The 57,671-nt window shown below is 52.3% G+C and carries 50 protein-coding genes, 3 pseudogenes and 2 riboswitches (1 of these 55 running past the window's edge); of the genes and pseudogenes, 33 read left to right on the forward strand and 20 right to left on the reverse strand.

The window, feature by feature from the left end; translation table 11 throughout:
• Positions 1-838: pseudogene (locus tag ACY1JZ_RS14010) on the forward strand (hypothetical protein); the annotation flags it as partial.
• 19 nt (positions 839-857) lie between these two features.
• Positions 858-1,652, forward strand: a complete 795-nt coding sequence (gene srtB / locus ACY1JZ_RS14015) for a class B sortase (RefSeq protein WP_462629698.1) — start codon at positions 858-860, stop codon at positions 1,650-1,652.
• Positions 1,653-1,803: 151 nt separating this feature from the next.
• Here the strand turns inward: srtB and ACY1JZ_RS14020 are convergent, their stop codons facing one another.
• The 3 genes from ACY1JZ_RS14020 to ACY1JZ_RS14030 form a co-directional block, all read right to left on the reverse strand.
• On the reverse strand, positions 1,804-2,562 hold the full coding sequence (locus ACY1JZ_RS14020) for a CPBP family intramembrane glutamic endopeptidase (RefSeq protein WP_462629699.1): 759 nt from the start codon (positions 2,560-2,562) through the stop codon (positions 1,804-1,806).
• Positions 2,559-3,086 carry a PadR family transcriptional regulator gene (locus ACY1JZ_RS14025; protein WP_270169168.1) on the reverse strand — a complete coding sequence of 176 codons (528 nt, stop codon included), beginning with the start codon at positions 3,084-3,086 and terminating at the stop codon, positions 2,559-2,561. The genes ACY1JZ_RS14020 and ACY1JZ_RS14025 overlap by 4 nt, the downstream gene beginning before the upstream one ends.
• A gap of 317 nt (positions 3,087-3,403) precedes the next feature.
• On the reverse strand, positions 3,404-3,976 hold the full coding sequence (locus tag ACY1JZ_RS14030; protein ID WP_462629701.1) for a TetR/AcrR family transcriptional regulator: 573 nt from the start codon (positions 3,974-3,976) through the stop codon (positions 3,404-3,406).
• Positions 3,977-4,128: 152 nt separating this feature from the next.
• On the opposite strand from ACY1JZ_RS14030, the gene lpdA reads away from it, so the two are divergent.
• From lpdA to ACY1JZ_RS14060, 6 genes are all read left to right on the forward strand, one after another.
• On the forward strand, positions 4,129-5,499 hold the full coding sequence (gene lpdA, locus ACY1JZ_RS14035; RefSeq protein WP_462629702.1) for a dihydrolipoyl dehydrogenase: 1,371 nt from the start codon (positions 4,129-4,131) through the stop codon (positions 5,497-5,499).
• A gap of 94 nt (positions 5,500-5,593) precedes the next feature.
• On the forward strand, positions 5,594-6,178 hold the full coding sequence (locus ACY1JZ_RS14040) for a TetR/AcrR family transcriptional regulator (RefSeq protein ID WP_462629703.1): 585 nt from the start codon (positions 5,594-5,596) through the stop codon (positions 6,176-6,178).
• Positions 6,179-6,461: 283 nt separating this feature from the next.
• Complete coding sequence (locus tag ACY1JZ_RS14045) at positions 6,462-7,157, forward strand: Crp/Fnr family transcriptional regulator (RefSeq protein WP_462629704.1); 696 nt, start codon at positions 6,462-6,464, stop codon at positions 7,155-7,157.
• Positions 7,158-7,322: 165 nt separating this feature from the next.
• Positions 7,323-7,423: riboswitch (purine riboswitch) on the forward strand.
• 316 nt (positions 7,424-7,739) lie between these two features.
• Positions 7,740-9,131, forward strand: a complete 1,392-nt coding sequence (locus tag ACY1JZ_RS14050; protein ID WP_270169178.1) for an NCS2 family permease — start codon at positions 7,740-7,742, stop codon at positions 9,129-9,131.
• 212 nt (positions 9,132-9,343) lie between these two features.
• Positions 9,344-10,555, forward strand: a complete 1,212-nt coding sequence (locus ACY1JZ_RS14055) for a stalk domain-containing protein (protein WP_462629706.1) — start codon at positions 9,344-9,346, stop codon at positions 10,553-10,555.
• A 198-nt stretch (positions 10,556-10,753) separates the two neighbouring features.
• Entirely contained in the window at positions 10,754-11,977 is a 1,224-nt protein-coding gene (locus ACY1JZ_RS14060; protein WP_462629708.1) for an alpha-D-ribose 1-methylphosphonate 5-triphosphate diphosphatase, read from the forward strand.
• Here ACY1JZ_RS14060 and sspI read toward each other — a convergent pair whose 3' ends face one another.
• The gene (sspI, locus tag ACY1JZ_RS14065) at positions 11,978-12,208 is read right to left on the reverse strand and encodes a small acid-soluble spore protein SspI (protein ID WP_442954868.1); all 231 of its coding nucleotides are present in this window, start codon (positions 12,206-12,208) and stop codon (positions 11,978-11,980) included.
• Between the two features lie 170 nt (positions 12,209-12,378).
• Between sspI and ACY1JZ_RS14070 the strand changes: the two genes are divergently transcribed.
• The 7 genes and pseudogenes from ACY1JZ_RS14070 to ACY1JZ_RS14100 all read left to right on the forward strand — a co-directional run bounded on the left by ACY1JZ_RS14070 (position 12,379) and on the right by ACY1JZ_RS14100 (position 24,351).
• Positions 12,379-13,044, forward strand: a complete 666-nt coding sequence (locus tag ACY1JZ_RS14070) for a potassium channel family protein (RefSeq protein WP_270169184.1) — start codon at positions 12,379-12,381, stop codon at positions 13,042-13,044.
• A gap of 6 nt (positions 13,045-13,050) precedes the next feature.
• Positions 13,051-13,851, forward strand: coding sequence for a TrmH family RNA methyltransferase (locus ACY1JZ_RS14075; protein WP_462629710.1), 801 nt, complete (start codon positions 13,051-13,053; stop codon positions 13,849-13,851).
• Between the two features lie 47 nt (positions 13,852-13,898).
• Positions 13,899-14,417, forward strand: a pseudogene (locus ACY1JZ_RS14080) (TerD family protein); the annotation flags it as partial.
• Positions 14,418-14,498: 81 nt separating this feature from the next.
• Positions 14,499-15,197 (forward strand): vWA domain-containing protein, encoded by a 699-nt coding sequence (locus ACY1JZ_RS14085; RefSeq protein WP_462629973.1) that lies wholly within the window; start codon positions 14,499-14,501, stop codon positions 15,195-15,197.
• 229 nt (positions 15,198-15,426) lie between these two features.
• Positions 15,427-15,511, forward strand: a riboswitch (cyclic di-GMP riboswitch).
• 108 nt (positions 15,512-15,619) lie between these two features.
• Positions 15,620-22,504 carry a non-ribosomal peptide synthetase gene (locus tag ACY1JZ_RS14090; protein ID WP_462629712.1) on the forward strand — a complete coding sequence of 2,295 codons (6,885 nt, stop codon included), beginning with the start codon at positions 15,620-15,622 and terminating at the stop codon, positions 22,502-22,504.
• A gap of 114 nt (positions 22,505-22,618) precedes the next feature.
• A complete protein-coding gene (locus ACY1JZ_RS14095) occupies positions 22,619-22,963 on the forward strand; it encodes a hypothetical protein (RefSeq protein WP_270169192.1) in 345 nt (114 codons plus the stop codon).
• A gap of 131 nt (positions 22,964-23,094) precedes the next feature.
• Positions 23,095-24,351 (forward strand): methyl-accepting chemotaxis protein, encoded by a 1,257-nt coding sequence (locus ACY1JZ_RS14100; RefSeq protein ID WP_462629713.1) that lies wholly within the window; start codon positions 23,095-23,097, stop codon positions 24,349-24,351.
• Positions 24,352-24,517: 166 nt separating this feature from the next.
• Here ACY1JZ_RS14100 and ACY1JZ_RS14105 read toward each other — a convergent pair whose 3' ends face one another.
• Positions 24,518-25,600, reverse strand: a complete 1,083-nt coding sequence (locus ACY1JZ_RS14105) for a M23 family metallopeptidase (protein WP_462629714.1) — start codon at positions 25,598-25,600, stop codon at positions 24,518-24,520.
• A gap of 227 nt (positions 25,601-25,827) precedes the next feature.
• On the opposite strand from ACY1JZ_RS14105, the gene lipA reads away from it, so the two are divergent.
• A complete protein-coding gene (gene lipA, locus ACY1JZ_RS14110) occupies positions 25,828-26,721 on the forward strand; it encodes a lipoyl synthase (RefSeq protein WP_270169195.1) in 894 nt (297 codons plus the stop codon).
• A gap of 19 nt (positions 26,722-26,740) precedes the next feature.
• Positions 26,741-28,201 (forward strand): YutD family protein, encoded by a 1,461-nt coding sequence (locus tag ACY1JZ_RS14115; RefSeq protein ID WP_462629715.1) that lies wholly within the window; start codon positions 26,741-26,743, stop codon positions 28,199-28,201.
• Positions 28,202-28,540: 339 nt separating this feature from the next.
• On the opposite strand, the gene queF is transcribed toward ACY1JZ_RS14115, so the two are convergent.
• From queF to spoVV, 6 genes are all read right to left on the reverse strand, one after another.
• Positions 28,541-29,041: a preQ(1) synthase gene (queF, locus tag ACY1JZ_RS14120; protein WP_462629716.1), complete on the reverse strand. Its 501-nt coding sequence runs from the start codon at positions 29,039-29,041 to the stop codon at positions 28,541-28,543.
• A gap of 79 nt (positions 29,042-29,120) precedes the next feature.
• On the reverse strand, positions 29,121-29,849 hold the full coding sequence (queE, locus tag ACY1JZ_RS14125) for a 7-carboxy-7-deazaguanine synthase QueE (RefSeq protein WP_462629717.1): 729 nt from the start codon (positions 29,847-29,849) through the stop codon (positions 29,121-29,123).
• Positions 29,846-30,283: a 6-pyruvoyl trahydropterin synthase family protein gene (locus ACY1JZ_RS14130; protein ID WP_270169200.1), complete on the reverse strand. Its 438-nt coding sequence runs from the start codon at positions 30,281-30,283 to the stop codon at positions 29,846-29,848. The genes queE and ACY1JZ_RS14130 overlap by 4 nt, the downstream gene beginning before the upstream one ends.
• On the reverse strand, positions 30,280-30,951 hold the full coding sequence (queC, locus tag ACY1JZ_RS14135; RefSeq protein WP_462629974.1) for a 7-cyano-7-deazaguanine synthase QueC: 672 nt from the start codon (positions 30,949-30,951) through the stop codon (positions 30,280-30,282). The genes ACY1JZ_RS14130 and queC overlap by 4 nt, the downstream gene beginning before the upstream one ends.
• A gap of 250 nt (positions 30,952-31,201) precedes the next feature.
• Positions 31,202-32,011, reverse strand: coding sequence for an NAD kinase (locus tag ACY1JZ_RS14140; protein ID WP_462629718.1), 810 nt, complete (start codon positions 32,009-32,011; stop codon positions 31,202-31,204).
• Between the two features lie 86 nt (positions 32,012-32,097).
• Positions 32,098-33,156, reverse strand: a complete 1,059-nt coding sequence (gene spoVV / locus ACY1JZ_RS14145; RefSeq protein WP_462629719.1) for a dipicolinic acid transporter SpoVV — start codon at positions 33,154-33,156, stop codon at positions 32,098-32,100.
• Positions 33,157-33,779: 623 nt separating this feature from the next.
• Here spoVV and ACY1JZ_RS14150 point away from each other — a divergent pair.
• The gene (locus tag ACY1JZ_RS14150) at positions 33,780-34,067 is read left to right on the forward strand and encodes a hypothetical protein (protein WP_462629721.1); all 288 of its coding nucleotides are present in this window, start codon (positions 33,780-33,782) and stop codon (positions 34,065-34,067) included.
• Between the two features lie 452 nt (positions 34,068-34,519).
• Here ACY1JZ_RS14150 and ACY1JZ_RS14155 read toward each other — a convergent pair whose 3' ends face one another.
• The gene (locus ACY1JZ_RS14155) at positions 34,520-36,757 is read right to left on the reverse strand and encodes a carboxylesterase/lipase family protein (RefSeq protein WP_462629722.1); all 2,238 of its coding nucleotides are present in this window, start codon (positions 36,755-36,757) and stop codon (positions 34,520-34,522) included.
• Between the two features lie 325 nt (positions 36,758-37,082).
• Between ACY1JZ_RS14155 and ACY1JZ_RS14160 the strand changes: the two genes are divergently transcribed.
• The 3 genes from ACY1JZ_RS14160 to ACY1JZ_RS14170 are packed head-to-tail and all read left to right on the forward strand — an operon-like array spanning position 37,083 to position 39,129.
• Positions 37,083-37,874, forward strand: a complete 792-nt coding sequence (locus ACY1JZ_RS14160; protein WP_270169205.1) for a MerR family transcriptional regulator — start codon at positions 37,083-37,085, stop codon at positions 37,872-37,874.
• Complete coding sequence (locus ACY1JZ_RS14165) at positions 37,861-38,337, forward strand: hypothetical protein (RefSeq protein WP_270169207.1); 477 nt, start codon at positions 37,861-37,863, stop codon at positions 38,335-38,337. The genes ACY1JZ_RS14160 and ACY1JZ_RS14165 overlap by 14 nt, the downstream gene beginning before the upstream one ends.
• A gap of 54 nt (positions 38,338-38,391) precedes the next feature.
• Complete coding sequence (locus ACY1JZ_RS14170) at positions 38,392-39,129, forward strand: GAP family protein (RefSeq protein ID WP_462629725.1); 738 nt, start codon at positions 38,392-38,394, stop codon at positions 39,127-39,129.
• Between the two features lie 298 nt (positions 39,130-39,427).
• Here ACY1JZ_RS14170 and ACY1JZ_RS14175 read toward each other — a convergent pair.
• From ACY1JZ_RS14175 to ACY1JZ_RS14185, 3 genes and pseudogenes are all read right to left on the reverse strand, one after another.
• Positions 39,428-39,711, reverse strand: a pseudogene (locus tag ACY1JZ_RS14175) (transposase); the annotation flags it as partial.
• A gap of 57 nt (positions 39,712-39,768) precedes the next feature.
• Complete coding sequence (locus ACY1JZ_RS14180; protein WP_462629726.1) at positions 39,769-41,049, reverse strand: CynX/NimT family MFS transporter; 1,281 nt, start codon at positions 41,047-41,049, stop codon at positions 39,769-39,771.
• A 64-nt stretch (positions 41,050-41,113) separates the two neighbouring features.
• Entirely contained in the window at positions 41,114-41,785 is a 672-nt protein-coding gene (locus ACY1JZ_RS14185) for a FadR/GntR family transcriptional regulator (protein WP_462629728.1), read from the reverse strand.
• A gap of 114 nt (positions 41,786-41,899) precedes the next feature.
• Between ACY1JZ_RS14185 and ACY1JZ_RS14190 the strand changes: the two genes are divergently transcribed.
• On the forward strand, positions 41,900-42,430 hold the full coding sequence (locus ACY1JZ_RS14190; RefSeq protein ID WP_462629729.1) for a DUF2306 domain-containing protein: 531 nt from the start codon (positions 41,900-41,902) through the stop codon (positions 42,428-42,430).
• A gap of 200 nt (positions 42,431-42,630) precedes the next feature.
• Positions 42,631-43,659 carry a hypothetical protein gene (locus tag ACY1JZ_RS14195; RefSeq protein ID WP_462629731.1) on the forward strand — a complete coding sequence of 343 codons (1,029 nt, stop codon included), beginning with the start codon at positions 42,631-42,633 and terminating at the stop codon, positions 43,657-43,659.
• 274 nt (positions 43,660-43,933) lie between these two features.
• Here the strand turns inward: ACY1JZ_RS14195 and ACY1JZ_RS14200 are convergent, their stop codons facing one another.
• From ACY1JZ_RS14200 to ACY1JZ_RS14210, 3 genes are all read right to left on the reverse strand, one after another.
• The gene (locus ACY1JZ_RS14200) at positions 43,934-44,200 is read right to left on the reverse strand and encodes a TroA family protein (RefSeq protein ID WP_462629733.1); all 267 of its coding nucleotides are present in this window, start codon (positions 44,198-44,200) and stop codon (positions 43,934-43,936) included.
• Positions 44,201-44,273: 73 nt separating this feature from the next.
• Complete coding sequence (locus ACY1JZ_RS14205; RefSeq protein WP_462629735.1) at positions 44,274-45,020, reverse strand: hypothetical protein; 747 nt, start codon at positions 45,018-45,020, stop codon at positions 44,274-44,276.
• Positions 45,021-45,045: 25 nt separating this feature from the next.
• Positions 45,046-45,672: a hypothetical protein gene (locus ACY1JZ_RS14210; RefSeq protein WP_462629736.1), complete on the reverse strand. Its 627-nt coding sequence runs from the start codon at positions 45,670-45,672 to the stop codon at positions 45,046-45,048.
• 316 nt (positions 45,673-45,988) lie between these two features.
• Between ACY1JZ_RS14210 and ACY1JZ_RS14215 the strand changes: the two genes are divergently transcribed.
• From ACY1JZ_RS14215 to ACY1JZ_RS14245, 7 genes are all read left to right on the forward strand, one after another.
• Complete coding sequence (locus ACY1JZ_RS14215; RefSeq protein WP_462629737.1) at positions 45,989-46,693, forward strand: response regulator transcription factor; 705 nt, start codon at positions 45,989-45,991, stop codon at positions 46,691-46,693.
• On the forward strand, positions 46,690-47,721 hold the full coding sequence (locus ACY1JZ_RS14220) for a sensor histidine kinase (protein ID WP_462629738.1): 1,032 nt from the start codon (positions 46,690-46,692) through the stop codon (positions 47,719-47,721). Before ACY1JZ_RS14215 ends, ACY1JZ_RS14220 begins: the two co-directional genes overlap by 4 nt.
• Before the next feature lie 110 nt (positions 47,722-47,831).
• Positions 47,832-48,599 carry an ABC transporter ATP-binding protein gene (locus ACY1JZ_RS14225; protein WP_270172354.1) on the forward strand — a complete coding sequence of 256 codons (768 nt, stop codon included), beginning with the start codon at positions 47,832-47,834 and terminating at the stop codon, positions 48,597-48,599.
• Positions 48,571-50,448 (forward strand): FtsX-like permease family protein, encoded by a 1,878-nt coding sequence (locus tag ACY1JZ_RS14230; protein WP_462629739.1) that lies wholly within the window; start codon positions 48,571-48,573, stop codon positions 50,446-50,448. Before ACY1JZ_RS14225 ends, ACY1JZ_RS14230 begins: the two co-directional genes overlap by 29 nt.
• A gap of 93 nt (positions 50,449-50,541) precedes the next feature.
• On the forward strand, positions 50,542-52,602 hold the full coding sequence (locus ACY1JZ_RS14235; RefSeq protein WP_462629741.1) for a beta-galactosidase: 2,061 nt from the start codon (positions 50,542-50,544) through the stop codon (positions 52,600-52,602).
• Between the two features lie 301 nt (positions 52,603-52,903).
• Complete coding sequence (locus tag ACY1JZ_RS14240) at positions 52,904-53,296, forward strand: globin domain-containing protein (protein WP_270169232.1); 393 nt, start codon at positions 52,904-52,906, stop codon at positions 53,294-53,296.
• A 13-nt stretch (positions 53,297-53,309) separates the two neighbouring features.
• Positions 53,310-54,014 carry a DUF2225 domain-containing protein gene (locus ACY1JZ_RS14245; RefSeq protein WP_462629976.1) on the forward strand — a complete coding sequence of 235 codons (705 nt, stop codon included), beginning with the start codon at positions 53,310-53,312 and terminating at the stop codon, positions 54,012-54,014.
• A gap of 6 nt (positions 54,015-54,020) precedes the next feature.
• Here ACY1JZ_RS14245 and ACY1JZ_RS14250 read toward each other — a convergent pair whose 3' ends face one another.
• Together ACY1JZ_RS14250 and ACY1JZ_RS14255 are read right to left on the reverse strand one after the other, a co-directional pair.
• The gene (locus ACY1JZ_RS14250; RefSeq protein ID WP_270169233.1) at positions 54,021-54,254 is read right to left on the reverse strand and encodes a hypothetical protein; all 234 of its coding nucleotides are present in this window, start codon (positions 54,252-54,254) and stop codon (positions 54,021-54,023) included.
• Complete coding sequence (locus tag ACY1JZ_RS14255) at positions 54,251-54,448, reverse strand: YycC family protein (protein ID WP_270169234.1); 198 nt, start codon at positions 54,446-54,448, stop codon at positions 54,251-54,253. The genes ACY1JZ_RS14250 and ACY1JZ_RS14255 overlap by 4 nt, the downstream gene beginning before the upstream one ends.
• A 164-nt stretch (positions 54,449-54,612) precedes the next feature.
• Between ACY1JZ_RS14255 and ACY1JZ_RS14260 the strand changes: the two genes are divergently transcribed.
• From ACY1JZ_RS14260 to ACY1JZ_RS14270, 3 genes are all read left to right on the forward strand, one after another.
• On the forward strand, positions 54,613-56,421 hold the full coding sequence (locus ACY1JZ_RS14260; protein WP_462629743.1) for a M3 family oligoendopeptidase: 1,809 nt from the start codon (positions 54,613-54,615) through the stop codon (positions 56,419-56,421).
• Positions 56,422-56,698: 277 nt separating this feature from the next.
• Positions 56,699-57,328: a CBS domain-containing protein gene (locus tag ACY1JZ_RS14265; protein WP_333485651.1), complete on the forward strand. Its 630-nt coding sequence runs from the start codon at positions 56,699-56,701 to the stop codon at positions 57,326-57,328.
• A gap of 16 nt (positions 57,329-57,344) precedes the next feature.
• On the forward strand, positions 57,345-57,671 hold the beginning of the coding sequence (locus tag ACY1JZ_RS14270; protein WP_462629746.1) for a pyruvate, water dikinase regulatory protein. 489 nt of this gene lie beyond the right edge of the window; 327 of the gene's 816 nt are visible here — the first part of the coding sequence; the start codon lies at positions 57,345-57,347; its stop codon lies beyond the right edge, outside the window.

Below are 57,671 nucleotides of genomic sequence, written 5' to 3' on the forward strand. Positions count from 1 at the left end.
TGCGGACACGCAACGGAACCGGGATAAAGGCCGGACGCCGGGTACGGAAGTCACGCTGCCAGCGGTACCGAATTTCCCGCCGCATGACAACAAGAGCCCGGAGCAGGATAGCGACGCGAACGGCTTCTATGCGTACATGGTATTCCCTGAGGCGGATTATTATCTGGTCGTCACGAAGAGTGGCTACTATACCCACAGAAGCGCTACAATTTCGGTGGACTACGACATTGTGCGTTACGACGTGCCGATGAAGCCGATTCGTTATAGCAACGAAAACAGTGGCGGAAGCGACAACGAAGGAACTGGCGGTAACAACGAAGGAACTGGCGGTAACAACGAAGGAACCGGCGGTAACAACGAAGGAACTGGCGGTAACAACGAAGGAACCGGCGGCGACAACGAAGGAGCTGGCAGTGACAACGAAGGAGCTGGCGGCGACAACGAAGGAGCTGGCGGTGACAACGAAGGAGCTGGCGGTGACAACGAAGGAGCTGGCGGTGACAACGAAGGAGCTGGCGGTGACAACGAAGGAGCTGGCGGTGACAACGAAGGAGCTGGCGGTAACAACGAAGGAGCTGGCAGTGACAACGAAGGAGCTGGTAGTGACAACGAAGGAGCTGGCAGTGACAACGGGGGAACCGGCATCGGTAACGAAGGAGCCGGCAACGGTAACAACGGGACGGATGAAACGATCCACGTCGACAGCGAGCTTGACGATGCTCCGGTTACCGGAGATAACAGTGTATCGCCACTCATCTATATGGCATTGGCGCTGATGTCCCTGGTTACAATCGGGCTGTGTGTACGTGGCAACAAGAAGAACAAGCTTATTCAATAATCGGAAGGGCGGTAAGACAATGACTACAACTAAAAAAGCTCTTATCGCCATTTCCCTTCTTGTGTTATTATTTTCACTCGTTAATCTGGCGAAAATTTTCCTACGGGATTATGAAGAGAAACAGAAAATGGAAGAGCTGATTCTCGCATGGAAGGAGCAGGGGGATGCGTCCCCCTCCCTCTTATCCACCAAGACGAATGAGCCGGTCATGCTTCCCGAATTTGTGAAGCTATATGAGAGGAACCCGGACATTGTTGGCTGGCTACAGATTGACGGAACTCGTATCGAGTACCCGGTCATGCAGAACCTTCAGGATGCGGGTTATTATCTCAATCATGATTTCGATAAAAAGGAGAATACAAGCGGCCTCCCCTTCTTGGACGCGCATAGTGACGTGAACGGAGCGAGCATTTCACTGATTCATGGACATCATATGAAGAGCGGTTGGATGTTCAAGGATTTAATGAAATATAAACAGGAAAGCTTCTATAGGGAGCATTCAACGTTCCAGTTCAGCACGTTGTACGAAAAGGAAGAGTATGAGATTATAGCCGTTATTCTCTCACAGGTTTATCGCAAATCGGACGACGTGTTCAAATACTACCAGATTGAAAATGTAAGTACGCAAGACGAGTTCAATTCCTATGTTCAGAATATCAAGCAACTCGCTCTATACGACACGGGCGTGACCGCTCAATATGGCGATAAGCTGATGGTACTGTCAACATGTGAATACTCAACGGAAAATGGCCGTTTAGCGGTCATTGCTCGCAAGCTGAAAGGACAAGAAGGGGATAACGTGAATCCGCGTTAGGTGGGACATGACATCCAAGCCGCCAGCTACGATTGAGTGGGAATAGAATAAGATACACTTGGCTAAATCCGAAGAGGGGCTATCTGCAAATTAGTGAAAACAATTTGCGGAGGCCCTTCTTTCTTTGGCACTAAGCGTCCATCGTCTAACTCTACAGTCTAATTCCTTGGCCTACAATTCGTGTTGCGTTCTTGTCTGATTTCCATAGGATGAGAGCCGAGACCGCCTGGAGGATCATAATACATAGATCGTACCCTGTGGTGCCCTCCGCAGGCCGATTCGCAGCAAATTGAATGAAATTATGTGCAGCGTGGAAGAGGATAGCTAATGGCAAGGCACGATGCTTTAAGACAAGCAGAGCAAGGACGACTCCAATCAGGAAGGCGTAGACGATCTGAACCAGCGTGTCAGCAAGCGATTGGCCTCCGACAGCATTCAGGAGATGGGTCAAGCCGAAGAGCAGGCTGGACACCAGGACTGCCACGGTGCGCCCTTTCGGCAACAGCAGACGCAGTATGATTCCCCGATACAGCACTTCCTCGACAAATCCGACCAATATAGCGTAAATAAACAGATAACCGACCTGAGCAAGGGAAGACAACTGAATGCCTTGTGTTGACAGCCATACGATAACTAGAATAGCCGCCAAAGGAGCGTAATCCAGCCATTGCCGCCTGCTCAGGCTCGATAGCCCATCGAAGAAAAAGGTGCGCCAGCGGTTGCCCAGGCTTAAATAGAGCAGTAAAAAGAGGGTAAAGGGCACGAACGCTACAAATGCAGGCTGCAGGTCTGTCCGTCCCGACAGGGTAATATAGGCGCCTGCTCCTACCAGCCCGCAGGCTAAGGCAAGCTCCAGCAGGACAATGATGAGAATAGGGCGTTTGGGCGCAAAGCGGTGTTCTTTTGTCATGTCAGGCTCCCCCGGTTTTTAATCATTTCCAACCAATGATTTTCCATCTTAAAAAATTGAATGCCGTAATCCATCACACTAAGGCGATAATAGTAGTCTTCCTTGTTCACGATGTGCTCCAATTCACCCGATACGATCTGCTGTACATGTTCCATTTGGGCGATCTGCATTTGAACGCCACGCTGATACGCCTCTAACTGCTGAAGTCTTGTCGGCTCATCCAGATGATCATAGAAAAAAATCTTGAGCAGATGCTCTCGCTTATTGGCCTGCAGCGGCTCCTTTAACCATAGATGGAATGACTGGATTCCCTCCGGCTGCACGGAGTAGAGCTTCTTGTTTTTGCTATTTCCCGTCTCCTCCTCAATGATCCATCCCCGCTCGGTCATCCGCTTTAGTGCTGGATACAGGCTTCCGTAGCTTATCTTGTAAAAGACGCCTATCGACTGCTCGATAACCTTCTTCAAGTCGTAGCCGCTCATTTTCCCTTGCAACAGCATCCCGACAATGACATGCTCTATCATGCTTAAACGCCTCCAACATATATCTTTTAGATATATCAATTTGATATATGTTATCTTAGCAGAAGAAAACAAATATAGCAAGCGTAAACGGCAGCAGCGGTCCCTGACGGGCAAAGCATCGTTTCGCGTAGAAATCGAAGCCTCGTATATATGCACAGCGTATCCTCTCTTCGATTTCAAGCGTAAACGGCAGCAGCAGTCCCTGACGGGCAAAGCTACAACAAAGACACTCCCCTCTATTTACCTGGTTGGGTAAGTAAAAGGGAGTGCCTGGATGTCGTCTGCCGACGAGCTCGTATTCTCGGTGTGATTACGATTCAATGCTTGGCCTGCACGAGCCGTATCGCTTGCTGTTTTCCCGCCGCTAAGAGGCTGTCGCTGAGCAAGGGGTCATCGACCGAGCGGGAAAGCAGCAGGGTGCCGACCAGGATGCCAAGCAATGCACTGCCCGTGGCCGTATCGATGTCTGCCAGCTCGGAGAGAAAGTCAATCATCCGCTGCAGCTCGCTAGTGTAGACGCGGCGTATCGCTTGAGAGGCTCGGGACACCTCACTGGACAAGGCAGGGAAGATGCAGCCTATCTCCATATGATCCCGATGCTCCTTGCTCAGATAATAATGGATGACAGTCTCGACCTTGGATTCTCCCTGTGCTTGCTCCGCGGCCTTCTGCAAGAGCGAGAGAGTATCGCTGACCGCATAATGGCATGTCTCCGATATGAGCTGATCCTTATTGCCAAAGTGTGCATAGAATCCCCCGTGGGTCAGTCCCGCACCTTTCATAATGAATGGAACACTGATGTCCCGAATGCCGTTGGCACGAAATGCTTTGGCCGCACTCTCGATGATGCGCCCCCGAACCTTGAGCTTATGCCCTTCAGGATAAGGCAACACAATCCCCTCTTTTCTGCATCCACTTCGTTGTAAAATATTATAATCATCATAATTAATATCGTCAATTGATGGCGAAGGGATTGACGTGCACAAAATATGATGACTATAATATATTATGATCATCATAATATTAATCGGGGGTGTCGGGAATGAGTCAGCTCACAGCAGATACATTAGTCATTGGCTCGGGTCCAGGTGGTTATGAGGCGGCGGTGCGGTCTGCACAGCTAGGAATGAAGACGGTCGTGGTGGAGCGCGGCGAGCTTGGCGGAGTCTGTACGAATGTAGGGTGTATTCCCTCCAAGGCTCTCATTGCCGAGTCTCATCGCTATCAGTCGGTTAGGCAGTGGAGCTCTCATACGGCCAGTTCCTCATTTGCGCAGGCCCAGGCGTTCAAGAGTGCGGTTGTCAGCAGGCAGGCTGGCGGAGTGAGGTTTCTGCTCCAGAATGCTGGAGTTACGGTGGTGCAAGGAGAGGCAAGCTTGCTCGACGAGCATACGGCTGTCGTAACGCGGGCGGGAGAGGAGCAGCTCATCTCCTTTCGTCATGCCATATTGGCCACGGGCTCGCGCCCGATCGAGCTGCAGGCTGTGCCGTTCGGCGGACGAGTCTTGTCCTCTACTGAGGCACTGTCGCTCACCGAGGTTCCGGCGAGTCTGATCATTGTTGGCGGCGGATATATCGGCGTGGAGCTGGGACAGATGTATGCCAAGTTCGGCGCCAAGGTCACCATTGTCGAGGCTGGAGGGCAGGTGCTGCCTGGATTTGAGACGGGGCTAACGGCTCCTATCGTCCGCCAATTGTCCGAGGATGGCGTCACGATCATTACGGAGGCCAGCGTCCTCGCGGCTGATCAGGATCAGGAGGGGCTGACACTTCACTATGTGAAGCATAATGAACAGCAGCTCATTCAGGCACAATACGCGATCGTAACAGTTGGGAGAAGGCCGAACACGGATGGCGGTCTGGGGCTGGAGCGCATCGGCATACAGACTGCGGCCAGAGGTATGATCGTCACGGACGAGCAATGCAGAACGTCGATTCCGCATATATTTGCGATTGGCGATATTACACACGGGCCTGCACTCGCGCACAAAGCCTCGTATGAGGCCAAGGTTGCCGCGGAGGCGATAGCAGGCAAGCCATCTGCCGTCGATTACAAGGCGATTCCGCTGGTCGTGTTTTCTGAACCGGAGCTGGCGAGTGTTGGATTAACTGAAGCGGAATGCAGAGCCCAAGGCATCGCGGTGGTCGTTGGGAAATCCTCCTTCGCGATTAACGGCAGAGCCTTGGCGCTGAAGGCGGGAGAAGGGTTTGTCAAATTAATTGCCGAACAGGGGAGCGGGATCGTCCTGGGGGCGCAAATCGTGGGCGCGGAGGCATCGACCCTTATCTCAGAGCTTGCACTGGCGATCGAGATGGGGGCGACCGCAGAGGATGTGGCGATGACGATCCATCCCCATCCCACGTTAGGAGAAGTAACGATGGAGGCGGCTGGCAAAGCTGCGAAACAGATGTAAGAGGTGGGGGACGCTATAAGCAGAGCAGAGAGAGCGCCAGACCCGTTGCAGCATGATATTGACTGCACATTCAACAATAGGTATCATAGCACGTATGAGCAGACCAAGAGAATTTGATTACGATCAGGTATTGTATGCTGCAATGGATGTATTTCGACAATATGGATACCAGGCTACCTCATATGAGCTTTTGACGCAGCGAACGAAGCTGAAGAAGCAGAGCTTATACTGTGCCTTTGGGGATAAGAGGTCTCTGTTTGAGAAGGCGCTAACCGTGTTTGGCGAGGAGGCGTTGAAGCGATTTCGGGGGATGCTTGCTAATGGCTCCACCGCAGAGGAGACGTTGCGTTATTTGCAGGTGCGTCTGCTTCATCCATCTGACACAGAGGATGCGGCGGGCTGTCTGGTGGTGAATTCCGCCATCGAGCTTACCGATTCGGAATTTGCGCATGCAAGAGTGCAATTTGACAAGCTGGTGCAAGGAATGAATGAAAGCTTAATCCCGGTTCTGAAGCAAGGACAGCGAGAGGGCGCGGTGACAGGCAAGCTGTCTGCCGAGCAGCTTGCCTCTTATCTGACCCAATCGATCATTGGTACCCGTGTCATGATCCGAGCGGGGATACCAAGGACGCAGATACAGGCTGGCTGGGATGCAGCGATCGAAGCGATCTTGATATGAAAAGGCTGGACGGAAACTATTTTTCTCGTCTAGCCTTTTTAGATATATAAGCCAGAATGCATAAGTGCGGCTTCGCCTACGGCATTCTTGGGATTTTTCTTTTCGGAGCCTATGGCGGCGCTCTCTGGGCTCGCTTGTAAATTTGTGCAACTTAGGACTGCAGTAGGAGGCATGGATACGGTATAATGTGTTCACTGGGCTGTAATTGCTGAGTAGGCGCGGACTGGCTAGCCGCGTCAGGCGGCGGCAGCTCATAGTAAAGATGAAGGAGAATAATAAAGCGATGCCTATCGATCCACAGGTGATCCGCACGACGATCCCTTTTTTTGAGGATATTTCCCCAGAAGTGCTGGAACGTATCGTTCCCTACATGTTTGAGAGAACCTTTAAGAAGAACTCCATCATCTTTATTGAGGGCGATGAGGGGGAGGAAATTTACTTCATCCGTTCCGGCTCGGTGAATATTTATAGCTTTGATGGCTCCAAAAAAGTGATATTGGCCGTTCTTCAAAAGGGAGATTATTTCGGTGAGATGGCCCTTATCCGCCCTGGACTGGTGCGTTCAGCCACCGCGGAGACGGCTTCTCCGACCAAGCTGTTCGCCCTGCGCCGAGCGGATTTTGAGCTGTTGATTGAGCAGCATCCGAGACTGGCCTTTTTGCTGCTGGAGTATTCGATGGAGAGGCTGCGCAGAGCCAATCAGCAGATCTATGATCTGACCTTCCTCAATGTGAAGACGAGAATTATGAAGCGGCTGCTGCGCTTTGCCCAGGAGTACGGCACGCCGGTGCAAGAGAATATCCGCATCGATGCCAAGCTGACGCATCAGCAGATCGCGGAGATGGTCGGAGCAGCACGCGAGACCGTCACGAAGGTGCTGCAGGAGCTGCAGGATGAGGGCCATATCGTAATTCGCAGTAAGGTCATCACATTGATGCATCCCGAACAGTTGAAGCTGCTGCTGCAGGAGGAGTTATAGTCATTTCTATGGGCTGACTAGTCTATGGGGAGAGCCCAGTACATCAAGGTGAGCCAGGGAATGTGAACGCTTTAATGCAGACGATAGGTGTAAGGGATGACGAAGGTTGCAGAAAAACATAAATATTTGTTGACAATACACCATGCTGCTCATTAGAATAGGCTTTGAAAATACAATATCTCTTTTCGTATAATTCCGGGAATCGGCCCGGAAGTCTCTACGAGGTCACCGTAAATGATCTGGCTACGAAAAGCGGAAATAGTCCTTCCGGGCGCGGATGCGCACGTATACTATTTCTGTTTTACGCGGAACCTAAGAGAGTCGAGCGGCATGATGCCGCCTGCTTGTTCTTGGGTTGTTTTTGTTTTGCGCTCAGAGGCTGCCAATCAGTCATCGCATGCAGACAGCCGTGTAACGTAGCTTGCCCCTGATCGCAGGGCAGGCTGATTGTGGAAGTCGAGGGGATGGACAGGCTCATCGCTGCCATTGCCTTATTTCCTGGCGTGAGTACAGCTCCTGGCAGCTTCGGCGGCTGGACGGGCTCGCGCTTGCTTGCACACACATTTTGGGAGGGGTATGGGAATGAATCGTTTCTTCCGGTTACAGGAGAACGGAACCAATGTCAGAACGGAGATTATGGCGGGACTGACGACATTTATGACGATGGCCTATATTTTGGCCGTCAATCCCAGTATTCTAAGTCCGACAGGACTGAGCTGGGATTCTGTATTTTTGGCCACAGCATTATCTGCGGGCCTGTTTACCATTCTGATGGGATTGTTTGTTAACTTTCCGGTCGCACTCGCGCCGGGTATGGGCTTGAATGCGTACTTTGCAGCGACGATTCTATCTTCACAAGCGACAGGACAACCGATCTCCCCGGCAATGGGACTGACGGCGGTCTTTATCTCCGGTATTATCTTTATTATCCTGACGGTGACGCAGATTCGTCAGATGCTGCTGGTTGCTGTCCCGGATAGCCTCAAGCATGCAATCACGGTCGGTATTGGCCTGTTCATTACCATTATCGGGTTGAAGAATAGCGAGATCATGAAGATTTCCATCGAGACCGTCAATGATGTGCCGAAAGGGCAGTTCACCGGACTGATGGGCTTTGAATCTGTGATTGGTCTTGGCAATCTGCATAACCAGGGCGTGCTGTTGACGGTGATTGGTATTCTAATTATTGCCGTGCTGCTCGTGCTGCGTGTGCCGGGCGCGATCCTGTTCGGTATACTGGCGACAACACTGATTGCGATTCTGATCGGCAACGTGAATGTAGCTGATACGCTCAGCGGCAAGAACTGGTCGCCGCAATTCAGCGAGCTGAACTTCTGGCATTTTGATTTTGCAGGCGTGTTCGAGGTTGGGCTGATTACGGTCATTTTGACCTTTACATTCGTAGAGCTGTTCGATACCTTCGGTACGTTGGTTGGTACTGCGACCCGTGCCGGGTTCATGAAGAATAAAGAAGAAGGCCGCAAGAAGGTCGGCAAAGCGATGCTCGTGGACGCGGTTGGCGTCAGCGGTGGCGCGATGCTCGGAACAAGCACCGTGACCGCGTTTGTGGAGAGCTCCTCTGGTATCGCCCAAGGCGGACGTACAGGTCTGACTGCTGTAACAACCGGGGTCTGCTTCCTGCTCTCGATCTTCCTGGCGCCGCTGGTAGCGCTCGTTCCAGGCTCTGCAACAAGCGCAGCGCTGATCATTGTCGGCGTGCTGATGATGCAATCCATCAAGGAGATTGATTTCTCCGATATGGTCTATGCTGTGCCATCATTCCTGACGATTGCACTCATGCCGTTCACGTACAATATTGCTAACGGCATTTCGTTCGGCATCGTGTTCTATGTGGTGCTGGCTGCGGTGGCGAATCTGTCTGGCCGGACGAAGGAGAAATACAGCATTCACTGGCTGATGTGGCTGCTTGCGATTCTGGTCGTGGCGCGCTATGTATTTATGACGGGACATTAATCGTTCTGTGGAACGATATATTTAATGATTGAGAACCCTCGCAAGCTGAGCTTCTGGCAGCTAATGCGGGGGTTTTGTTGTTGATCATTGGAATGTAATCCCTAGCAATAGTGTAAATGATATGGAAGTTATTAGTTTACTATAGGAAAGCAACAAGATATAATAAACAGATTGCAGGATATATTATACATTATAGACAGGGGAATCATGAAATGAGAATCGCAAGAAAAATGTGGTTGATTATGTTGGCATTCGTGCTGCTCGGTACAATTCAATGGCCGACACCATCGTTGGCTGCTGATGCGGTAAAAAAAATTATCATCGATGGCAAGGAAGTTCAGTATACGCAGCAGCCTATCACACGTCATCAGACGACCCTGGTCTCTGCGAGAGAAACGCTAGAGGCGCTCGGTTATAAGTTCACATGGGATAAAGCGAACAAGCGCATCATCGCCATCAGCAGTACAGGCCAGACCACGTTAACCTTCATCATGGGGGAAATCTCGGCTATGGTGAACGGGATGACAATTGTGCTAGACAGTGTGGTAGTCGAGGAGAACGGTCGAATTATGATCCCCTTGCGTCCCGTCGTAAAGGCACTGGGAGCCTCGATGAAGGCAGATAGCACTGCAATCCGCATCCAGACCGTAGCAGAGGAGAAGGGGCCTTACTACACCGGCTTGCCTCTGGAGATTACGAACACTTATGTGAAAAATACAGGGAAACGCCCGATTACGCTAGGCTATGATTTGTTACTGATGTTGGATGGCGAATTTTCCACAAAGTTTTACGCTGTGGATAGTTTGCCTGGCAAAAAAGTCGTATTGGAGTTCGCTACCGCCAGACCTAGCGAGGTCATTGAGATTGAAGGAGTCACGTATGTTTTTCTAGGAAGAGCATTGAACTCTGCGGCGATCTGGGATCAACAGCTATATGAGGATGATGATCCGGAGCTATACGTTATTCCAAGCTATGACAGAGTGTATGAGCATTTTAATTCAGGGAAACTCATAGATGAGTTTCTTGTATGGTTAGATCGATATGAGGCGGAGCGCAGAGCTAACCGGCAGGCGGAGCTGAAGAAGAATAAAAACGTCCCGTTGCGTGTGGACAAGACCTATGTTCAACTTGATCAATATTCAAATTACCCTGTAGCGCATATTGAGCTGACGAATCTAACGGAAAAGACCATTGTTGGCTTCGAGGCGGAATTTTATTGCTATGATGCCAAAGGAAGAGCAGTAAAGCGCAGCGGAGTTGGATCGAACAAAGTGCTCGGACAATCAACGAATGACGAGGTGGAACCAGGATGGACAGCCACCCGGACGATAGATCTCTATTTGTATGACAACACGACCACGATCAAGAACGTAACCGTCACCAAAGTCGTATTCGCTGACGGCACGGTATGGAAGAAGAAATAACAATCTAGACGAAGGCCTGCCTGCATCTCCTGTTATGGAGTGCAGGACAGGCTCTTTATTTTGTGAAGACCGCAAGACTTGTCGGCATCTGTACTGCTTGCATTGTACTCCTCCCTCGGAACAGGGTAAAATAACATTATATTGTCAGGAAAGCGGGTGCAAGCAGCCTTGAATGAGGAGCAGAACAGGAGGAGTGAAATGAGCAGACGTTGGGTTCAGAATGGTCAGGTCGTGCTGCCAGACCGAGTGGTCGAGGCGGATGTTGTGCTGGAGGACGGCATGATAACGCTCATTGCTGAGGCGGATCAGGACAGGGCGCAGCAGCGAGAGCTGGCGGCCGAGGCGCTGCGGGCGGGTACGGGCGAGGTCATCGATGCGGCGGGCAGCTATGTGCTGCCAGGCTTGATCGACATTCATTGCGATGCCATCGAGAAAGAGGTGCAGCCGCGGCCGAACACTCTGTTTCCGCTGAAGATGTCGCTGATCGAATTTGAACGCAAGCTGCCGGTGCATGGCATTACATCGATGTATCACTCGCTGTCTCTTGGCGTTGGTCTAAGTCTGCGCGGGGATCATCTGCTGACAGAGATGGTGGAGCTGATTCATGCTTACCGCAGCCGCCGTGCGATGATCCGTCATGGCATTCATCTGCGATACGAGGTCGCCCATCTGGATGGGCTGCCGATCGTGGAACGGTATATTCAGGAGGGCAAGATCGACTATCTGTCGTTCATGGATCATTCGCCGGGTCAAGGGCAGTATAAAGAAGAGGGATCATTTGAGCGTTATGTGATGAAAAATCAGGGTGTGGACGTATATGAAGTGAAGGAGATCGTGACGGATCTGCTGGAGCGTCAGCGTCAGGTGGACTGGCGGCATCTGGAGGCGCTGGGCAGGCTGGCTGCTGAGCGCGGCATCTCTGTGGCCTCTCATGATGATGACAGCGCGGAGCGCGTGGATCAGTTCATCCGGTTCGGTGTTAATATCTCCGAATTTCCGATGAATCTGGAAACTGCGCGACATGCGACAAGCCGAGGACTGTATGTGTGCGTAGGTGCACCGAATGTGGTGCGCGGCGGGTCTCACGATAAAAATATGAGCGCCGCTGCTGCCATTACTGCCGGAGCAGCGAATGTATTATGCTCAGACTATCATCCCGCTGCGATGCTGGCGGCCGTATTCAAGCTAGCTGTGCTGCTGGAGAGAGCAGGCACAGAGCAAGGGCTGGCTGCAGCCACTGCGATGGCTACGCTCAAGCCAGCCCAGGCACTGGGCGTTGATCGGCTAGTCGGTTCACTGGAGCTTGGCAAAAAGGCTGATCTGATCCTGGTCGAGACCTTCGACGGCTATCCGATGGTACGGCGTACCTTGGTCAACGGAACGACGGTGTATGAGAGCAATACCTACTTTCGGGCGACTTGATCAGGTAGGCTGCTGACTGCCTTGAGTCTGTAACTGGCGTTGCAGTGTCTGAACGAGCGAGTGCTGTGTATTCGGGTCGAGGCCTTGCCAGATGATCTCGAACAATACACCGAGTCCAGGCAATGTGCGTTCATCGTTGCCGATTGAGCTTTCGATGACGTCCGTCAGCTCCTCATCCGATTTTTGCTGCACACGTTGAACGATCGCTTGCCGCAGATCCAGATTCATCATGCAATTATCCCTCCATCTTTAATTGTCCCGCTTAATATAACCGCAATGGCTTGATTTCATGCTTGGTGCAGCCTTGCATAAGCCAGGGCATCAAGCGTTGCGGCTGGAGGCTGGGTTAAAATATTGGTATAATGTTGATGGTCACAAGAGGAAGGAGCGGGTGAGGCCAGGTGAGCAAAAAGCAGTTTGCAGTGATCGGGATGGGACGATTCGGCTCCAGTGTTGCCCGGTCGCTCTCGGAGATGGGATTTCAGGTGCTGGCGATTGATTCGGACGAGCATCGTATCCAGGATATTGTGAGCATCGTAACGTATGCCGTCACAGCCGATTCAACCGATGAGGAAGCGATGCGCTCGCTGGGCATTCGCAACTTTGATGTGGTTGTCGTCGCGATTGGACAGGACATTCAAGCAAGTATATTGACGACGCTGATCTTGAAGGATATGGGCGTAGCCCGGATCATCGTGAAGGCGCAAAATGAGCTGCATGGCAAGGTGCTCCATAAGATTGGCGCAGACAAAATCATCTATCCAGAGCGGGATATGGGGCTGCGGCTCGCGCATCATCTCATCTCGCCGAACATCCTTGATTTTATCGAGCTGTCGGAGGATCACAGTATTGCCGAGATTCTCGCGACCGAGGGGATGATTGGGAAGAGCTTGAAGGGACTCAACCTGCGGGCCAGGTTCGGCTGCAACGTCATGGCCATCAAGAAGGGCACCGCCATGAATATCTCGCCCAATGCCGATGATCTGATTCAACCGGAAGATATTCTGGTGGTCGTCGGGAAAAATAAAGATCTCAAGAGCCTGGAGCTGGCTTATTCGGAAGGCTGATCATAGATGAATACACCGATTACACGAATTACATCCGTACAAAATGCAAAGGTCAAGCAGTGGGCTGCGCTGCTGGAGAAGAAGCACCGTGATCGCAGCGCCCGGTATATCATTGAGGGCGTTCATCTGATTCAGGAGGCGGCGGCATCGGGTGCCGAGATCGAATGCATCGTATTCGATGAGGAGAGAGGCATCCCTGCCGAGCTGAGAGACGATGCGGTGTCGTCGGCTGCTGGCGAATGGGTGAGCGCTGTGCCGACCATCCTGGCCAAATGTACGGGCACCTCCACACCGCCGCCTGTATTTGCTGTCGTAGCCAAGCGGAGCTATTCGACCGAGACCTTATATGATTCGCAGGCGCTCGTCGTCGTGCTCGACGGGGTGAGCGATCCGGGAAATGTTGGCACGATCATTCGCAGCGCGGACGCGGTCGGTGCGAGTGCTGTGGTGCTGGGGGCAGGCTGCGCCGACCTCTACAATCCGAAGACGGTGCGCTCTACGATGGGCTCGCTGTATCATCTGCCTGTGCTTCATGCTGATCTGGGAGAGCTGTTGCCTGAGGGCAAGCGCCGCGGCATGCGGCTGCTGGGCACGAGTCTGCAGGCACAGCACTCCTGCTATGGCTGCGACTGGACAGGTCCAACCTGGCTCGTCATGGGCAATGAGTCGAAGGGACTGTCGCCCGAGGCTGAGCGTCTGGTGGACGAGACCGTGCGCATCCCGATGCGCGGCAAGGCCGAATCGCTCAATGTTGCTATGGCGACTACGGTGCTGCTGTATGAGGCGCTGCGGCAGAGGGAAGGTTGATCGACTCATCCATGATGGACTAGTTATTATAGGGAGGCGGCACATCGATGAAGCTGCTCAAGGGACAGAAGGTAGATATTACGAAGGGGCGACGATTATCGTCCATTCTGATATGCTTTGGCTGGCAGGTCGGTAAAGAGACGATGGACATTGATGCGGCGGCATTCATGCTGTCTGCAAGCAGACGATGTGAGCAGGATGAGCATTTTATCTTCTATGGCAATCCTGAGGAACGGGGCGGTTCCGTCCACCACACAGCGGATGCCGATCGCGGAGGGAAGGAGCAGATCGCAGTATGGCTGGATCGTGTAGACAGTCAGATTGAAGCGATTGCCTTCACGGTCACGATTCATGAAGCAGAGCAGTTGGGCTATACGATGCAAGATGTGTCCGGCCTATATGTGAGTATCCGAGATGGGCAGACCAGAGCCGAGCTGTACCGCTATGAATACGGAGCCGAGTTGACCAAGGAAACGGCTGTCGTGGCAGGGGAATTGTACAGGCACAACGGAGAATGGAAATTCAACGCGATCGGGAGCGGTTACTACGGTGGACTGGAAGCATTATGCAGAAGCTTCGGACTGGAGGTCGAAGAGAGCAGCAGTCAAGAGCCTGCAGCAGCAGCAGCGGTGGAGACTCCTGTTCCCCTGAAGGAAGAGGCTCCGCCTCAGACGCCGATTGATCTGCGCAAGCGACTGGTGCAGATTACACTAGAAAAGAAGCAACTGAGCGGCGTGGTCGCACGGGTAGGTCTCGTCCTGGACATCTCAGGCTCAATGATACAGCTATACAGGAAGGGAACCGTCCAACAGGTTGTGGAACGCATTCTGGCGGTTGCCTGCAAGTTTGATGATAATGCGACACTGGATGTCTGGGTCTATGATTCGGAGTTCAGCCGCTTGCCTTCGGTAACGGAGCATGACTTCCCAGGCTATGTGAACAGAGAGGTGCTGGATAACCCGGCGATCTCCAAGTTCAGGAGCAATAACGAGCCGCTCGTTATGGAGGATGTGCTTCGCAAATATATCGATGAGGAACCTGGGGATACCCCGGTCTTCATTATTTTTATTAATGACGGTGGAGTGGACAAGAGAATTCGGAAGGTCATAGCCAATTCGGCGGTCCAGCCTGTATTCTGGCAGTTTGTTGGAATCGGAACCTCTAATTTTAAAGTATTGAAGGAATTAGATACGATGAAGGGGCGGATCGTAGACAACGCAGGCTTCTTCCAGTTGCACGATATAGAGAACGTATCGGATGAGCAACTGTACGATCAGTTATTGAATGAATTCCCTAAGTGGATTACGGCTGCGACAGCGAAGGGCATTATTAAGAACGCCCGCTAGTCCACTTTTTTGACACGATTCAACCTTGGCCCCTAATAGGTTTACTCCTAATATCGGTCAAGGTTTATTGATGTTTTTCTATGACAAAAGTCATAATTAGCTATAACTTTGCTTTTACATACTTACTTTTATACTATTTTGTATACGAAATTTCACAAAATCATGCATGTATTTTTATATCAACTATGATATATTAGGACTTGTAACTCATATGATGGTTTTATGTGACAACTGAATAGGGCAAACCTATCGAAAGGTAGTGACGCAAAGCTACAGGGGCTACAGCGGGAACGCTATGCCAGCCAGTTGCCGAACTTAAGAATGCTTCATTTTCTTAAAATGTAACTCTACTTTCGGCAAGTAGAGTTATTTTTTTGCTTTCATTCTTCTACTCTCATACACACTCAAAAGGAGCAATGAAAATGAACCAGTTGGAAGCAAAGGCATGGAACCGGACGAAATGGACAAATGAGCTTGACTTGCTGGGGGAGCCTTCGATTTTGAGGCTATATTCGGCTGCATCACAGGATAAGCAATGGAAGCATGAGTCCATAGACTCATGGCTCATGGAGGATAAAGCGCAGCTTCACGAGGCTTGTGAATGGGGAGGGGTAAATAATGAATCGCTCTTATGTGGTGCCTGGAGCGCACTGCTGAGCAGATACTTGCGAATGGAGCAGACGGCTTTTGCAGTCATTCGTTCGGCAGAACATACGGTTCCATTTATTATACATACAGATGCTAATGCGCCGATACATACCCATATGCTGCAGGCTCATGCTGAGCTTGCAGACAGGGAGCGTTCGGCTCTATCCCTGAAGGAGACCACAGAGCTATGTGGCCTGGGAGGGGAGATGCCTAGCTTGAATACGGGACTGCTGCTGGGAAAGGGCGTGCCTGCGGAAGAGCTGAAGCATCGATACGATCTGATTATTCAATATGATGATGGGAAGCTGGAAGTGCTATATGCGCCAGCCTTTTTTGCACAGCCATTTATCCACCGCCTGGCAGGGCATCTGCGCCATGTGATCATGGCGTGGCTGCATACGCCACAGCTTCCGCTTGGACATGTGGAGCTACTGACGGCGGAGGAGTGTGAGCTGCTTGCCAGTTGGAACTCGACGGATATGGCGTATCCGTCCGATACGACCGTACATGCACTCTTCGAGGAGCAGGTGGCGCGTGCGCCGCATCTTACGGCAGCAGTATGCCGGGGAGAACGGCTAACCTACCAGGAGCTGAATGAGCGGGCGGAATGCCTGGCATGGCAACTGCGGCGCAGAGGAGCCGAGCCGGGACAGATCGTCGGAATTATGGCCTCGCCTTCACTGGAGATGCTGACGGGCGTACTGGCGATCTTGAAGACGGGGGCGGCGTATCTTCCGATTGATCCGGCGTATCCTGCCGATCGTATCGCTTACATGCTGCAGGATAGCGGTACACGGCTGTGTGTCATCGAGCCTGGAATGCCGAGGGACGGCTTGTCCGGGTTCGATGGGGAGATTCTATGCGCGGCCGAGGCTGTGCAGGCAGGGGCAGCCACTCAGGGGACGGTCACTTGGGAGAACGAAGCTCGGCAGGGTGCGGATGATCTGCTGGACAGGCAGGCACAGCCGGATGATCTTGCCTATGTGATCTATACCTCAGGTTCAACAGGCAGGCCGAAGGGGGTCATGGTTGAGCATCGTTCGCTCATCAATCTCTGTACCTGGCATCAGAGAGAATTTGAAGTAAGCGACCAGGATCGCGCGATCAAGTATGCGGGCTTTGGCTTTGATGCTTCGGTATGGGAGATCTTCCCTTATCTGCTCGTTGGCGCTGCGATTCACCTCCTGCCGGAGGAGCTGCGGCTGGATGCCGGGGAGCTCCAGCGATATTGTGTGGAGCAGGACATTACGATCGGATTTTTGCCTACACAGTTCTGTGAGCAATTCATGGAGCGTGAGCTGCCATCTCTAAGGGTGCTGTTGACTGGAGGAGACAAGCTCAAGACGTTCCGCAAGCAGACCTACACACTGTACAATTGCTATGGCCCGACGGAGAATACGGTGGTCACGACCGCGTACCCGGTCACGGCGCTGTCCTCGAATATTCCGATCGGCTATCCGGTTCACAACTCGCGGCTCCATATTGTGGATGCCTTCGGGCAGTTGCAGCCGATTGGCATTCCAGGCGAGCTGTGCATCTCTGGCGATGGGCTTGCGCGAGGTTATCTGAATCAGCCGGAGATGACGGCGGAGAAGTTCGCTCCTAGCCCGCTTGCCGCAGGCGGCAGAATGTACCGTACAGGCGACCTGGCTCGGTGGACAGAGCAAGGGACAGTGGAATTTCTCGGTCGCATCGACCATCAGGTGAAGATTCGCGGCTTCCGCATCGAGATCGGCGAGATCGAGCACCGGCTGCTCCAGCATGAGGCTGTCTTGGAGACGATCGTAATCGATCGTGAGGATGCCTTGGGCGCGAAGTATCTATGCGGCTACTATGTAGCGGATAGAGAGCTGGCGGCCAGCGAGCTGGCGGCCTTCGCGGCGGAGCAGCTCCCGAATTATATGATTCCGGCCAAGCTGCTTCAATTAGAGGCGCTGCCGCTCACAGCCAACGGCAAGGTAGACAGGCGGGCGCTGCCGCTTCCATCTCCAGCAGGAGAACGGGAGCTGGAGACGAAGGAGGAGCCGCAGGGTGAGCTGGAGGTCATGGTGGCTACTCGCTGGCAGGAGGTGCTCGGCGCCGGGGGGATCGGAGCCTGCGAGTCCTTCTTCGAGCTCGGAGGAGACTCCTTGAAGGCGGCGATGCTGCAGACGAAGCTGGAGCGCAGCCTCGCCATGCGCGTGCCGGTGTCCATGCTGTATGAGCGCATCACGGTGAGGGAGCAGGCGGAATGGCTGTGCGCGGAGCTGCTTCGCCAGCAGGCTGTATCGGGAGGAGCCCAAGTGGAGGCGACCACGGCAATGATGGAGCCGATCGCCAGAGCGCCGGTCAGCGAGGTCTATCCGGTAGCTCCCGCTCAGCGCAGGCTGTACTTCATCGAGCAGATGGAGCAGGTCGGTACGGCGTATAATGCGCCATTCGTGTTCCGTATCGATGGCGAGGTAAGCCATGAGAGGCTGGAGCAGTCGCTGCGTGCTCTGATTGCCAGGCATGACGCGCTGCGGACCTCCCTGCACTGGGAGCGGGATGAGATTGTTCAGCGAGTGCATACGGATGTGCCATTCGAGCTGCTACAGATGGATGTTTCCGAGCAGGAGCTGGATGCCAGCCTTCGCGCGTGCATACAGCCGTTCGATCTGTCTTCAGCGCCGTTGTTGCGGGCGTGGCTCTTCCGGCTCTCGCCTGAGCGAAGGGTGCTGCTGATTGACGTTCACCATATCATTGTCGACGGCATCTCGGCGAATCTGCTCTTTGAGGAGCTGTCCAGCCTGTACAACGGAGAGAGTCTGCCGGAGCTTCGAATTGGATTCTCAGATTATGCGGTATGGTGCAACCGCGAGGAGCGCCAGCCATATAGGCCGAATGCCGCCGAATATTGGGCGCGGACGCTGTCTGGAGAGCTGCCGATTCTACAGCTTCCTTCGTCCAAGGAGCGCCCGGCGAAGCTGAGCTATGATGGAGATACGATCTCCCTGCAATTGCCTAAGGATACGGTAATGCAGCTTAAGCGGTTCGCCGCTGAGCGGGGAGCGACGCTGTACATGGTCTTGTTCGCCGCTTATCAGACGCTGTTGTTCCGCTATACGAATCAGGAGGACATTATCACCGGTGTTCCTGTCGCAGGACGCATGCATGAGGATGCCCTGAGGCTGGTGGGCATGCTGGTCAATACGCTGCCGGTTCGCTGCTATCCCGAGCGTGGCAAGACGTTCGCAGGATTCCTGAACGAGGTGAGATCGGCGCTGCTGGATACCTTCGAGCATCAGGATTATGAGCTGGAGGAGCTGGTTCGCTCGCTGAATGCCAAGCGTGATCCGAGCCGCAATCTGCTGTTCGATACACTGTTCGTCATGCAGAATACAGGGCAGCTAGAGCTCAAGCTTGCGGGAGCTAAGACAGCGGTTCATCGCTATGTTCATCCTATCGCCAAGTATGATCTGCTGGTGGATGTGAACGAGGAGGCAGATGGTCTGCGAATTGACCTGCAATATAGCACTGCGCTGTTTGATCGTGAGGAGATGGAGGCGCTTGGCGACCGCTATGTGCGGCTGCTAGCTGATGCCATCATCCACCCGGACAGACTGCTGAGCGAGCTGGCACTGCTGAGTGCAGAGGACACCCACCAGATCGTGTGTGGACTGAATGCGACCGCAGCGGCCTATCCGCAGGAGTTGACCATTCACCAATTGTTCGAGCGGCAGGCGGAACGGACACCGGATAAGACCGCCCTTGTATTCGGCTGCAGATCGCTGACCTACAGGCAACTGAATGAGCGGGCCAATCAACTGGCGCATACGCTGCGGCGTAGAGGAGTCGGTCGGGACGAGATCGTCGGCCTGATGGTCGAGCGCTCGCTGGAGATGGTTGTAGGGCTGCTGGCAATATTGAAGGCGGGCGGAGCTTACGTACCGATTGATCCCGAATATCCACAGGAGCGGGTGGCCTATATGCTGGAGAACAGCCGCACGCGGCTGCTGCTCACCCAGGAGGCACTCGCAGGTAAGCTGTCCTTCGGCGGCGAGATCCTGTTGATTGATCAGGAAGAAGCATATAGCAAGCAGAACGCCAATCTGCTGCATGTGAACGAGCCGCATGATTTGCTATATGTCATCTATACCTCGGGTACGACTGGCAAGCCTAAGGGCGTCATGATCGAGCATCGCAATATCGTCAATCTGCTCTTCTATGTGTATCAGGACACCAATGTCGATTACAGCGGTCATGTGCTGCAATTCACGACGATCAGCTTCGATGTCTGCTCGCAGGAGATCTGGTCGACACTGGCGGCAGGCGGCACACTGCATCTGATCACGAACGAGCTGCGGATGAATGTGGGCGAGCTGCTGACGGTCATCGAGGAGCGGCAGATTGAGATATTGTTCATGCCAGTATCCTTCCTCAAGTTCATACTGAATGAGAAGGCGTATGCCGATCGGTTCCCGTCGTCGGTCAAGCATGTCATTACGGCCGGGGAGCAGTTAATCGTGCCGGAGAAATTCCGTGAGCATCTGCGGCTACGCGGTGTCTATCTGCATAATCACTACGGCCCTTCGGAGACGCATGTTGTGACGGCGTATACGATCGATCCTGCAGGCGATATTCCCGAGCTGCCGCCGATCGGCAGGCCGATCGCCAATACACAGATCTATATTGTGAATGAGAGGATGCAGCCGCAGCCCGTTATGGCCGCTGGAGAGCTGTACATTGCAGGCCATAATGTCGGGAGAGGGTACTATAATAATGAAGAAATGACCGCGGAGCGCTACGTGACCAATCCGTTCGTATCCGGCGGCATCATGTACAAGACCGGTGATCTGGCGCGCTGGACGAATGAGGGGACGATTGAATTTCTGGGTCGGCTGGATCATCAGGTCAAAATACGCGGCTTCCGCATCGAGCTGGGCGAGGTGGAGAACTGTCTGCTGAATCATCCCTCCGTCACAGAGACGATCGTTATTGCCAAGGATGATGGCAAGGGAGGCAAATATTTGTGCGCATATGTTGTTGCGTCAGGCGAGCTGCCAGTATCCGAGCTGCGGGCACATGTCGGCACATCGCTGCCAGATTACATGATTCCGTCTCACTTCGTACAACTGCCCAAGATGCCTCTGACGCCCAACGGCAAGACAGATCGCAAGGCGCTGCCGGAGCCTGCTGCGTCGCATGCGCGCAGTGAAGTGCTCATCCCGCCATCTACAGAGACGGAGCACGCCATTGCTCAGGTGTGGTGCGAGGTGCTGCAACTGTCGGAGGTCGGCATACATGATAATTTCTTCGAGCTGGGAGGCCATTCGCTCAAGGCGATCTCGGTTGCGGGCAGATTGCAGCAGCAGTATGAGATTCGCATGAATGATCTGTTTGAGTATCAGACGATTGCTGAGCTGGCTGCCAGACTGCAGCCGAAGTCCGGGCATATGCAGGCGGTGCTGGAGCAGGTCAAGCAGTCCCAAGAGAGGCTCAAGCATGCCAACCATGCGCAGGAGCGGGCGGCGTATGAACAGGCAGGCAAGCGCTATGAGGGACTCGATGGCACGCGGACGATGGGCTATGGCGATGTACTGTTGACAGGGGCAACGGGCTATCTGGGCATCCATCTGCTGTATGAGGCGATGGAGACCAAGACATGGACTGTGCATGCGATTGTTCGAGGCTCCTCAGAGGAGCAGGCAACTGCAAGACTGAGAAGCAAGTGCGCATTCTACTTTGGAGAGGGCTGGTTCGAGCGGCATAAGAGCCGAATCCATGTCTATGCTGGAGATATAACACAGGAACGGCTCGGGCTGACTTCGGCGCAGTATGCCGTGCTGCAGCAGGAGGCGGATGCCATCCTGCATGCGGCTGCCAATGTGAAGCACTATGGCAATTATGCCGAGTTTGAGCTGCAAAATGTGACAGCGACCGCCAGGCTGCTCGAATTCGCTCTCGCCGGCAAGCGCAAGGATATGCATCATATGTCCACGCTTGGGGTGGCTACGGGGGTCGTCCCTGGGCGGAGCCAGGTGTGCTATAGCGAGGATGATCTGGATATAGGCCAGCAGTTCGAGAATTATTATGCCAAGACGAAGTTTGAAGCGGAACGATTGGTCGTCGCGGCTAGAGAGCGCGGGCTCCGCGCCAGCATCTATCGACTGGGCAATATTGTGTTCCAGTCAGAGACTGGCCGATTCCAGGAAAATATCGGGGACAATGCCTTCTACACACTGATCAAGTCGTTTCTGGAGCTGGGCAAGGCACCTATGGACGGACTGGAGATTGATTTCACCTATGTGGATGCACTGAGCAAGGCGGTGCTCATGCTGGCGGACTGTCAGGAGCTGGTGAATGAGACGTTCCATCTCGCTAACCCGAATGTGGCAAGCATCGGTCAGGTCATAGCTGCTAATCCGCTAGGCAAGAAGGTAGCGCTGCTGTCCTTCGATGCCTTCATCGATGAGCTGGCTGTGAGCAATGAGGATGCGGGGGATACGGCTGCTGTCGAAAATATTATGCTCCATTACGGCTGGATGGAAGAGACCGCATTCGCAACGCAATTCGAGATTTTCTCCTCCCGGACGGATTATATTCTGGGAAGAATAGGATTCCATTGGCCACTGCTGAGTCAACAGGAGATTGATAAAATGTTCAATTATTGCAAAAAAGTGCATTTTATATCATCCTAATCTACACAATTCGACAAATTCATTCAAAATAAGACAAAAGTTTCTTTACAAATCGGCATTTATTGTATATCCTTTTGTCGAAGACATCTATAACAAATTGCGGAGGCGAAAATAATGTACGAACTTATTTATGATGCTGCACTTAATCGAGTCACAGTTAAAGTCACCGAAATTACGAAGGAAAATGTCCAATCGTACATCAACGATTTCACCAAGCTGATGGAGACGGTAAAGCCGGGCTTCACTGGACTGACAGATCTTAGCCAAGGCAAGCTGTTCACGCCAGATGTAGCGTCCGATCTAGGGCCGCTGGGCGAGCTTTCTGTTCAGAAGGGGCTGACCAAGTGGGCGTATTACACCGGTTCTGCCGTATCCAAGCTGCAAATGAAACGGATGTTTGGAGATGTGGTCGTATCCTTTGAAAAACTGGAAGATGCGGAAGCGTACCTGAGAAGCTAGGGCGTTAACGAAGCGCCCGTTGTAATCGTGCAGCGGGCGGCTTTTTCTTTGTCAGCAAGGGATGGCCGAAGAGGCTCAGGATGTTTCGGCTGCTCTTGGAATCCACTAGGAAGGTGAACGGAGATACTCCTATGAGAGACAATAACGGGAACAACCATACTTCATATCGATTCATTGTCTTGCAAGGCGCGGGAATGCTTGCGGGCGTCGTTATCGCCGTCAATCTTCTCTGCTGGCTGCTGAATATACCCGCTGTTGCTGCCCTTGTCATCCATGTTGCCGTGATCGCTCCGTCCGCCTACTATATTGCCCAATGGTTAATGAAGCAGGCTGTTCGTTCCGGTGTCGTAACGGGAGGAGCGAATGCAACGGCGCAAGAGCAAGCAGAGGTTGCAGGGACAGCTTCAATTACTGTCACAGGCGATGCTGAAGGCCGTGCCGAACTGGCTGAGCAGACGCAAGAGCATTTCACCTTGCTTGCCGGCGCTGTGCAGCAGGTCAGAGCCAATACGGAGATGGCATTCTACGTCTCAGATATGATTCGCGAGACGACAATTGAGGTCGCCTCAGAGAATGATCAGCAGGCCTCCATGATTGAGTTGAGCTCCAGCATGATCGTCGAGATCGCCAATGCGATTCATCATATCGCGGAGAGCGCAGATGAAGTGGCGACGGCTGCCAACGAGACCTCAGTGAAGACGACCACTGGACAGCAGGCGATACAGACAGCAATGGGGCAAATGGATGCGATTCATTCCACTGTCGCTTCGCTGGTGGGTCGAATGAATAAGCTGCGGGAAAGCTCGCATGAGATTGGATCTTTCATTACTATTATTCGAGAAATTGCAGATCAGACGCATCTGCTTGCGCTTAATGCCGCTATAGAGGCTGCACGAGTCGGTGAACAGGGTCGTGGCTTCTCAGTGATCGCCAGTGAGGTTCGGAAGCTGGCAGAGCAATCTGCACAATCGGCCAAGCAGGTAGCGAAAGTAATCGCATTTATTCAGGAGGAAACAGAGCAGACGGTTGCTTCTACAGAACAAGTTGCCCAAGTAGTAGAGGGGGGATATAAGGCGGTTAATGAAGCGGGAGATTCCTTCTCCTTCATCCAGATTTCTATTGGAGAGGTTGCGGGTCAAGTGCAGGAGGTATCGTCGGCGGTGGAAGAGATTGCAGCCAGCTCCGAGCAACTGACCGATACGATTCGCCGTACCGAGAAGATTGCCAAGAAAACGACCTCCGAGATGAAAAATGTAACGCAGGCTGTAGAGGAGCACCATGTGACGCTGGAGCAAATCAACCTGTCGGCGGAGCATATGAACCGTATATCCGATGAGCTGCGTGCGCTGCTGGAGCAGTATCGCGCGGGGAACAACAGCGAGCAGTAAACTGCATAAAGGACAGGCGCGGGCGAGGCCACTGAAACACTCCAACGTTTTCAGTAGCCTCGCGTCAGGCCTGTCCTTTTGTTGATGCCTATCCACACAAAGCGGCGCCAGACCTCGCCCAGAGACAAGGGCGCTGCATCAACGTGAGAAACATACAGGCGGCAGCCTATCTGTTCTTACGCAGCCGTGCGTTCTCGTTCTGCTCCCAATGGCGCAACAGCGGGTAGGGATCAAATGCCCATTCTATCAACCCGCGATCGCGGTAAATGCCATAATGCAGATGCGGCGGGAATTTGCCCTGGGTTCCTGGCTTGCCATATCCGGAGCTGCCAACCCAGCCAATCACTTGGCCCGGCTCGACGATATTGCCGACTGCCAACCCTTTCTCAAAGCCGGACAGGTGGGCATAATAATGGTAGATGTTATCGATGTCGCGAATACCGACTCGCCAGCCGCCATAACGGTTCCAGCCTTTCATCTCCACTACACCATAGGAGGTGCTGCGAACAGGAACGCCGTAGTTGGCAAAGATGTCTGTTCCTTCATGAATTCTGCGCCCGCCCCAGCCTCGCTTGTAGCCCCAGGTGCTACGATAGGAATAGTCGCTGCTGATCGGCAGCGGAAAAGCATGATCGAAGAGCTCCAGTCGTCCATAACGCTCATACAAACTAGCGAACTGCTGTATCCGCTGAACGGCCCGGCTATTGTGGTAGTAATCCCATAGTGCGAGTGCAAAGCTCTGGTCGCTTGGTCCATACTTCTCATAATGTCCCGCCACGGCCTGTAATACATCCTGCTCGCTAGTACGGCTGGCGAGTCCGTCGCCATCGCCATCGACCCCGACACCATTAAAGTATCGGATCGATACAGGCATGCTATCCTCCGGGTCGGGGTTGAGCGGGCCTGCCCACTGTTCATGGGGGATAAAGATGGCTAGACGATCGCTGGTGGCCATTCGTTTCTTGGGCAAAGCCTTGTTGAGCGTGCGCTCGTATTGGTCGATGGCTGCAAGCCGGAACCACGGAATGCCCGTGATCGCGCTCCAACTGTCGAGCAGCTCCCTTCGCTGCTTCAGCAGCTCCTTGGCGGACAGCTTGCCAGATGGTTCGGCTGTTGCCTGTACGCTTCTCACTGCCGAGGCTTGACCTGCTGCAGAAGCCAGGGGAGCAGCTCCGCTACACAGCAGCGCACAGCTAAGCAACACGGCTGTACGCTGTAGCCACTGCCGTGCAGGAGTGATCCTGGCCATGGGGGAAGTTGCAGGTAGAGCAGGCAGTGCAGGTCGTGCAGGCCGCTTGTTTGGCAGCCATTGCCTGAATAGAACGAGCCATTCGGATAGTTTCAGTCGGGTTCACCTCCTTGCTGTTAGTTATCATTTGCAACTCATTGGATTTTATCCGATTCATGTTATAATGGGGAGAGAAATTTAAAACTCGGGCGCTGCATGCGCTTGCTCAGGAAGCAGGTATGCCTTTCATGAAGACGAAACAAAGAGAGCCGCTGGCCAAGCCTGACTGGCTTCGTATAAAGCTTACGACCGACGGAAACTATGCTGAATTGAAAGAAATGATGCGCTCCAAGACGCTCCATAGCGTCTGTGAGGAAGCGCGTTGCCCGAATATCTATGAGTGCTGGGCGAACAGAACGGCTACTTTTATGATTCTTGGTGATACATGTACTCGCGCCTGTCGGTTCTGCGCAGTCAAGACGGGCATGCCTACAGAGCTGGATCTGCAGGAGCCGGAGCGTGTGGCGGAAGCTGCTGAGCAGATGGGATTGCGCCATTGTGTAGTGACATCGGTAGCTCGGGACGATCTGAAGGATGGAGGCGCGTCGATCTTCGTAGGGACGATTCATGCGATTCGCAAGCGCTTGCCGCTGTGCAGTGTAGAAGTGCTGATTCCTGATTTTCTTGGCAATTGGGACGCGTTGCAGGCGGTGATGGATGCTAAGCCGGATATTCTCAATCACAATATCGAGACGGTTGCCCGTCTCTCTGATCGGGTGAGGGCGAAGGCCAAATATGCGCGTTCACTGGAGCTGCTTCGCCGGGCGAAGGAGATGCAGCCGAATATTCCGACGAAATCCAGCATCATGCTAGGGCTTGGCGAGGAGTGGGATGAGATATTGCAGGCGATGGACGACCTGCGCGCTGTCGATTGCAATATTTTGACGCTTGGTCAATATTTGCAGCCTACGCAAAGCCATATTGCCATTGAGCGCTATGTGCACCCGGATGAGTTCGCCAAGCTGAAGCAGGAGGGACTGGCTCGTGGCTTCAGTCACGTCGAGTCTGCTCCATTGGTACGCAGCTCCTACCATGCGCATGAGCAGGTTCAGTCTGCGTCCCAGGCTCAGACCGCAACCTAATAACGAAGGAGGGGAAGCTTTGATTCAAGTTAGCGGCAGATCATATGAATTGTTATATGAGCACAAGAACGCTTGGAATGCCGAAGCTTTCCGCAACCGATACAGTGACGTGCTGGAACGATATGACTATATTATCGGGGACTGGGGCTATAATCAGCTTCGGCTGAAGGGTTTTTTCAAGGATGGGCATCCTAAGGCGGGCAAGGATTCCAGTTATTCATCCATCGTGGATTATATTAATGAATATTGCAATTTTGGCTGTGCCTACTTCATGCTGCAGAAGCTGCCATCTCCCAAGAAGCAGCCTGGCGACGGTGCCGGCGGAGATCATTCCCGAGACGAACTGCAGGATGAGGCGCATGAGACGCAGCTCGGCGATGAGGATGGCGTGGCGGAATCCTTGCCTGCGCGGCAGGATCACGCCAGGGAGGCTCGCGGCGCGGCAGAGCCTAATGAGTCCCTGCAAGCTGACGATGCGGCGGCTTCCGAAGCCGGGAAGGAATCACCTCAGTTGGAGCACAGCATAGCCGAGCGTGTGCTGACTAAGGAGATGCCTGAGCGTGCGGAGCAGCATGACACTGATTCGTCTGATGTAGCTCAAGCTTCGCCTGGGCAAGATCAGTCTGATGGGCAAGAGGAAGCGCACGATGTCGCTGCGGCTGTACACGCCGGAGGAACTGAGCGCGAGGAAGCACAATCCGTAGCTATTAAAGGAATCGATCGCGAATTGAACCAGAGCGGACGCCCTGGCCGTAACCTCCGCGACCCTTCTCACGGCGGAGCAGACAGGAAGCCAGATCAGGCTTCGGCCGCCGATAAAGCGGAGCCCGTGAATGACCATACGGCGCAGCATGGCGGGCACAAGGACGCGGGCAGAGAACAAGGACAACGGAACAGGAGCAGGATGAGAGATACTGCTGCTGATTCCGTGTCAGGCGGCGGAAGGAGCAGTGGCTCTTATGGCGCCCGAGGTAGAGATGGGGGGCAGCCGTCTGCGAAGCAAGCGGACAAGCATGCCGCATCCCAGCACAAGAGCTTGAATAAGGAAGCTCGTGGAGTCGAAGGGCGAGAGCGAGGAAAGTCCGCCCCTCATACCGCTGCAAGAGAAGTATCCGGTGAGCCAAGCGCCGGGGCGACTGCCAGGCAGACTGCTCATGAGGCTGGAGCTGTCAAGCCTTCCGGTCGCGAGCCATCTGCCACGGAGAGCGGCAGACGCGAGGCGACCCAGGATAGGGGGCAGCACAGAGTGTCCCAGCCGGGCAAGAATACCTCATCTGACAAGGATTCAACCGCTAGTGCGCGCGGCTTTGGCAGAGATAAGCAGCGGCCTGCCGGCTTCTCCAAGGGAAAGGACAGGGGGCAGGCTCGTGATGTCCAGCGTGACCGCGGTGACAGCGAAGGTCGGCCCAAGCCTAAGGATATGAAGCAGCAGCCATCGACATCCCGTGAAGCTGTAAAAACCGGCGATACCCCTCAATAGGGGTCGCCGGTTTTTTTATTCTATAAATTTGGCTCAAACCAGAAAACAGTGCTTGACTTGGGCCGAGATGAGACGCTACGGGACAGAGGGTTCATCCGATCGCTGTTAAAGCCCCTCCAGAATCTCTCCGCCCCTCCGCTAAGCTCTGTTTTCTGTCAAGCACTGATTATTAGGTTGAGCCATAAATTTATAAGTGTTCTACCTCATATGTTCTTCTAATCTGAATGTAAGCGAAACGAGACTTGCTCCCCAATGGCGGCAGCAACCATCTACGCTTGTGGGCGCTTGCGTGCTGCCGTTAATGTGCTGCTATCGTTGCTGGGGCGAACGAGTGTGTGTCTAACGGTTGTTAATATTTTCGGGATACAGATCATGGTTCATGAGCCGATGCTCGGCCATCGCCTCAAATCGGGTTCCCGGTTGACCCCAATTGCAATACGGATCGATCGAGATGCCGCCGCGCGGTGTGAATTTCCCCCAGATCTCGATGTATCGCGGATTCATTAAGGCAATCAGATCGTTCATTATGGTATTGATGCAATCCTCATGAAAGTCGCCGTGATTGCGAAAGCTGAACAGGTACAGCTTGAGCGATTTGCTCTCGACCATCAGCCGATCTGGAATATAGGAGATATAGATGGCGGCAAAATCAGGCTGCCCCGTCATCGGACACAGGCTGGTGAACTCTGGACAATTGAACTTGACCATATAATCCCGATTCGGATGCTTATTCTCGAATGTCTCCAGTAATTCAGGCGAATAGGTGCTTGGATACACCGTCCCCTGATTTCCGAGCAGGCTAATGCCCTCCAGCTCTTGCTTTGTTCTTCCTTGGGTCATGTATGTTTCCTTCCTTTCCTTTCCTTACCACATGTCTATCGATATGAGATATACACATCCGCGCAACCCGCCGCGAAGGCTAGACGCCGCGTTTGTTGCCCCATAGCCAGGTATGAAGCTGCGGCAGCACACTGACTTGGCGCAACTGCGGGGTGCTCATAATTCGTTCAACCCATTGTTCGTAACGAGCTAACTGGCGCAGCAGCAGCTTGCCGTTATCCGCTTCGCTCAGATCGTCATTGCCGGCTTGTACATAGAACGGCAACGACGGGTAGCGCTGATGCACCTGGATGGCATAGTCCAGGTCGGCCTCATCGAATAGAACCACTTTAAGACTCACATCCGGGTGAGAGCTAGAGACAAGTCGTCCGATCAGGTCGTCAAGCACGCCCCAATCGGTCTGCATCCCCGAACTGGGTGGCTTCGGCGAGATCGTCAATTGGTCGATCTGCAGAAACCACTCCTGCCAGCGGCTGCCCTGTGTCTCGAGCGCAACCTCTATCTGATGGCGATGCAGCGCGTCAACCAGCTCGCCCAGATGCTTCAGTAGCGCCGGATTGCCGCCGGAGAGCGTCACATGTCCACAGCCGCGGGCATCCAGCAGCAGCAGCCGTTCCATAATGTCCAGGGTGCTGAGCCACTCGATCTCCTCCTTGCCCGTACCGTCCCAGGTGAAGGCGGAATCGCACCAGCTACAGCTATAGTCGCAGCCGGCGGTGCGCACGAACATCGTCTTGCGGCCGATAACCCGTCCTTCGCCCTGAATCGTAGGCCCGAAGATTTCCATCACCGGAAAGCGTGCAGTCATAGCGCCACCTCGCGCTTGGGACGATAGATCACGTAGCTGGTGGGTGTCTCCCGCAAATACACCTGAACACACACGGGCTGATGCGGCAGCGTGTCCAGATGCGCCTGAACCAGCTCGGCGATGACCCGAGCCAGCATCTCTGAGCTAGGGAACGGCCCCGCTGGCTCATCACTGAAGCGTTCATCTTCATTAAGCAGCGTATGATCGAAGCGGTCATGGATGAGACGCTTGATCACTGCAAAGTTAACCAGAAAGCCGAGCGCGTCCAGTTGGTCGCCGGCAATCGTAATATTAGCGAAGTAGGTATGGCCATGCAGTTGGCGGCACTTCCCCGCCTTATCGCTCGGGATATAGTGAGCTGCTGCAAACTGCACATCCTTGTTCAGCTCATAGCAATAGGGATGAGAGACGGAAGGATAAAGCTGCTGGATCATTGCGCTCCCCCTCCTGACTTGCCAAGCATGTAGCGCTGCAGCCCTTGATTGCGCAGCTTGCAGGCAGGGCATTCTCCGCAGCCATCTCCGATGATGCCGTTATAGCAGGTTAGGGTATGCTCACGGATGTAATCGAGCGCACCCAGCTCATCGGCCAGCCCCCATGTCGCCGCTTTGTCCAGCCACATGAGCGGTGTCTCGATGACGAAGAAATAGTCCATCGATAGATTGAGCGTGACGTTCAGCGATTTGATGAAGACGTCCCTGCAATCCGGATAGCCGCTAAAGTCGGTCTCACAGACGCCTGTAATAATGTGATGAGCCCCGCGCTGCTTGGCCAGCACAGCGGCAAAGGACAGGAACAGCAGATTGCGTCCATCGACAAAGGTTGTGGGCAGGCTGCCCTCTGTGGCTTCAATCGCAATATCCTCTCGTGTCAGCGCATTAGGAGCGAGCTGGTTCAGCAGAGACAAGTCCAGCACATGGTGGACGATTCCGTAATGGCTGGCGATCTCCGCTGCGCATTCCAGCTCCTGCTTGTGGCGCTGCCCGTAGTTGAAGGTGACCGCCTCGACCTCTCGATAGCGCTGTATTGCCCATAAGAGGCAGGTCGTGCTGTCTTGTCCGCCGCTAAACACAACGATTGCTTTTTCATCCCGCTTGTTCACTTGCTTCGATTCTCCTTTGTACAGAAAAAAACGGCATCCCAAGGACACCGTCTCTCCTTAGTTTTTTATAGAGGGTAGCTAAAAAACCTCTCCCGCGAGCTCGGGGTACATCTGCAACAGATGCCCGGAGCCGTCAGCGGATTTCCTATGATGCGCCCCAATGAATGGAGGCGTTAGTAGCCAATAACAGGTACTATAACATAATCCAACCTGTTTGTGTACTGGTAATTCTTATCGGCATCTTAATTGATTAGCGTTCTCCCTCTGTCAGGTCATACCCGAGGAAGGCCTCTCTCACCCGATTCCAGAATGGGAACGGACGGTATCTGGCGAAGCAGATCTGGCTGCTGGAGACGCTGCAGCGAATCGCCTGGATGTCATCGCGCTGAATGTTCAGATGGTCAATGTTCAGCACCAGTCGCTGCTCCTTGCGCGAGATAATGTCACAATGATGATGCTGAGGAAGAATGACCGAAGAGCCGAGCGTCCGGTATACCCGATTGTTAATCGAAGCAATCTCTGCAATCTGCAGCGACGGGATGGAGGGATGAATGATCGCGCCGCCGACACTCTTGTTATAGGCTGTACTGCCAGTCGGTGTCGAGATGACAATTCCGTCTCCCCGGAACATCTCGAACATCTCATCATTAACATTAATCTGCGCCACCAGCGTCCCATCGACTCCCTTGAGCGTGAACTCGTTCAGCGCCAGGTAGCTGATTGATCCATCCGAGGTCTCGACCTCAATCTGGGCGAGCGGGTAGAGAATACGCTTGGGCGAGGCGGTAGCCATCAGCTCGACCAATTCGTCCAATTCATTGGCTTGCCAGTCGGCATAGAAGCCGAGATGACCCGTATGCACACCGATGAAGGCGACCTCCTGAATTCGGTGCAAGAAGGTATGAAAGGCATGCAGCAACGTCCCGTCTCCACCGATGGAGATGACCATCTCCGGTGATTCGGAATCATGTACGAAGCCCTTGTCCGCCGCCAATTGGTGAAACCGCCCTGCAAGCTGCTCGGAAAGCTTGTCGCCACGGTCTAATAAAGCATATTTCAAGTCGAATAGACTCCTTCCGTTACTTCATGTATATCTATGATGATAGCTGAAAATGGCATGGAATACAATGTTACATCCAAGGAATGTTACATGGAAGGTCCCATCCAGCCCCATAGTGCATAGACGAGCAGCGTGGCAATAAAGCCATGGATGAAGCGAGCGAGCAGGAACGGCTTGTAGCGCATCCCTGTCCGGCTGAGCAGGCTGACCACCTGCGCATGAACGGACAGTCCTCCCCACGATAGCACCCACGCTGCAATTGCGGTCTGATGCATCAGCAGGGCAGAGCCAGAGGCGGCTGTCTTCACTCCGAGCGTCACCTCGAATAATCCGTTGATGACAGCAGGACTGAGCGCCTCTGGCAAGCCGATCAGCGCGAATACGGTCTGCACTAGCGAGGCCAGGATGGGAATAGCTCCAGCGCTCGTCATCCCCTCCATCATCACCGAGAAGAAGACGACCAGCCCGCCGACAACCATCATTAGCCGCAGCGCGGCTGCAATTGCATCGCTCAGCAACTGCCCAAGCGGGCGGCCGTCCGCCAGCCGGGCGCGGTGCATGGCGGTAAGCGCCGCGGTTAGGCGTGGCTGGCCGGAGGCGGTGGAGGCTGGAGACGGTGCCTGCTCACTCCGGCCATGGAAGCGCATCAGCAGGCCGATCAGGATAGAGCCGCCATAGTGCGCGGATGCGAGCACAGGAACGAGCGCCGCGTTATGGAAGAACCCGACTGCAACAGCGCCAATGAGGAAGATCGGATCGGAGCTCGTCGTGAGTGCCACGAGCCGTTCTCCTTCGACGCGGCCGATCAGCTTTTGCTCATAGAGCTGGGCGGTCAGTCTGGCGCCGATCGGATAGCCGGCGACGAAGCCCATCGTCATCACGAAGCCGCCGCTGCCGGGAATGCGGAACAAAGGACGCATCAACGGATCAAGCAGCGTACCGAAGAAATGGACGATGCCGAAGCCGAGCAGCAGCTCGGAGATGACGAAGAACGGGAAGAGTGCAGGGAATAGCACCTCCCACCAGATCGAGATGCCGCGTATGGCTGCGGTTAGTGAAGCTTGCGGGAACGAGGCCAGCAGCAATGTCAAGGCCAGCGCCCCGGCAGAGACGAGAGTAACCGGATGTAGCATGTAACGGAGCATCGCTTGCCCTCCTGATCTGTGGGAGTGAGAGTGGACATGTACTTCATCTATATGAACGCTGCGGGACAAATATCTCCATTTTATCCGCTTTATCCCCGATGGAGAAGTACGCTGAAGCAAGAGTACAGCTTTACCCGCCCAGTAGCTCAGGCAAGCCTTGGCAGGGAGGAGGAATGAGGGCAAGGCATTGTGCATAAAATTTTAGAAAACGCTTGCAAAATCGGATGTGTTTTTACAGTGTATATGCTACAATAGAACTATACCGAGTGTAGGAGTGATGATAATGAGCCTAATCGCTGGCATACTCGTTTGCTTGTTTGTATATGTAATCCGGCAGTCCCTCATGGAATCGGAAGAAGACTGGGGAAGCTACTGAACATAGATGCTGTATTGTGGTAATGAGGGATGCTGTGCCTGCACGAGTGCGGGTACAGCATCTTTTTTTGATCGTGAGAAGGGTCCAGTGCGGCGGCTCATATTAGGCCAGGTATATAGTCGATCTGCTTGCTAAAGGATTGGAATTGGAAGATAATTGAGGGGTGACGGCTGCCAAGGCAGCGCGCAGCCCCGCAGGTGCGGTAGCTATAGTATCAATACCTAATAGACAGGATGGAGGAAACGCGATGTTTGGTAAATTGAATGATTTGGCTGGAAAATTGGGCGTGGACTTGAACCATATTAAGCTGGATGAGGTTTTAACGGATGCTTTTATCAAAAACAATACGACCTTGAACACCGTAAAGGAATTCATCGAGAAGAGTGGGTTCGATGTTAGCAGCATTGTAGATTTTGACAAATTGCCGCTAGATAAGCTCGACAGCTTCGTGCGTTCCATCAGTCAGTTCGGCTCGTGGAAGGAGCTGCTCGTTAAGGCCGCAGGCAGCAAGCTTGGCGGATTCCTGAACTCCTAAACGGAATGCTGGAGGGGATGCCTTGCATCTGTCTGCGGCAGTCATGTAACGCGCAACTAGAGCGTGCAACGAACAAGCATAGGGAAATAGAACCAGGGTGTGTCTTCAAACTCCCCGTTCAAGGGCATCTCTCCCTGCCTTTTCGCCTCATGCTGCGTTGCTTTTTCTTGACGTACCCCCGGTACGCCTGCGAAAAAGCGCCTTGCCTGGAACGAAAATTCGGCCAGATCTGTTCCGTTCAGAGTTTTCAGACACGCCCTAGTGTTATCGAACTTCCGTTCTGGCAAGGCATGCTCTCTCAGGCGTACCTGGAGGTACGTCAAGAGGAACGCCACGCAGCACAGGGCGAAGAGGCGGTAAACGGTTCCCCTTGAACGGTTGGAGGACATGCCTGGACGAAGGTCAATCGTTCCGTATCGGAATGGTCAACCTAAGCTTAATATCTGTCTGCCTTACCAGAAAAAACGTCCCGCCAACACGTTATCCTTCAGCAGCTTCAGTGTCTCCTGATCCTGTGCCAGCTCTTGCTCCATGCGGGCAAGCACCTCTTCCTTCTTCACATACTCCTCCGACATTGCAATATCTGCCTGTTCATTCGAAGCATCCAGGCGCAGGATACGCAGCGCACCCGCTTGCGCCTGCCATGGCGTCCAGGTCATTCCGTTCACACTGCCGGGATGGCCCGTATAGAGGAAGCCTTGCAGATAAGCCTGAATCGCCTGTACCAGCTCGGCCCGCCCTCGAGCATTCGCCTCACTGAAGTACCCTTTCGGGAAATAAGCCGCAATTCCGATGCTTTGCCCCGTCACAAATGCCATATCTGCGCCATGCGTTGCGCCCAGCAGCTTCTGCAGGTCAGCGGAGATGACCCCGTCCTGCTCTCCCCATGCGAAGCGATAGGCATAGACTGGCGGCTGGTCGTTCACCGCAGTTAGCCGTTCCGCCGCCCGCTCCACATTGAAGCTGCTGTAGAGCTGGCTTCCATAATAGACAGCCGCCGCGTATTGGGCAGACTTCCTCTCGTCCTTCAGAAGCGAGCCGTCATTAATGGCAGACGAGAAGGCTGGGTCGCCGAAGGCAAAGGCGGAGAACTCTGTCTGCGTGCTGCCGAGAATCATCGGTACCTTCGCATATTGGCCAGAGGAGATTACATCGAAGCCCTTCTCCGGGATGACGGTGCCGTCCCGGAATAGATGCGGGAACGGTGCCATGCGTATCGCCGTGCTGCCGAATTCCGTGACCAGCTTGTCTGCTGGCAGGCTTCTCATGTAGGCCGATAGCTGAGCTGCTGTCTGGCTGTCCAGCCATGCGCGTGCTGCTGCTTCATCGGCACCGTGACCGTCTGCCATAGCAAGCTTGACCAGTGCGGCAGACGCCTTGGCATCGCCTTCGGCTGTTGAGGCTGTCGTCATACCGCCGCTCAGCACGAATGCCCGATGGAACAGTCCCTCGCCAAGCGGGGAGATGACGGCAGCCATCACATCACGTCCGCCCGCAGATTGCCCGGACAGTGTCACGTTATGTGGATCGCCCCCAAGTGCGGCAATATTGTCCTGCACCCAGCGCAAGGACTGGAAGATGTCGAGCAGGCCAAAGTTGCCGGAGTCACGCACCGCATCGCCAGACTGCAGCGCAGGGTGGTGCAGGAAGCCCATCGCGCCCAGCCGGTACTCGATCGAGATGACGATGCTGTTCGTAGCTGCTGCCAGCACATCCCCTGGGAATTCTTTGCTGGAGCCGGTCATATTGCCGCCGCCATGCACGAACAACAGCACAGGCAGCTTGGAGCTGTCCGTTGCCGGACGCCAGATGTTCAGATTCAGGCAGTCCTCGCTGCCGACGGTCTTGCCGCCGGATAGCTGCAAGCAGACAGGCGCGTAATCGGTCGCCTGCTTCACACCCTCCCAGCGCTGAGGCTCCTGAGGGACTTGCCAGCGCAGCTCGCCAATCGGCGGCTCGGCATATGGAACACCCAGCCAATGCAGCGTGCCCGTCTTCTCATCTGCTGCGCCCTCTAGGACACCGTACTTAGTCGTAATGCGTGTGCTCGCCTCATAGGCAGGGGCCTGCGCAGCAGCTTGCCAGCTCGCTTGCAGCGTGCGCTGCTCATACTTGAGCTGAACCTGCATCGCTTGGGCGGTCGCCTCTGCTAGCTGCAGATTAGTCAAGCTTCCCTTCCTCTGCAGCGCCGTCATGCCCTTGTCAGCGGCATAGGCCAACACATCATCCGCCTCGTAGTCTGTTCCTGCTTCATACCCGAGCGCCTTCAGCAGCACAGAGGCATATTCGGCCGCGGTCACCTGACGCTGTGGCTCGAACCGATCATCCTCAGCCATCCAGCCGAGATGCGGGTGCGCCTTCAGATAATTCACGACCGGCGCGAGATATTTGCCAGCCTCCGCAGCATCAGTGAAGGCTGCTGCACCGTCATACGCCAGCGCCTCCGCCTCGACACCCTTCAGCCGGACGAACAGCATCGCAGCTTGTGCTCTTGTCGCTTCCTTGCTCCAGTAACGGCTGGATATCCCCTGGCCGTCCCCCTTGATCAGCCCTGCTGCGACCAACTGCTGCACGGAATCCGTGGCTGCCGCTCGTTCGGCGCCAGAAGCCGCGATGCCGCCCAAGAGCGGGGCGGCCGCGATCGCCAGCCCGATTACACCTGTTAACACACGCTTCACTGTTGACTTCATCTTCTTGTCTCCCCCGTCTGAAAGAATCAGGATGGCTCTCTCTGTCCCTATGATAGCTGCTTCCGCTCACAGCCACTACGACTATTCCGACATTCGGGATGTGGTATTCCGACATATCATGAGGCAGCCTGGAGTACTGGAAAGTAAGCAAATTTCTGTACGCGATCTGGAAACACGTCCGAAAGTATGGCGCTTTTTGTACGGGCATCACGCAAAATGTGGATTTCTCCCCTTTTAAGCACATAGGTATATTTTATGAGTAAATCGCTTTACAATAACGCATACGTTATTGTTTATAATGACTTTGAGGAAGGAGCAGTAAACCATGATACGAGTTGGAGAATTAGCGCAAAAAGCAAGTATCAGCAAAAGAACACTTTATTACTACGAACAAATTGGATTGTTACAACCCACACTTGTTTCAGAAAACGGGTATCGCTATTACGACGAGATTGCCGTACTTTACCTTCAAAAAATTCTGTTGTTGAAATCGATTGGCTATACATTAGAACAAATTAAAGAACTATTCCAAAATCAAAACTATACGAAAGAAAGCGATAATTGGATAGCTTCTTTAAATGAACAAATAGAGCTTATTGAACAGAAAAAAGAAGAATTAAGCCGTAAACAGTATTATCTTAAATCAACCATTCATGCCATTCAACTTAAGGGAACGAGTGGTGTAAAAGATTTATTACTGGTTATTGAGGCGCTGAATGATCGCCCTCTTATAGAAGGTAAGGTACCGGCCGAATTTAGTGATGATTTGCCGTTAACTTCAAGGGAAAGGAGCATACTTAACCGTTTACCTGTTATGGGGAGTAATGATAGTCGAATGGAAGAAATTTTGGCGATTCTTCAACAAGTAAGCGATATGATGCCGGCATCTCCATACTCTTCAGAAGCTCAAGTCGTCGCTGGTCATTTGTATGAGAAGACATTAGAGCTATTTGAAGGTGATGAACAGCTATTAGATAAATATTGGGAACTAATAAGGCCTGCTAATGGTGAGGAGCCCGTAGTGATGGGGATGGATAGCGAATTCATGGCTTATATAGATGAAATGATCAGCTTTTTTCTAAAGCAGAGAGAGGACGAACGACATGAAGAAAAATAGACAAGCATGGTTTATAAAAAAGCACATGGGGCACCTGGTTTTACTGATTGGTGTATTGCTTATGTTGTCAGCTTGCGGAATAGCAAAGGACACGATTGATGGAATGACGGGTGAGGAATCGAAAGAGGAAATGGGTAAGGATTCTGATGTCATCATTGTAGAGGTAGTCATCGAAAGTGATGGCGATTCAGCAACTGATCTTGAGGTAGACATAAATGCTCGTAAGACTCCAGAAAGCGTTTATTTCGATTCCATCGACGTTCCCTATAGAGAGGAATTTGCCGTTTCCAAAGACGCATTTATACCGCTGACTTCCACACAGGTCAAGGCAGAAAAAGCTGACGATGCCAGTTGGATAAGCTGTACCATTCTTTATGACGGTGAAGTGGTAGCGAATCATAGATCTAGAGGAGATAGGGCGCAGGCCGTTTGTGAGAAGACCTTCCGTCTGGGTCCGGGATGAACGTAGGAGCGTTTCTCCAGATAAGCGGTTTAATACAAAAAAGGGGGAACCATTATGTTATTTACAGCCTTGCTGTCAAGCCTTGTCGTGCTGGCATTAATTGATTCCACAAGTTTCGGTACACTGTTGATACCCATTTGGCTACTTATGACTTCTCAACGTGTTCGAGTAGGCAGATTTTTTATTTACTTGTCCACAGTTGTGGGATTTTACTTTTTGGCAGGTCTAATGATCATGTTTAGTGCTGACGCGTTTCTAAACAGATATGGTTCATTGCTTGAATCCCATTCATTTCTGTATGGGCAAATCACTTTAGGAATCGTGTTAATGGTGGTTAGCCAGCTTATGGATACGAAAAAAGCGCGTGCACTTGCTGCGGAACGGGCAGCAAGAGGAGAGGGTCGTATTTTAAAGTGGAGAAATCGTGTTATGGGCGATTCAGTTTCCAGCCAAGGCTCTATCGCTATGCTAATCGGACTTGCGCTGACCGCTGTCGTACTTGAATTAGCAACAATGCTCCCCTACCTGGCGGCGATTGGTCTTATAGCTTCTGAGGGGCCTTCATGGCCGATGTCCGGCATCCTGTTATTCGGTTATTGTATCGTCATGGTTGTACCTGCGTTTGTTCTGCTAATCGGACGACTTATCGCTTATCGTACATTGAAGCGACCTCTTGTCAGATTAGATAGATGGTTAGTAAAAAGCGCCCAAAGTACCACAGCCTGGGTTATTGGCATTGTTGGCTTTCTATTAACTGCGAACGCTATTTATGATCTAGGGTGGGTCGGTTGATTCATTGGCGTAATAATGGAGGTGGGTTCAAGTTTCACGCAAAGAGCCCATGATCATACAGATTTATCCAAGGATTGGTTAAATGGAATAAGGGTATTTCAATATCAACCCAATGATACTATTATTACCTACTTACCTCGCATAGAGGCACAGCTTGATGAATATGTAAGATCCGAAAATTCAGCCATTAAAATTGGGCTCAATCTAAAAATTAGCGGTTGAACTTTTCAACGGGTCTGTCAAGAATTTTGTGTAAACGGAATTAGGCGATAAAGCCCCCGAGGGGGCGACTTCCCCCTCAGCTTAAATGTTGCCCGACCCGATCTGGAAAGAAGACGGAGAGTTGGAGAAGCATCTGTCCCCCAATTCTGTACCCGGCCTGTCCATTTGCGAACAACATCCATCGTAGAGAGATAGAGCATCTTGAGCAAGGCTTCATCGGAAGGAAAATGCTCTTGCCCTTTGTCACCTTACGTAGCTGGCGGTGGTAGCCTTCGATGATGTTCGTCGTATAAATGAGCTTACGAATTTCTGGAGTTACTTGAAGAAGGTGGATAACTCCTCCCAATTCTTACGCCAGGACTTAACAATCAGTGGTCGCGTTATCCAATGGGAACGCAGACTCAAGATTCTCTCACATTATTTCGAACGTTTATACTCAACTATAGCTTGGTTGTTACAGTCTCCAGAATCAACGAACCGATTTCTGGCTGCACCCAAACCAATCACACCAAGTAGTGCAGACGCAACAACCAACAGCATCAGAGGAAGGCCCCAACCATGAGTGACATCGTGTAGAAATCCAATGAATGCCGGACCTAATGCCGCCAGTAAATATCCGATGGACTGTGCCATTGCAGATAGTTCAGCTGCCTGGAGGGCGTTTCGAGTGCGCAGGCCGAAGAACATCATTGATAAGCCGAAGGCAGAGCCACCACCTAGCCCCAGGATTATCACCCAGATCGCTAACCAATAGATACTGCTATAGACAAGACCAAGTGAGCCGATCACAAGTGAAACGGATGTCATAATGACTAATAAATACTGGTTACGCATGCGCCCCGCTACGATAGGAACGATAAAGGCACAGGGAAGGGAAGCCATGATCAGAATGGAGAGATACCACCCTGATTGACTTGAACCAATGCCCTGACTTTGGAGGATTTCAGGAAGCCAAGCGACTAATACATAGAAGATGATAGATTGTATCCCCATAAAGAGTGTAACTTGCCATGCTAACCCAGATCGCCATATCTTCATTGGCTGCTTGCCCGCTTGATTACTTGCGATCGATACGGGTTTGGCTGAAGCTTTGAGCTGTGGCAGCCAAAATAGAATGGAAATCATGCTAAGTACGCCCCATATGCCTAGAGCGCCTTGCCAGCTCAATCCTGCACCTACAGCTAGGGGAATGCTGATCCCTGAGGCGATGGCGCCACATAAATTCATAGAAACAGAATAAATACCTGTCATCGAACCCATGTGCTTCGGGAATTCGCGTTTAATGAGGCTCGGCAGCAAGACATTACATACGGTGATCGCAAGCCCTAGTAGAGCAGTTCCGATATACAAGGTGGCCACGCCTGATAACGAGCGAATCATGATGCCGATGGTCAATATAATAAGGGAAATCAGAATCGAACGTTCTATCCCATACCTTCTTCCTAATTTCGGAATAAAGGGAGACAGCAAAGCAAAGGCAACGAGTGGAACGGTGGTGATTAAGCCAGCCAGCGTGTTTGAGAGCCATAAGTCGTCTCGAATCAGACTGACCAAAGAGCCGACTGAGGTGAGAGGAGTACGCAAGTTTGCAGCGACAATAATAATACCGATGATTAAGAGCCAGCGCTTCAGTGGTATACGAGATTGGTTGTTGGAGATGGTACGATGTTGATCGAGTGATGGTTTGGGTGCATCCATTTGGCTTCCTCCCGGATGTGGCTTTCAAGTATACAAAGATGTCCTTGAGCGAGAACATTGTGTATTAACTCAGTGAGGCGCGAGCTTGTTCAATATAGGCGCGAACAGCTTCTTCAGCTTTCTGACCATTTTGCTCAACAATAGCTTGATAGAGCCGCGTATGTGAGTCGTAATAAATCTTTTCATTGTTCAAGTCGGTTGTTTCTAATATTGTGTGCTGCAATGCCTCAGAAATATGGTTATACAAACTTGACATGAGTGTGTTGTGTGAAGCGGCAATCACACTCTTATGAAAAGCGACATCCCAGTGAGCATAAGCTTTGAGGTCTTGTAGGTCAGCAGCCTGTCTACATTGTTCCAGACAGGTGCGAAGGGCATCCAGATCCTCCTCGCGCCTTCTGGCTGCAGCCAGGATTGCCGCTTCTCTTTCCAGTGCATATCGAACTTCCAAGCTCTCAAGTCTATCTGTATGTTGAATGACCTTCTCGATAACTGCCCCCAGAACGCTAGATGAGCAGACATACGTTCCATCTCCTTGCCTGGTCTTCAGCAGCCCTGCATAAGTCAGAGCTCGAATTGCTTCCCTTAAGGTATTGCGGCTAACTTGAAGTTGTGCCATCAGTTCGGGCTCAGGCGGAATCCGCATCCCCACCTGCCACTCGTTGTTTTCAATCTTCGCCTGAATTTGGCAAGCGACCTGTTCGACCAGAGTCAAACGTTGAGTCTGTATTAACAAAAGTATCACTCCTCATCATTAAACGTAGGATGTTTGGTATATTGGTATTATTATATCAGAACATTCATGCTTTGAGAAGATGAAATTAATAATCGTTATCACAAGGAGGCGGCAATGAAAAGTAGAGTGAGTTTACTTGTTACGCTATCTGTAATTGCACTGATGTGGGTTTTGCATACGGCCTCTAAAAACTTTGTAGTCGATCCTGATTTCACAGTGTTTCTTGGGAATAAGGACATTCAACTTCCGAGTATTGCTCTGTGGTTTATGATGATTCGTATACCTATTATTTTGGCCATTATTGCTCTAATTACCGGCCCCCTTGGTCTTTCTTTAAGCATTAGGATGAAGCGACCTGCTCTGCATCGATGGAATGGACGGATTTATGTACTCTCCATTCTGCTCAATATCTTGCCGGGCTATTATGTTGCGTTTTATGCCAATGGCGGAGTAGCGAGTGTGGTGGGATTTTTAATCCTGAATACACTATGGATGCTTACTACGATCAATGGGTATCGTGCGATACGAAAGAAGCAAGTGAGATTGCATCGGATATGGAGACGGTCATACAGCCTGGCTGTATGGTTGGCTGTTATAATCAATTTATTGGTAGCTGAATGGGTCGTTAGGAAGTCGCGCATTTAAAGGAAAGTTGGTATTTCAGTGAAAATGGTTAGCAGCCAGCTTCGCTGAGTGACTGGTGCGGCCGCTGTCTTGGCTCTGGTTTCAAAGGATGAATATGAAGATAAATACACGATTAGAATTGATTGATTTTCCTCTATACTATGGAGTATTAGAAGTCGCGAATGAATACAAAACTAGGAATACGAAAAGGAAAAATGCCTATGAAAAAAGTTCTATATAAGAGAGAACCACATATCACTTCATACCCCATCTATGCCAATGTGTTATCCATGTTACCGATTAATGAGTATACGGATACATGGATCAATACCAATTTTATTCAATTATTTATTAGAATGAACCCCTTGTATCCAAATGGACTATCCTTTTACTTCCCCTATTTTCTAGAACGTTGTCCCTTCATTATAATGAACAATATAAGCCGGGATTTTGTGAAGCAAGAGCTCAAGAACGACATGATTAATTTTCTTAAAAATGCTATTAATGAGGATAAGTATGTCTATTTTTTTGCAGCCGAATCGCAATTAAGTCTCTCTACCTTTTTTGAGAGGGAGTCTAATTATACGCATGACATTTTTGTTTATGGATATGACGATGCAAGCGAAGTGTTTTATATTTCTGGTTCTTTCAATAATGGCAAATATATAAACGGTACATGTACGTTTGCAGAGATGCAAAGAGCACATGACCATACAGATTTATCCAAGGATTGGTTAAATGGAATAAGGGTATTTCAATATCAACCCAATAATACTATTATCGCCTACCTACCTCACATAGAGGCACAGCTTAATGAATATGTAAAATCCGAAAATTCAGCCATTAAAATTGGAGAGTATTTTTGCTTTACAGATATTTTCGGGATCAATGTCTATCATGAATTGGTTCATATCATGGACACAATGTATACGGAACATCTGCAGTTTGAGGATGTGAGATATTTTACTTTTCTATGGGAACACAAAAAATGTATGGTTCAACGTTTAGAGTGGCTAAGGCAAAGGGAGTTCATTCGTTCGGAATCCTTAGAGGGATATATTCAAGAATATCGTCTGATGGAGGAGATGTCGAAAGTACATACATCCCTATTCATTAAGTTTCTAGTGAACTCTGATCAGGCGATATTAAAGAAACTATCAGTGGAATTAAAAGAAATCTATAATCGCGAGAAATTCATTTTGACGGAATTGATCCTTTTAATCGCTGGTTCTTATAAGGATGTTAGCTGAGGCTGACTAACGTAGTTTTCTGCAAGTCTGACATACCAATAGGCAAGCAATCCGTTAACAGCGTCATGCTTGCCTGTGGCATGTAAGAGCGATAGTCTGATTGTTAACGTCCAGTCAGCATTTTCACGACTTCCTGAATCTGCAGTTCTAGTGAGACGGGGTCATTGCCCCAGAACAGATCGGGATCGAGCTTGAATACACGGTTGTTTTTTACAGCATCGAGTGAGTTCCAGAGACTCTGGTTGTCCCCCCATATATCAGAAATCAAATCGCCTTAATCAATAAAAATATAGTCTCCTGGGTATTCATCAAGGATCTCATAGGAAATTTGCCGATAGGCTTCTTTGCCAATCATCTCTTCCTGCTGCTTGGCCGGGGGCCTCAGTTGTAGATGACGGTACAGTGCTTCGCCGCCGCGATAGCCTCCATCCCCATAAACATAAAAGCCCTTGTCTACCACAAACACACCCATAGCCGCAAAACTGTAAGAGGAGAGCAGACTTGGGCGATTATGCGTCTTGTAATCATCTGAGCCCGTCATCCCAAGACAAAGAACCCACCCGCAGACACACCTGCAGGTGGGTTCCCCTTAGAAATCAATTAAGCATAGCCGACTAAGATTTGGAGCACAGACCTAATTGCCAAGCAGCTTTACAGCCTATGTTGCAGGCTGCCATAACGGGCGGTAATGCTGCAAATACAAGGCAGGCAACAGGACAGGCCAAAGACCCTGATAAGGAGCAGCCCCAATATGTCCAGTCAATGTCTAAAGTCGTTATGTCACCATCGAATTGCCCTAGCTTACTAACGGCATTCAGTTTAAGCAAAGTTAATTCTCGCAAACTTATTTCAGAAGTTCCTTCTTGAGAATCGATGATCTCAAAACCAATGGTTTCTGGCTGATCGATATTCATGTTATCCTTCAATTGAACCAGTTGGAGGGATTGAAGTTGCCCGTGCTCATTTATTTTTCCGCTAAGTGAAGCATACTCTGAATCGGTCTCAATGGAAAACGTGTAGCTTGTTACTCCCTCTTCGACAATTTCAATTACTTTATAATTCTTCAAGCCTTCGACAAGAATACTCTGCTGAGCAAGAAAGGAAACAAAAGAGTCTTCGGATACGACATGTTGTGCAATGAACTCCTTGGCTGCTACAGTAGGAAGAACTAGAATAGAATCCAAACCGGAGGCTTGTTTGGCTTGATCTAAAGTCGTGTCGGTAATTTCTACTCCTGAAGCACAGCAACCACATTCACTTGGCGGTGGAGTCTGAGGTGCGGAATCGAGAGCATACGCTGATGAAAAGGTTCCGAGTAAAAATACGAAAACGAATAGGACAGATAGCACTTTTTTTACCATTAGATCTCCCGCCTTCATTATCATTTTATGGAATAAAGAGTTTTCTCAAAAAGCTTGAATTTTTCCAATCAAAATAAAGAGCAAGGCCAGTCGTGAAGATCATTAGCGTAAACGGAATGAAGAGCGCTCCGATCGAAAATTGGTTCAAAAGCATATAGCAAAATATGAAGGAAATAGGCATATAGACAATAAAGTTTGTAATGGCAACCTCCTTGAAGAAAGACTGGTCGAAACGATACTTATAAAAGCTTATAGTCGTACCGATGAGAAGCAACAGTATGATACCGGCATGGAGCCAAAAGGAAGGTTGTAATTGGCCTGCAGCCATTTGTTGATACAGGTCATTATTAAGTGTCCAGCCAATAGTCAGGATGAATGGCATAAAACCCATGCTGCGTTTTAATGTCCCTGCTGTCGGGGATAAAGAGCTCTCGATTCCCTTCATTTCCTTCTTCACAACGTCCTTTGGATTGCCCAAATCCACCAGATATTGCTTGAATTGATCTGAGGAAATATCTGTATGCAATTGTTGTTCTATTTGCTGTTGATACGCTGCATACAACTCCTGTTTTCTCTTCGGACTTAATTCGCTGATCCAGATATAATACTCTAGTGAGCGTAAATATCTGTTGCTCGCTTCATGTCTATCCATTCATCAACCTCCTTAAAATCGATGGGTCTTTAGATTCCTGCACGGTTAGATGGCCAAGTGAAAGCTTTTATCTGAACCGTTAGGTTCAATTAACCCATATTAAGTTTAATTTGCTAACAGACATACATCAATCGGTCTAATTACCTAATTTTATAAATTTTAATATTTAATTACAATTCAAATGCAAATGCATGTCATACTCTCCATCCACTCCTTGCACACTACGCAAGCCTCGGCTTCTGATGTGCTTCCTTTCATTCATGGTATAATTAGAGAACATTGTCTACAGTTGGTGAAGGAATAGTGGGGGAATAGAATGCATACGATTATGCTTGTTGAGGACGATCCCAAATTGGCAGCGTTGCTGCTTTCTTATTTGGAGCGATACGGTTATAGGGTACGCGCGGCGGATGATTTCGGTGCAATCCTCAGACAGTTCGAGGAGATTCAGCCAGATATGGTGCTGCTCGATATTAACCTGCCGCGCTTCGATGGCTATTACTGGTGCCGACAGATTCGCACGCTGTCCACCTGTCCAATTCTGTTCATCTCAGCCCGTGCAGGGGAGATGGATCAGGTGATGGCGCTGGAGAATGGTGGAGATGATTATATTACGAAGCCATTTCATTACGAGGTTGTGATGGCCAAAATTCGCAGCTTGCTTCGTCGCGCTTATGGTGAATATGCCGCGAAGCCGCAGGAGCGGGTCTGTGAGCTGGAAGGACTGCTCTTGTATCCCGAGCGTCTGGAGCTGGAATTGGACGGCAGCCGCGCTGCGCTTACGAAGAAGGAGGCGGATATTATCGAGCTGCTGATGATGCATGCACCCCGGTACGCCAGCCGGGACGAAATTCTGGAGAAGCTATGGGATGATCAAAGCTATGTGGATGAGAATACGCTCAATGTCAACATCGCCCGCGTGCGCCGCAAGCTGCTGGAGCTGGGTATTCACGATGGCGTGGAGACGCTGCGCGGTACAGGCTACCGACTCGTGCCTTCATGGCGGGAGCTGGAGCGATGAGACTGTTCTTGCGCGACCATCTTCCGCTGCTGCTGCTTCAACCGCTTATCATCGGTGTCGTGCTGCTCATCTGCTGGCTGGACAACAGCCGCAGCGTGGCAGTTGCCCTGTATGCCATCTTTCTCGGCTTGTTTCTGTTCGCAGTCTATCTGGTGTTCCATTATGCGTCGCACAGACACTATTATAGACGCTTGTCTGAGCCGGCATCTACGATGGATCAGATGCTGGAGCCGCTCGGACAAGCTCCCGCTCCGCAGGCGCTGCAGACGCTGCTGCTCGCACAATACCAGCTCTTGCAGCAGCAGTTGACCGATTCGCAGCAGCAACAAAATACGCATCGGCTATTTATGAATCAATGGGTGCATCAGATGAAGACGCCGCTTGCCGTGATCGAGCTGACCTTGCAGCAGGAAGCGGCATCGCCGCATACCGCCAGCATTCGCGAGGAGCTCGACCGTCTGCGCACCGGACTGGATACCGTATTATATGCTGCGCGACTGCAATCCATCGAGCACGATTTCCATATTAAGCAGGTATCGCTGGCCACTGCTGCCGACCAGGCCGTGCAGGAGTGCAAGCGGCTATTCATCCGCAGCCTCGTCTATCCCTCGATTAAGGGAGATAAGACGCTGCTGGTGAGAACCGATGAGAAGTGGCTCGTGTTCATCATCGTGCAGTTGCTGACCAATGCGATCAAATATTCTGCAGGAGAGCATAAAAAAGTCGAGCTTGTACTTGGCGAGCAACGTGGACATGCCGTACTGGAAGTACGGGATGAAGGCGAGGGCATCCCCCGCGCCGATCTACGCCGTGTGTTCGAGCCCTTCTACACTGGAGATAACGGAAGACGGCACCGGGAAGCAACCGGGATGGGGCTGTATCTGGTGAAGCGAGCCTGCGATCATCTGCACCATGAGGTAGAGCTGGAGTCCGCGCCGGGTCAGGGCACCACAGTCCGCCTGCTGTTCCCATCCTGGGAGGGTGGAAGCCGGATGAACGAATCCCCGTCGATTGAGCTCGATTCCTAATCTTACACAGATGTAAGATTGATGAAATGCAAACCGATAGCAGCATGGCCCTTTGAGCTGTACAGTAGAGGTAGACAATAAGACAAAGGGGAGAACGCGAAGTCATGGAAATGCTGCAAGTAAAGCAGGTCAGCAAAGTATACGGAACCAAGCTGGCGTACCGGGCACTAAATGGATTGAATCTATCGGTGGATGAAGGAGAGTTCGTTGGCATCATGGGGCCTTCGGGCAGCGGCAAAACGACATTGCTTAATCTGATTGCGACCATTGATTCGCCTACATCGGGCGAGATTCTAATTAACGGGAACGACCCGCATAAGCTGGGACGCAATGAGCTGGCGCGCTTCCGGCGGCGGGAGCTGGGATTCGTATTCCAGGACTTCAATCTGCTCCATACGCTGACGGTAGCGGAGAATATTGTGCTGCCGCTGACGCTGGACGGAGCGAATATGAGCCTGATGAAGGAGCGGCTGACAGCAGTCGTCCGCAAGCTGGGGATCGAATCGATCGTCGATAAGCGCGTCTATGAAATATCCGGGGGGCAAGCGCAGCGGTCTGCCATCGCGCGGGCAATCATTCATCGTCCCAAGCTGCTGCTGGCGGATGAGCCGACTGGCAACCTCGATTCCAAGGCAGCACGCGATGTCATGCAGACGCTGGAGGCCATCAACAAGCATGATCGGACGACGATGCTGCTTGTGACGCATGACCCCGTAGCGGCCAGCTATTGCTCCCGAGTTGTCTTTATCAAGGATGGCAAGCCGTTCGCAGAGATTCATCGCGGTGAACAGCGGCAAGCCTTCTTCCAGAAAATTATCGATACGCTGTCGCTGCTGGGAGGTGATGCAAGTGACCTTTCGTCAGTTCGCCTTCCATAATGTACTGCGCAACAAGCGACTGTACGCCGCCTTCTTCTTCAGCAGCATGTTTTCGGTGCTTGTGTTTTTCGTCTATGCCGTGTTCGCCTTCCATCCGGCGCTGGCATCGGAAAGTCTGAATCAGTCGGTAGCCAGAGGGCTGCATACGGCAGAGGCGATCATCTATATCTTCGCGATCTTCTTCGTGCTGTATTCGATGAGCTCATTCTTGAAGTCTCGGCAGAAGGAGTTCGGGCTGCTGGTCATGCATGGCATGAGTACTCTACAGCTTAGGCTGATGATTTTCATCGAAAATCTGCTGATCGGCCTGTTCTCCACGCTGGGCGGCATCGCGCTGGGGCTGGTATTCGCCAAGGCCATTCTGCTGTCGGCGGAAAATATGCTCAAGCTGGATCAGAGCTTGCCGTTCTATTGGCCCAAGGAGGCGATCCTGCTTACCTTAGGCGCCTTCGTGCTGCTGTTTGGCGTCATTTCACTGTCCACCGTGATGCTGATTCGCGGGAAGAAGATCATTGAGCTCATCAAAGGCTCCAGTATTCCCAAGTCAGAACCGCGCGCTTCGATTGTGCTGTCTTTGCTGGCTGCCTTGCTATTAGGTGCGGGCTACGTCGTTGCGTTGATAACCAAAGGAATTGAAGTGACGATCGCCTTCATCCCGGTGACGGTCGTCGTCATTATCGGCACCTATTTTTTGTTCACACAGCTTAGCGTATACGTAATTAATAGCCTCAAGCGCAGAACACGCTTGTTCTGGCGGCGCACCAATATGCTGACTTTAAGCGACCTGTCTTATCGAATGAAGGATAATGCGCGCACCTTTTTCATCATTTCTATTATTTCGACCGTCGCCTTTACCGCGATCGGCACACTGATCTGCTTCGGGGCGCTGATGATGCGGGGAATCGATGAAGGTCAGCCATTTGATATGCAATATCTGTCTTCAGAACAGCAGCCGTCGCAGGAGGTGGAGGCCATCCGCAGCTATCTGGGCACGGAGGCGCCGGAATACAAGCAATTCCGCATCGAGATCGGCTATTACGGCGAAGGAGGGGCTATTATCGTGATGCCGCTGTCCTCATATAATGTGCTTGCCGAGGAATTGGGCAGCACAATGTATGAGCTAACGGGCGATGAAGCGATTGCAGTCCGCCGCAACAATGCATTCATAAGCACAGGCAGCATCACTTCACTGGAACCAGTAGGGGTGCATCAGGGGGCTGTCCTGAAGCCCGTGGAGGAAACGAAGAGCGGCGTCGTTCCGTTGTATCAGACCTACTATATTGTTGCTGATGACTTCTTCGCGCGATTGGATAAGCCGCAGATGATGAAGAGCTATTATTTCTGGAACCTTCCTCGTGATGCGGATGAGCTCAAGGCGGGGCGGGAGCTGAATGAACAGTTGCAACAGGCAGGATTGAAGAGTTATGCATTCGGAGCCAAGGCCTATGACAAAGACCAAATGCTGCGCAGCTATAATGTCGTTCTCTTCATTGGCTTGTTCATCGGTGTGATCTTCTTTGTCGCGGCAGGAAGCTTCCTTTATTTCAGGCTTTACCAGGATCTCGATGATGACAAGCGAAAATTCGCAATGATTGTCAAGTTGGGATTGACCAGAGGCGAGCTGTCTCAGGTCATTACGAGACAGATGCTGCTGCTCTTCTTCGCCCCGGTTGCTGTGGCGCTCATCCACGGCGCAGTTGCACTGACGGCGCTGCAGCATATGTTCATGTCATCGCTCGTTACCGAGGCAGCGCTAGTGCTCGGCAGCTTCCTGGTGATTCAGGTGATCTACTTCCTGATTGCCCGCTTCTATTACATCCGCAGCATCCGGCAGGCTGTCCAGATATAATCCACGTCTGAAGACTGTATTCTCCCAAGAGAGGTTGCAACTGGCGTTGTCTCCGGTACAATGAGGATATGGATGTTAAGGGAGGCATAATGGATGGCAAGCTCGATTCAAATGAAAGAGTTGACCTTAGGCGTATGCTACTACCCGGAGCATTGGCCCGAGGAGCTATGGGCGGATGATTTCCGGCGAATGAGAGAGATGAATCTATCGGTCATTCGGCTCGCGGAGTTTTCCTGGGCGATGCTGGAGCCGGTGGAGGGGCAATTCGATTTCCGATTTTTCCAGCGCGTGATGGATTTGGCGTATCAATATGGCTTGCAGGTCATCCTGGGAACGCCGACTGCGACACCTCCTGCCTGGCTTACGCATCGATATCCCGAGGTGCTCAATGCGAGCAGAGAGGGCGTCTTGTATCGGCATGGCATGCGCCGCCATTACAACTACAGCAGTCCCAAGTACAGGGAGCTGTGCGCGCGCATCGTCCGAAATATGGTGGAGGCGTATAAGGATCACCCAGCGGTGATCGGCTGGCAGATTGACAACGAGCTCAACTGTGAGATCAATGAGTTCTATGCCGAGGCGGATCATCAGGCGTTCCGGCAATGGCTCCAGGCTCGATATGGCACGCTGGATCAACTGAATAAAGCGTGGGGCACCGTATTCTGGAGCCAGACCTATACGGACTGGGAGCAGGTGCATCTGACACGACCGATGGTCAGCACGTCGCCCAACCCGCATCTGGCGCTGGATGAGAAGCGGTTCATCTCCGATAATGCGATTTCCTTCGCCAAGCTGCAAGCGGATATTATCCGTGAGCTCGCGCCACAGCATTGGGTGACGACGAATGGCACCTTCGGACATCTGGACAGCCATAAGCTGACGGACGAGCTGCTGGATTTCTTTTCTTATGATTCTTACCCGCAGTTTGCTACGCTCTCGTCCGGGACGGAGGAGAATCCGCTTGGCGACCGCGTCTGGAGCATGAATCTGTCCAATGTTCGCTCGATATCTCCGAATTTTTGCGTCATGGAGCAGCAATCGGGGCCGGGGGGATGGGTTGACCGGATCGAGATGGGCACCCCAAGGCCGGGACAGATTCGGCTATGGTCCTATCAGTCCGTGCTGCACGGCACGGATCTGCTGGTCTACTTCCGCTGGCGCACGACGACGATGGGGACGGAGATTTATTGGCATGGGATTAACGATTACCATAATCGGCCCAACAGGCGAGTGCGCGAGGTCGCGCAGGTCGGGGAGGAGTTGGCCAGAGTCGGCTCGCTGCTTGCGGGAACCGTCTACCAGGCGGAGGTAGCGCTCATGCAGAGCTATGACAACATGTGGGATGGAGAACTGGACAGATGGCATGGCCCGCTCCAGTGGCAGAGCATGCGCTCATGGTACAAGCAGCTCCAGTATCGGCACATCCCAGCGGATGTCATCACTCTGCGGGAGAGGACGACGATTGAGGAGCTGCTGCGTTACAAGGTCATCATCTACCCTCACCCGGCGATTATGACCGATGAAACCGCGAAGCTGCTGACTCAGTATGTGCAGCGCGGCGGCACCTTGTTGTTCGGCGCACGTACCGGCTACAAGGACATCCATGGCCAATGCTACATGCGGCCCTTCCCTGGGCCTGTAGCTGAATTATGCGGCATTACAGTGGAAGACTTCACGCTCGTCAAGGGTAGTGTGCGCGCTGCGGAGCTGCAATGGGAGGGCAGTCGCAGTCAACTGCCAGCTTGTACTGCTGCTGTAGGATTCAATGAGGTGCTGCAGGTGGAGGACGCTGCTGTTGAGGTGATGGCACGCTATGCGACAGAGTATTACCGCGGCAAGCCTGCGCTTACGAGGCGGACAGAAGGGCAAGGGGCAGTGTGGTACTATGGCGCCGCGTATAGCGAGCCGGTCGTGGATGCGATCATCGATGAGCTGGGCTTGACCGCACCGTTCGATGACTGGCTGGAGGTGCCTGCTAACGTCGAGGCGGGCATTCGCTCAGCGGACGGTCGCTCGTACCTGTTCTTGTTGAATTATTCGGAGCAGCCTGCGCAGTTGGTGCTGAAAAAACCGGCAGTCGATCTGCTGAGTGGAGTGAAGCTGGACGGGACGTTGGAGCTGCCTGGGTATGATGTGCTCGTAATAGAGGTATAAGAGAGAAGGCGCTAGGCAGCGAAATGCCGGATAGCGCCTTTTATTCATGAGCATAACTGCTCCTGTTCATCCAGTTGCTTCATTTTGCTTCACGATGTCCACAGACACCTGATTGACCAGCCTGCCGATGCCATCTAGCGTCAGAGCGGTGGACGCGGCAAGCCTGCCATAAGGTGCAGAAGTGCTGTAGTTCCACATGCACGGAAGTGTGGGGGAAATGATAGAAAATCGTAGGTCGATTGTAATGCCGAGTTAGGAAATTAGTGCTATAATAGAATAAAAACAAGGCTGGGTGGAGAATATGACACGTCCGAATACAACGATCTATGAGGCGCTTGGAGGAGAGGCGGTCATCCGCCGGCTGGTGCAGGCTTTTTATCCTAGGGTTCAGGCTCATCCGTTGCTGGGGCCTATATTTCCGGAAGACATCAACCCCGTGATGGAGAAGCAATATATGTTCTTGACCCAGTTCTTCGGCGGGCCGCAATTATACTCCGATGCCCACGGTCACCCGATGATGCGCGCGCGTCATATGCCGTTCCCGATTACTGAGGAGCGTGCGGACGCCTGGCTGAGCTGTATGGGAGCCGCCCTCCTCGAGATTGGGATTGAGCGTGAGCTTGCTGAGTATGTGCTTGAGCGTCTTTCTGGCCCTGCCTATCATTTCATAAATACTGGAAGCGAGGTTGAGTAATATGGCTATTTCGATGGAAGCATTAGACCCGCTTTATACGACACATGTCCGCTGTGCTTGCTGTGAAACACCATTTACAACCTCAAGGATGAGATCAAGCTTCAAGAAATCGATCCATATGGATAGTGATTTTTGTTCTTACTATAAGGATGACAACAACCCGGATTATTACGTAGTCAGAGTATGCCCGTATTGCGGCTTCGCCTCGACCGAGAACTCTACATCGGCGCTGACGGAGGGGCAGAAGATGAGCTATCTGGCCAAGCTGGGGGCGAACTGGTCGCCGCGCGACTACAGCGGCAAGCGGACACGCCAGCAGGCTATGGAATGCTACAAGCTGGCTCTGCTGTGCGCCCAGGCGATTGGCGATAAGGAACGGATTATTTCGGGTCTGCTGCAGCATATTGCCTGGCTGTACCGCTATACAGGGGAGAAAGAGCTGGAGCAGCGCTTTTTGCGGTTTGCGCTGGATTCGTACATCGCAGTGTATGAGAACGAGACGGGCTCGCTCAATAATGCGAAGCTGATGTATCTCATCGGGGAGCTGCACCGGAGGCTCGATAACCCGGCCGAGGCTGTGAAATGGTTCTCGCGAGTCATCCATAACAAATCGATTACGGATGGGGCCATGATTCAGCGTTCCCGGCAGCAATGGCAACTGCTGCGTTCGCAATTCGATGAGAGCGAGCTGCCGGAAACGATGCAGCAGCATGCCTGAGCCAAGCTACCGGGGCACCCTGCTGTTAGCCAGCAGGTAGTCCTGATCAGCGTCGATGATTGTAGGTCGGTAATGGCAGCAGGGGAAGACGAGCAGCCGTTTCTTGCCATCTTGAATCTCCTGAAGGTCGCTTGGCCGCAGCGGGAGCAGCACATTGTCCTGCTTGCAGGAGGGACAGGATGAGACATACAGATCATTCATAATGCGTTCATATGGAATGCAATTCTCAAAGGGGATCACGCTGTCGGGTCCTCTTTTTTGCTGTTCGCATCTGCTGGGCTGTGCCCGCCCGCAGCTTGCTCCCCGGCAGCGAGCTCAGCGAGCTTCTGCAGCAAAATATGGCGCGGCATATGCATCAGATGCTCGATGGGAACCTTTAACTGCTCGGAAAGCTTGATGGCGGTCTCGGGCGATATTTGCAATGGCTTGGACATTCGTATTTCCTCCCGGTTCTGAATTATAATAGAGACATATTTATGTTATACACTGCTTGCATCATTTGCGCAAATGAGGAGGCATGTCTGTCGAGCAAGGAGGCTTACGCAAAGCCGAAGAGGAGAAAGGAAGAAGAAAAAGAAGAAGAGGAGCTGTATATCTGATGAAGAAGATCCCGATGCGATGGAATCTGGATACGATCTATGCAGGCGGGTCGGAATCTCCGGCCTTCCATAGCGAGCTGACAGGTCTGGAGCGCGATATTGCCGCACTGGGCGGCTCGCTGGACGAGTCGAGCAAGCAGGAGGTGTCTAAGGAGATCGTGCTGTCGTGGACAGCACAAATGCAGTCGATTCTGCTGCGGCTCCGTGAGTCCGAGTCCTATGTGTCCTGTCTGATGGCTCAAGATGTGAAGGATACGAAGGCGGTTGGATGTAACGATCGCGTGAAATCATTGGCTGCGGCCTTCACGGGCGTGCTGTCGGCTTTCGATGCGCAGTTGCGCCTCATTGATGATGTACAGTGGAAGGCGTGGCTGGGCGAGGGTGAGCTGAGTGAGCTGGCTTATAATCTGAATGAGCGGCGCGAGCTGGCGAAGGAGAAGCTGGCTCCGGAGCAGGAAGCGCTCATTAGCGAGCTGGCGGTGGATGGTTATCACGGCTGGGGCGACCTGTATAATACGATCGTAGGTCGTGCCCGCTTTGCCAGCATCGATGAGCAAGGCCAGGAGCAATGGCTGTCGGCAGGGCAGATGCATAATCGGCTGACGAGCAGTGACAAAGCGATGAGAGAGGCGGCATTTCGGGAGTGGGAGCGCGAATGGGGCGAGCAAGCCGAGCTCTGCGCCGAGGGACTGAATCGGATCGCCGGCTTCCGGCTGAAGCTGTATGACAAGCGCGGTTGGAGCGATGTGCTGAAGGAGCCGCTGGCAATCGGACGCATGAGCAAGGCGACACTGGATGCGATGTGGTCGGCGGTGGAGGCGGGCAAGCCGGAGCTGATCAAGTATCTGAAGCGCAAGGCGGAGCTGCTCGGCACGGAGAAGCTGGCTTGGCCTGATGTGGAGGCGCCGCTCGGCGCTGCGGCGCGCAAGATATCCTATGAGGAGGCGGCGGCCTTCATCGTGGAACGGTTCCGCGCCTTCAATCCCGACATGGCTGAATTCGCAGTGAGAGCCTTCGAGGAAGGCTGGATCGAGGCGGAGGATCGGGGCGGCAAGCGACCGGGCGGCTTCTGCACCTCGCTCCCCAAGAGTCGTCAGACCCGCATCTTCATGACATTCTCAGGAACCGCTGATAATGTCGCTACGCTGGCCCATGAGCTGGGTCATGCCTATCACCAGCATGTGATGGATGACCTGCCGCCGCTCCAGCAGGAGTATGCAATGAATGTGGCGGAGACCGCCTCGACCTTTGCAGAGCTGATCGTCGCGGATTCAGCGCTCAAGCTGGCGCAAGATCCGCAGGAGAGGCTTGCGCTGCTGGAGGATAAGCTGAGCCGCTCTGTCGCTTTCTTCATGAACATTCATGCGCGTTATTTATTCGAGACGGCATTCTATGAGCAGCGGCGCAGCGGCATGCTGTCCGTGCCGGAGCTCAATGAGCTGATGGAGCAGGCGCAGCAGCAGGCGTTCTGCGGTGTGCTGGGCAGCACGCACCCGACCTTTTGGGCGTCGAAGCTGCATTTTTATCTGACAGATGTGCCGTTCTACAATTTCCCGTACACCTTCGGCTATCTGTTCAGCAACGGCATCTATGCGCGGGCACTGGAAGAAGGGCCGGCATTTGCAGACCGGTATATCCAGTTGCTGCGTGATACAGGACGGATGGATGTTGAGGAGCTGGCGGCAGCGCATCTGGGGGTACGGCTCGATGATGCTTCATTCTGGGGAGAGGCTGTGAGGCGGTGTACAGCGGATGTGCAGGCATTTCTTGAGATGACGGACGGTTCTGGAGAGGCGGTTCAGCCGTAAGCACGGCAGATAATGAATAATAGGGATGACTTAAAGCAAGCTCAGGAGGCGAGGAACTCCTGGGCTTGTTTGGGTTGGAGGAGCCTTGGCGCGAGTCGCGAGTATTTATCATCGGATCTTATAGCATTGAAAAAAAACATTTATGAACAATAATCCGGTTATTTATGTCGTCATATTGTGCGATAAAAATAAATATGATACATTAATTACAATAGTTCATCTTAAATATGCTGTGAATTTGTATGGTGCTGTGTGAAAGGAGGGCTGCGTTATCGAATTGTCTGCGCGTCAGTTAGAGATCATGGATCTGGTGAAGCTGCATGCGCCGATTACAGGCGAGCAATTGGCCGAGCTGCTTGGGGTGAGCAGGCCGACGCTGCGTTCCGATCTGTCCTTGCTCGTCATGCTGGGATGGTTGGACGCCAAGCCTAAGGTCGGTTATTTTCTTGGTACCGCATATCGGCAGGATAATGTGGCTCTGGAGAGCTTCAAGACCCAGCTTGTGCGCGAGGTGCAGGGGCTGCCGGTCAATATCGCCGATACGATCTCCGTTCATGATGCCGTGGTAACACTGTTCATGGAGGATGCGGATACATTGATTGTGGTTAACGACCAGAAGCGATTTGTCGGCATCGTGACACCGAAGGATCTGCTCAAGGTTACTCTGGGCAACCCGAATGCTCCGGTTATTCCCGTCAGCATGGTGATGACACGATACCCGAATATTGTTACCGTCTCGCCGGATGATCCGGTTACGGAAGCGATTCGCAAGATGATTGTGCATCAGCTCGACTGCCTGCCCGTTATTGTCGGGGGCGCTGGCGAGGGCGCGCCGGAGGTTGTCGGCTCAGTAAGTAAGACCAATGTCGTTCATTTGTTGAAGGATCTGGTCACGGCATCGGAATAGGAGGACATCAAAACGTATGAAAGCATATAAAACCATCTATGCCTGCTCCGATGCGATTGGGGAAACGGCAGAGGCGGTCGCCAGAGCGACGATGAGACAGTTTCCAGGGAGCGAGGTGAGATTGAAGCGTTATGGCCACATCCGCTCCGAGGAGGAGATTGTCCACATTGTCAGGGAAGCGGCGGAGACGGGCGGGTTTATCGCCTTCACGCTGGTGCAGCCTGAGCTGCGCGAGATGATGAAGGAGGAGGCGCTGCGCTGCGGCGTACCCGTCGTGGATGTGATGGGGCCGATGATGCAGACCTTCATTGATGTGTTCAACGGCTATCCCAAGCGCCAGCCC

Source organism: Paenibacillus sp. J5 (genome assembly GCF_054955055.1).

Coding starts and splice junctions, on each gene's coding strand:
- srtB (WP_462629698.1), top strand. CDS start 858: ATGACTACAACTAAAAAAGCTCTTATCGCCATTTCCCTTCTTGTGTTA.
- ACY1JZ_RS14020 (WP_462629699.1), bottom strand. CDS start 2,562: ATGACAAAAGAACACCGCTTTGCGCCCAAACGCCCTATTCTCATCATT.
- ACY1JZ_RS14025 (WP_270169168.1), bottom strand. CDS start 3,086: ATGATAGAGCATGTCATTGTCGGGATGCTGTTGCAAGGGAAAATGAGC.
- lpdA (WP_462629702.1), top strand. CDS start 4,129: ATGAGTCAGCTCACAGCAGATACATTAGTCATTGGCTCGGGTCCAGGT.
- ACY1JZ_RS14040 (WP_462629703.1), top strand. CDS start 5,594: ATGAGCAGACCAAGAGAATTTGATTACGATCAGGTATTGTATGCTGCA.
- ACY1JZ_RS14045 (WP_462629704.1), top strand. CDS start 6,462: ATGCCTATCGATCCACAGGTGATCCGCACGACGATCCCTTTTTTTGAG.
- ACY1JZ_RS14050 (WP_270169178.1), top strand. CDS start 7,740: ATGAATCGTTTCTTCCGGTTACAGGAGAACGGAACCAATGTCAGAACG.
- ACY1JZ_RS14055 (WP_462629706.1), top strand. CDS start 9,344: ATGAGAATCGCAAGAAAAATGTGGTTGATTATGTTGGCATTCGTGCTG.
- ACY1JZ_RS14060 (WP_462629708.1), top strand. CDS start 10,754: ATGAGCAGACGTTGGGTTCAGAATGGTCAGGTCGTGCTGCCAGACCGA.
- sspI (WP_442954868.1), bottom strand. CDS start 12,208: ATGATGAATCTGGATCTGCGGCAAGCGATCGTTCAACGTGTGCAGCAA.
- ACY1JZ_RS14075 (WP_462629710.1), top strand. CDS start 13,051: ATGAATACACCGATTACACGAATTACATCCGTACAAAATGCAAAGGTC.
- ACY1JZ_RS14090 (WP_462629712.1), top strand. CDS start 15,620: ATGAACCAGTTGGAAGCAAAGGCATGGAACCGGACGAAATGGACAAAT.
- ACY1JZ_RS14095 (WP_270169192.1), top strand. CDS start 22,619: ATGTACGAACTTATTTATGATGCTGCACTTAATCGAGTCACAGTTAAA.
- ACY1JZ_RS14100 (WP_462629713.1), top strand. CDS start 23,095: ATGAGAGACAATAACGGGAACAACCATACTTCATATCGATTCATTGTC.
- ACY1JZ_RS14105 (WP_462629714.1), bottom strand. CDS start 25,600: ATGGCCAGGATCACTCCTGCACGGCAGTGGCTACAGCGTACAGCCGTG.
- lipA (WP_270169195.1), top strand. CDS start 25,828: ATGAAGACGAAACAAAGAGAGCCGCTGGCCAAGCCTGACTGGCTTCGT.
- queF (WP_462629716.1), bottom strand. CDS start 29,041: ATGACCCAAGGAAGAACAAAGCAAGAGCTGGAGGGCATTAGCCTGCTC.
- queE (WP_462629717.1), bottom strand. CDS start 29,849: ATGACTGCACGCTTTCCGGTGATGGAAATCTTCGGGCCTACGATTCAG.
- ACY1JZ_RS14130 (WP_270169200.1), bottom strand. CDS start 30,283: ATGATCCAGCAGCTTTATCCTTCCGTCTCTCATCCCTATTGCTATGAG.
- spoVV (WP_462629719.1), bottom strand. CDS start 33,156: ATGCTCCGTTACATGCTACATCCGGTTACTCTCGTCTCTGCCGGGGCG.
- ACY1JZ_RS14150 (WP_462629721.1), top strand. CDS start 33,780: ATGTTTGGTAAATTGAATGATTTGGCTGGAAAATTGGGCGTGGACTTG.
- ACY1JZ_RS14155 (WP_462629722.1), bottom strand. CDS start 36,757: ATGAAGTCAACAGTGAAGCGTGTGTTAACAGGTGTAATCGGGCTGGCG.
- ACY1JZ_RS14160 (WP_270169205.1), top strand. CDS start 37,083: ATGATACGAGTTGGAGAATTAGCGCAAAAAGCAAGTATCAGCAAAAGA.
- ACY1JZ_RS14165 (WP_270169207.1), top strand. CDS start 37,861: ATGAAGAAAAATAGACAAGCATGGTTTATAAAAAAGCACATGGGGCAC.
- ACY1JZ_RS14170 (WP_462629725.1), top strand. CDS start 38,392: ATGTTATTTACAGCCTTGCTGTCAAGCCTTGTCGTGCTGGCATTAATT.
- ACY1JZ_RS14180 (WP_462629726.1), bottom strand. CDS start 41,049: ATGGATGCACCCAAACCATCACTCGATCAACATCGTACCATCTCCAAC.
- ACY1JZ_RS14190 (WP_462629729.1), top strand. CDS start 41,900: ATGAAAAGTAGAGTGAGTTTACTTGTTACGCTATCTGTAATTGCACTG.
- ACY1JZ_RS14195 (WP_462629731.1), top strand. CDS start 42,631: ATGAAAAAAGTTCTATATAAGAGAGAACCACATATCACTTCATACCCC.
- ACY1JZ_RS14200 (WP_462629733.1), bottom strand. CDS start 44,200: ATGACGGGCTCAGATGATTACAAGACGCATAATCGCCCAAGTCTGCTC.
- ACY1JZ_RS14205 (WP_462629735.1), bottom strand. CDS start 45,020: ATGGTAAAAAAAGTGCTATCTGTCCTATTCGTTTTCGTATTTTTACTC.
- ACY1JZ_RS14210 (WP_462629736.1), bottom strand. CDS start 45,672: ATGGATAGACATGAAGCGAGCAACAGATATTTACGCTCACTAGAGTAT.
- ACY1JZ_RS14215 (WP_462629737.1), top strand. CDS start 45,989: ATGCATACGATTATGCTTGTTGAGGACGATCCCAAATTGGCAGCGTTG.
- ACY1JZ_RS14220 (WP_462629738.1), top strand. CDS start 46,690: ATGAGACTGTTCTTGCGCGACCATCTTCCGCTGCTGCTGCTTCAACCG.
- ACY1JZ_RS14225 (WP_270172354.1), top strand. CDS start 47,832: ATGCTGCAAGTAAAGCAGGTCAGCAAAGTATACGGAACCAAGCTGGCG.
- ACY1JZ_RS14235 (WP_462629741.1), top strand. CDS start 50,542: ATGGCAAGCTCGATTCAAATGAAAGAGTTGACCTTAGGCGTATGCTAC.
- ACY1JZ_RS14240 (WP_270169232.1), top strand. CDS start 52,904: ATGACACGTCCGAATACAACGATCTATGAGGCGCTTGGAGGAGAGGCG.
- ACY1JZ_RS14245 (WP_462629976.1), top strand. CDS start 53,310: ATGGAAGCATTAGACCCGCTTTATACGACACATGTCCGCTGTGCTTGC.
- ACY1JZ_RS14255 (WP_270169234.1), bottom strand. CDS start 54,448: ATGTCCAAGCCATTGCAAATATCGCCCGAGACCGCCATCAAGCTTTCC.
- ACY1JZ_RS14260 (WP_462629743.1), top strand. CDS start 54,613: ATGAAGAAGATCCCGATGCGATGGAATCTGGATACGATCTATGCAGGC.